This window comes from Streptomyces sp. NPDC085900, from assembly GCF_044540925.1.
Classification (GTDB): Bacteria; Actinomycetota; Actinomycetes; order Streptomycetales; family Streptomycetaceae; genus Streptomyces; species Streptomyces gilvifuscus.
In genome coordinates this window covers 954,902-1,001,457 of sequence record NZ_JBITSP010000003.1, presented here as the reverse complement: position 1 = coordinate 1,001,457, position 46,556 = coordinate 954,902, and the positions used below count along the sequence as shown (strand labels likewise).

General features: G+C 71.1%; 51 protein-coding genes (1 of these 51 cut by a window edge). 32 read left to right on the top strand and 19 right to left on the bottom strand.

Going from position 1 to position 46,556, the window contains the following annotated elements:
* Positions 1-125: 125 nt before the first annotated feature.
* The 3 genes from ACIGDI_RS14110 to ACIGDI_RS14100 form a co-directional block, all read right to left on the bottom strand.
* On the bottom strand, positions 126-1,442 hold the full coding sequence (locus ACIGDI_RS14110) for a DUF2637 domain-containing protein (RefSeq protein WP_399895191.1): 1,317 nt from the start codon (positions 1,440-1,442) through the stop codon (positions 126-128).
* 156 nt (positions 1,443-1,598) lie between these two features.
* The gene (locus tag ACIGDI_RS14105) at positions 1,599-2,501 is read right to left on the bottom strand and encodes a DUF3558 family protein (protein WP_399895188.1); all 903 of its coding nucleotides are present in this window, start codon (positions 2,499-2,501) and stop codon (positions 1,599-1,601) included.
* A gap of 135 nt (positions 2,502-2,636) precedes the next feature.
* Positions 2,637-3,443 (bottom strand): DUF3558 domain-containing protein, encoded by an 807-nt coding sequence (locus tag ACIGDI_RS14100; protein ID WP_399895185.1) that lies wholly within the window; start codon positions 3,441-3,443, stop codon positions 2,637-2,639.
* 205 nt (positions 3,444-3,648) lie between these two features.
* Between ACIGDI_RS14100 and ACIGDI_RS14095 the strand changes: the two genes are divergently transcribed.
* On the top strand, positions 3,649-4,842 hold the full coding sequence (locus ACIGDI_RS14095; protein WP_399895182.1) for an RtcB family protein: 1,194 nt from the start codon (positions 3,649-3,651) through the stop codon (positions 4,840-4,842).
* Between the two features lies 1 nt (position 4,843).
* On the opposite strand, the gene ACIGDI_RS14090 is transcribed toward ACIGDI_RS14095, so the two are convergent.
* From ACIGDI_RS14090 to ACIGDI_RS14075, 4 genes are read right to left on the bottom strand one after another with little or no spacing between them, the layout of a single operon-like run.
* Complete coding sequence (locus tag ACIGDI_RS14090; protein ID WP_399895179.1) at positions 4,844-6,106, bottom strand: tyrosine-protein phosphatase; 1,263 nt, start codon at positions 6,104-6,106, stop codon at positions 4,844-4,846.
* Positions 6,107-6,123: 17 nt separating this feature from the next.
* Complete coding sequence (locus tag ACIGDI_RS14085; protein ID WP_174267438.1) at positions 6,124-6,264, bottom strand: hypothetical protein; 141 nt, start codon at positions 6,262-6,264, stop codon at positions 6,124-6,126.
* The gene (locus ACIGDI_RS14080) at positions 6,261-7,037 is read right to left on the bottom strand and encodes an SDR family NAD(P)-dependent oxidoreductase (protein WP_399895175.1); all 777 of its coding nucleotides are present in this window, start codon (positions 7,035-7,037) and stop codon (positions 6,261-6,263) included. Before ACIGDI_RS14080 ends, ACIGDI_RS14085 begins: the two co-directional genes overlap by 4 nt.
* A 54-nt stretch (positions 7,038-7,091) precedes the next feature.
* Complete coding sequence (locus ACIGDI_RS14075) at positions 7,092-7,430, bottom strand: YnfA family protein (protein WP_399895173.1); 339 nt, start codon at positions 7,428-7,430, stop codon at positions 7,092-7,094.
* A 99-nt stretch (positions 7,431-7,529) separates the two neighbouring features.
* On the opposite strand from ACIGDI_RS14075, the gene ACIGDI_RS14070 reads away from it, so the two are divergent.
* Positions 7,530-7,997 carry a hypothetical protein gene (locus tag ACIGDI_RS14070; protein WP_399895170.1) on the top strand — a complete coding sequence of 156 codons (468 nt, stop codon included), beginning with the start codon at positions 7,530-7,532 and terminating at the stop codon, positions 7,995-7,997.
* 119 nt (positions 7,998-8,116) lie between these two features.
* Entirely contained in the window at positions 8,117-8,590 is a 474-nt protein-coding gene (locus tag ACIGDI_RS14065; RefSeq protein WP_399895167.1) for a MarR family winged helix-turn-helix transcriptional regulator, read from the top strand.
* Positions 8,591-8,665: 75 nt separating this feature from the next.
* On the opposite strand, the gene ACIGDI_RS14060 is transcribed toward ACIGDI_RS14065, so the two are convergent.
* Positions 8,666-9,571: a helix-turn-helix domain-containing protein gene (locus tag ACIGDI_RS14060; RefSeq protein ID WP_399895164.1), complete on the bottom strand. Its 906-nt coding sequence runs from the start codon at positions 9,569-9,571 to the stop codon at positions 8,666-8,668.
* Positions 9,572-9,923: 352 nt separating this feature from the next.
* On the opposite strand from ACIGDI_RS14060, the gene ACIGDI_RS14055 reads away from it, so the two are divergent.
* The 3 genes from ACIGDI_RS14055 (at position 9,924) to ACIGDI_RS14045 (ending at position 13,318) form a co-directional block, all read left to right on the top strand.
* Positions 9,924-11,288 (top strand): ice-binding family protein, encoded by a 1,365-nt coding sequence (locus tag ACIGDI_RS14055; protein WP_399895161.1) that lies wholly within the window; start codon positions 9,924-9,926, stop codon positions 11,286-11,288.
* 160 nt (positions 11,289-11,448) lie between these two features.
* Positions 11,449-12,138: a DUF5819 family protein gene (locus ACIGDI_RS14050; RefSeq protein ID WP_399895158.1), complete on the top strand. Its 690-nt coding sequence runs from the start codon at positions 11,449-11,451 to the stop codon at positions 12,136-12,138.
* Positions 12,128-13,318 carry an HTTM domain-containing protein gene (locus ACIGDI_RS14045; RefSeq protein WP_399895156.1) on the top strand — a complete coding sequence of 397 codons (1,191 nt, stop codon included), beginning with the start codon at positions 12,128-12,130 and terminating at the stop codon, positions 13,316-13,318. Before ACIGDI_RS14050 ends, ACIGDI_RS14045 begins: the two co-directional genes overlap by 11 nt.
* A 43-nt stretch (positions 13,319-13,361) precedes the next feature.
* On the opposite strand, the gene ACIGDI_RS14040 is transcribed toward ACIGDI_RS14045, so the two are convergent.
* Positions 13,362-13,763 (bottom strand): winged helix-turn-helix transcriptional regulator, encoded by a 402-nt coding sequence (locus tag ACIGDI_RS14040; protein ID WP_399895153.1) that lies wholly within the window; start codon positions 13,761-13,763, stop codon positions 13,362-13,364.
* A 124-nt stretch (positions 13,764-13,887) separates the two neighbouring features.
* Between ACIGDI_RS14040 and ACIGDI_RS14035 the strand changes: the two genes are divergently transcribed.
* Entirely contained in the window at positions 13,888-14,778 is an 891-nt protein-coding gene (locus ACIGDI_RS14035) for an NADP-dependent oxidoreductase (RefSeq protein ID WP_399895151.1), read from the top strand.
* Here the strand turns inward: ACIGDI_RS14035 and ACIGDI_RS14030 are convergent.
* On the bottom strand, positions 14,775-16,160 hold the full coding sequence (locus tag ACIGDI_RS14030) for an MFS transporter (RefSeq protein ID WP_399895148.1): 1,386 nt from the start codon (positions 16,158-16,160) through the stop codon (positions 14,775-14,777). The two genes, ACIGDI_RS14035 and ACIGDI_RS14030, sit on opposite strands and share 4 nt — an antisense overlap.
* A gap of 80 nt (positions 16,161-16,240) precedes the next feature.
* The gene (locus tag ACIGDI_RS14025) at positions 16,241-17,047 is read right to left on the bottom strand and encodes a DUF6597 domain-containing transcriptional factor (RefSeq protein WP_399895145.1); all 807 of its coding nucleotides are present in this window, start codon (positions 17,045-17,047) and stop codon (positions 16,241-16,243) included.
* Between the two features lie 105 nt (positions 17,048-17,152).
* On the opposite strand from ACIGDI_RS14025, the gene ACIGDI_RS14020 reads away from it, so the two are divergent.
* From ACIGDI_RS14020 to ACIGDI_RS13995, 6 genes are all read left to right on the top strand, one after another.
* The gene (locus ACIGDI_RS14020) at positions 17,153-18,241 is read left to right on the top strand and encodes an LLM class flavin-dependent oxidoreductase (RefSeq protein WP_399895142.1); all 1,089 of its coding nucleotides are present in this window, start codon (positions 17,153-17,155) and stop codon (positions 18,239-18,241) included.
* Entirely contained in the window at positions 18,238-18,840 is a 603-nt protein-coding gene (locus tag ACIGDI_RS14015) for an FMN reductase (protein WP_399895139.1), read from the top strand. Before ACIGDI_RS14020 ends, ACIGDI_RS14015 begins: the two co-directional genes overlap by 4 nt.
* A gap of 187 nt (positions 18,841-19,027) precedes the next feature.
* Positions 19,028-19,738, top strand: a complete 711-nt coding sequence (locus ACIGDI_RS14010) for a response regulator transcription factor (RefSeq protein WP_272175446.1) — start codon at positions 19,028-19,030, stop codon at positions 19,736-19,738.
* Positions 19,739-21,178, top strand: a complete 1,440-nt coding sequence (locus ACIGDI_RS14005) for an ATP-binding protein (RefSeq protein ID WP_399895136.1) — start codon at positions 19,739-19,741, stop codon at positions 21,176-21,178.
* Between the two features lie 90 nt (positions 21,179-21,268).
* Positions 21,269-21,781, top strand: coding sequence for a DUF3515 family protein (locus ACIGDI_RS14000; protein WP_399895133.1), 513 nt, complete (start codon positions 21,269-21,271; stop codon positions 21,779-21,781).
* A 164-nt stretch (positions 21,782-21,945) separates the two neighbouring features.
* Positions 21,946-22,242, top strand: coding sequence for an SHOCT domain-containing protein (locus ACIGDI_RS13995; RefSeq protein WP_399895298.1), 297 nt, complete (start codon positions 21,946-21,948; stop codon positions 22,240-22,242).
* 692 nt (positions 22,243-22,934) lie between these two features.
* Here ACIGDI_RS13995 and ACIGDI_RS13990 read toward each other — a convergent pair.
* Positions 22,935-23,573 carry a hypothetical protein gene (locus ACIGDI_RS13990; protein ID WP_351580172.1) on the bottom strand — a complete coding sequence of 213 codons (639 nt, stop codon included), beginning with the start codon at positions 23,571-23,573 and terminating at the stop codon, positions 22,935-22,937.
* A 352-nt stretch (positions 23,574-23,925) separates the two neighbouring features.
* On the opposite strand from ACIGDI_RS13990, the gene hemL reads away from it, so the two are divergent.
* The 8 genes from hemL to ccsB all read left to right on the top strand — a co-directional run bounded on the left by hemL (position 23,926) and on the right by ccsB (position 32,166).
* Positions 23,926-25,245 (top strand): glutamate-1-semialdehyde 2,1-aminomutase, encoded by a 1,320-nt coding sequence (gene hemL, locus ACIGDI_RS13985; RefSeq protein ID WP_399895130.1) that lies wholly within the window; start codon positions 23,926-23,928, stop codon positions 25,243-25,245.
* The gene (locus ACIGDI_RS13980) at positions 25,242-25,937 is read left to right on the top strand and encodes a histidine phosphatase family protein (protein WP_399895127.1); all 696 of its coding nucleotides are present in this window, start codon (positions 25,242-25,244) and stop codon (positions 25,935-25,937) included. Before hemL ends, ACIGDI_RS13980 begins: the two co-directional genes overlap by 4 nt.
* 137 nt (positions 25,938-26,074) lie before the next feature.
* Positions 26,075-26,404 carry a hypothetical protein gene (locus tag ACIGDI_RS13975; protein ID WP_399895124.1) on the top strand — a complete coding sequence of 110 codons (330 nt, stop codon included), beginning with the start codon at positions 26,075-26,077 and terminating at the stop codon, positions 26,402-26,404.
* Positions 26,405-26,584: 180 nt separating this feature from the next.
* Positions 26,585-27,868, top strand: a complete 1,284-nt coding sequence (locus ACIGDI_RS13970; protein ID WP_399895121.1) for a hypothetical protein — start codon at positions 26,585-26,587, stop codon at positions 27,866-27,868.
* 77 nt (positions 27,869-27,945) lie between these two features.
* Complete coding sequence (locus ACIGDI_RS13965) at positions 27,946-28,563, top strand: TlpA family protein disulfide reductase (protein WP_399895118.1); 618 nt, start codon at positions 27,946-27,948, stop codon at positions 28,561-28,563.
* A 1-nt stretch (position 28,564) separates the two neighbouring features.
* Entirely contained in the window at positions 28,565-29,338 is a 774-nt protein-coding gene (locus tag ACIGDI_RS13960) for a cytochrome c biogenesis CcdA family protein (RefSeq protein WP_399895116.1), read from the top strand.
* A gap of 3 nt (positions 29,339-29,341) precedes the next feature.
* Positions 29,342-31,069, top strand: coding sequence for a cytochrome c biogenesis protein ResB (locus tag ACIGDI_RS13955; protein WP_399895113.1), 1,728 nt, complete (start codon positions 29,342-29,344; stop codon positions 31,067-31,069).
* A complete protein-coding gene (ccsB, locus tag ACIGDI_RS13950; RefSeq protein ID WP_399895110.1) occupies positions 31,066-32,166 on the top strand; it encodes a c-type cytochrome biogenesis protein CcsB in 1,101 nt (366 codons plus the stop codon). The genes ACIGDI_RS13955 and ccsB overlap by 4 nt, the downstream gene beginning before the upstream one ends.
* Positions 32,167-32,186: 20 nt before the next feature.
* On the opposite strand, the gene ACIGDI_RS13945 is transcribed toward ccsB, so the two are convergent.
* Positions 32,187-33,173: an isopenicillin N synthase family dioxygenase gene (locus tag ACIGDI_RS13945; RefSeq protein ID WP_399895107.1), complete on the bottom strand. Its 987-nt coding sequence runs from the start codon at positions 33,171-33,173 to the stop codon at positions 32,187-32,189.
* Complete coding sequence (locus ACIGDI_RS13940) at positions 33,154-33,603, bottom strand: nucleoside deaminase (RefSeq protein WP_399895104.1); 450 nt, start codon at positions 33,601-33,603, stop codon at positions 33,154-33,156. The genes ACIGDI_RS13945 and ACIGDI_RS13940 overlap by 20 nt, the downstream gene beginning before the upstream one ends.
* A 100-nt stretch (positions 33,604-33,703) precedes the next feature.
* On the opposite strand from ACIGDI_RS13940, the gene ACIGDI_RS13935 reads away from it, so the two are divergent.
* Entirely contained in the window at positions 33,704-34,966 is a 1,263-nt protein-coding gene (locus ACIGDI_RS13935) for a PucR family transcriptional regulator (protein WP_399895101.1), read from the top strand.
* Here the strand turns inward: ACIGDI_RS13935 and ACIGDI_RS13930 are convergent.
* On the bottom strand, positions 34,927-36,324 hold the full coding sequence (locus tag ACIGDI_RS13930; protein ID WP_399895098.1) for a purine-cytosine permease family protein: 1,398 nt from the start codon (positions 36,322-36,324) through the stop codon (positions 34,927-34,929). The genes ACIGDI_RS13935 and ACIGDI_RS13930 overlap by 40 nt on opposite strands.
* Positions 36,325-36,415: 91 nt before the next feature.
* Positions 36,416-36,811 carry a PLD nuclease N-terminal domain-containing protein gene (locus tag ACIGDI_RS13925; protein ID WP_399895095.1) on the bottom strand — a complete coding sequence of 132 codons (396 nt, stop codon included), beginning with the start codon at positions 36,809-36,811 and terminating at the stop codon, positions 36,416-36,418.
* Between the two features lie 87 nt (positions 36,812-36,898).
* Between ACIGDI_RS13925 and ACIGDI_RS13920 the strand changes: the two genes are divergently transcribed.
* Together ACIGDI_RS13920 and mqnP are read left to right on the top strand one after the other, a co-directional pair.
* On the top strand, positions 36,899-38,356 hold the full coding sequence (locus ACIGDI_RS13920; protein WP_399895092.1) for a menaquinone biosynthesis decarboxylase: 1,458 nt from the start codon (positions 36,899-36,901) through the stop codon (positions 38,354-38,356).
* Positions 38,353-39,255, top strand: coding sequence for a menaquinone biosynthesis prenyltransferase MqnP (mqnP, locus tag ACIGDI_RS13915; protein WP_399895089.1), 903 nt, complete (start codon positions 38,353-38,355; stop codon positions 39,253-39,255). Before ACIGDI_RS13920 ends, mqnP begins: the two co-directional genes overlap by 4 nt.
* Before the next feature lie 21 nt (positions 39,256-39,276).
* Here the strand turns inward: mqnP and ACIGDI_RS13910 are convergent, their stop codons facing one another.
* Positions 39,277-39,882: a rhomboid family intramembrane serine protease gene (locus tag ACIGDI_RS13910; RefSeq protein WP_399895085.1), complete on the bottom strand. Its 606-nt coding sequence runs from the start codon at positions 39,880-39,882 to the stop codon at positions 39,277-39,279.
* A 142-nt stretch (positions 39,883-40,024) separates the two neighbouring features.
* Between ACIGDI_RS13910 and ACIGDI_RS13905 the strand changes: the two genes are divergently transcribed.
* From ACIGDI_RS13905 to ACIGDI_RS13870, 8 genes are all read left to right on the top strand, one after another.
* The gene (locus ACIGDI_RS13905; protein WP_399895082.1) at positions 40,025-40,657 is read left to right on the top strand and encodes a UbiX family flavin prenyltransferase; all 633 of its coding nucleotides are present in this window, start codon (positions 40,025-40,027) and stop codon (positions 40,655-40,657) included.
* A gap of 67 nt (positions 40,658-40,724) precedes the next feature.
* Positions 40,725-41,180 carry an Lrp/AsnC family transcriptional regulator gene (locus tag ACIGDI_RS13900; protein ID WP_399895079.1) on the top strand — a complete coding sequence of 152 codons (456 nt, stop codon included), beginning with the start codon at positions 40,725-40,727 and terminating at the stop codon, positions 41,178-41,180.
* Positions 41,181-41,219: 39 nt separating this feature from the next.
* Complete coding sequence (mqnE, locus tag ACIGDI_RS13895) at positions 41,220-42,383, top strand: aminofutalosine synthase MqnE (RefSeq protein ID WP_399895076.1); 1,164 nt, start codon at positions 41,220-41,222, stop codon at positions 42,381-42,383.
* Between the two features lie 78 nt (positions 42,384-42,461).
* The gene (locus ACIGDI_RS13890; RefSeq protein ID WP_399895073.1) at positions 42,462-43,109 is read left to right on the top strand and encodes a UdgX family uracil-DNA binding protein; all 648 of its coding nucleotides are present in this window, start codon (positions 42,462-42,464) and stop codon (positions 43,107-43,109) included.
* 16 nt (positions 43,110-43,125) lie between these two features.
* Positions 43,126-43,650, top strand: a complete 525-nt coding sequence (locus ACIGDI_RS13885; protein WP_399895070.1) for a GNAT family N-acetyltransferase — start codon at positions 43,126-43,128, stop codon at positions 43,648-43,650.
* A 90-nt stretch (positions 43,651-43,740) separates the two neighbouring features.
* A complete protein-coding gene (locus tag ACIGDI_RS13880) occupies positions 43,741-44,049 on the top strand; it encodes a DUF4229 domain-containing protein (RefSeq protein WP_399895067.1) in 309 nt (102 codons plus the stop codon).
* Positions 44,050-44,112: 63 nt separating this feature from the next.
* Positions 44,113-44,784 carry a TetR/AcrR family transcriptional regulator gene (locus tag ACIGDI_RS13875; protein WP_399895064.1) on the top strand — a complete coding sequence of 224 codons (672 nt, stop codon included), beginning with the start codon at positions 44,113-44,115 and terminating at the stop codon, positions 44,782-44,784.
* Positions 44,785-44,854: 70 nt separating this feature from the next.
* Positions 44,855-45,208, top strand: coding sequence for a hypothetical protein (locus ACIGDI_RS13870; protein WP_399895061.1), 354 nt, complete (start codon positions 44,855-44,857; stop codon positions 45,206-45,208).
* Here the strand turns inward: ACIGDI_RS13870 and ACIGDI_RS13865 are convergent.
* Together ACIGDI_RS13865 and ACIGDI_RS13860 are read right to left on the bottom strand one after the other, a co-directional pair.
* Positions 45,189-46,037, bottom strand: a complete 849-nt coding sequence (locus ACIGDI_RS13865) for a MaoC family dehydratase (protein WP_399895058.1) — start codon at positions 46,035-46,037, stop codon at positions 45,189-45,191. The genes ACIGDI_RS13870 and ACIGDI_RS13865 overlap by 20 nt on opposite strands.
* Positions 46,037-46,556: the 3' end of a 3-oxoacyl-ACP reductase gene (locus tag ACIGDI_RS13860; RefSeq protein ID WP_399895055.1), read on the bottom strand. Its footprint extends 782 nt past the window's final position; only the last 520 of its 1,302 coding nucleotides appear in the window; the start codon falls outside the window, past its right edge; it ends in the stop codon at positions 46,037-46,039. Before ACIGDI_RS13860 ends, ACIGDI_RS13865 begins: the two co-directional genes overlap by 1 nt.

Sequence of the window (46,556 nt, the reverse complement as noted above, 5' to 3'; positions counted from 1 at the left end):
CGCGCGTCCCCCCGGGTGGGCCGGGGTGCGTAACGGTGGGGTGGGGCGGGGTCCCGGGTGTTTCCCCCGCTTATTACGTGTGGGGGCGTCCGGTGCCAGGCACCGGACGCCCCCTCTCGTATGCGCTAGGCGATGTGGTCTTCCTGCAGTTCCGCCGTGTGACGGTTGGTGAAACGGTTGACCATGCGCTCGGCCTCACGCTGCGGCAGAGAGACGCCGTACGTCGCCTCGACGTCACCGCGGAGCTGGCCGGCCGTCGGATAGCTGCCGTCTATCGACTTCTTGAAGACCAGGTAGAAGTCCTCCTCCGTCGGCGCCGCTGGCTCCGGCGTACCGCCGCCCTCACCCAGCTCCCGGGTCCGGTTCGGGCCCACCGGGATGGGGAAGGTGCCGGTCTCCTCCGGAGAGGGCTCCTGACCGGGCAGCGGGGGCTCCTCCTCGAACTGCTCGCGGTACTGGTCCGCCTGCTGCTGCTCCTCGTACCACTGCGCGTACTGGTCCGAGGGGTCGTAGGTCGGGTCGTAGCCGCCGTGGTACTCGATCTGCTGCGGAGGCCGCGCGTGCAGCCACGGGCTCACCTCCGGCTCCGGCTCCGGCTCGAAGGGCGGCCGCTCGGCGACGGGCGGGCCGGCCAGCTCCTGGCGCTGCTCGCCCGCAGGCGCCGCGCGCTGCGGGACCGGCGCCGCCACGCCGGCCCGACCGCCCCCGGCCGAAGCGGCCTCGATCCGGGGCGCCGGCGGAAGCAGGACCGGCTCGATGCCCGCCGCGGCCAGCCCCGCCGGAGCCGTCTCCGCCAGCGGAACGCCGTACCGGGCAAGCCGCAACGGCATCAGCGACTCCACCGGGGCCTTGCGGCGCCAGGCCCGGCCGAACCGCGAGTGCAGACGCGCCCGGTAGACCAGCCGCTCCTGCTCCAGCTTGATCACCTGCTCGTAGGAGCGCAGCTCCCACAGCTTCATGCGCCGCCACAACAGGAACGTCGGCACCGGCGAGAGCAGCCAGCGGGTCAGGCGGACGCCCTCCATGTGCTTGTCCGCCGTGATGTCCGCGATCCGGCCGATCGCGTGCCGGGCCGCCTCCACCGCGACGATGAACAGCACCGGGATCACGCCGTGCATGCCCACACCCAGCGGGTCCGGCCAGGCGGCCGCGCCGTTGAACGCGATCGTCGCCGCCGTCAGCAGCCACGCCGTCTGGCGCAGCAGCGGGAACGGGATGCGGATCCAGGTCAGGAGGAGGTCCAGGGCGAGCAGGACACAGATACCGGCGTCGATGCCGACCGGGAACACGTACGCGAAGTTCCCGAAGCCCTTCTTGATGGCCAACTCGCGGACGGCCGCGTACGAACCGGCGAAGCCGATGCCGGCGATGATCACGGCGCCGGTCACGACCACGCCGATGAGAACGCGGTGCATCCGAGTCAGCTGCAGTGGCGCTGCCACCCGTACTCCCCTCCCATTGCGTGTTGTTGCGCGCAACAGGGTGGCACATGTGTGCGCCGCACGTGTTGCCGGTACGGCAGGAGCCCGACCCCCGCAGAGGGCCGGGCTCCGTCGTACAGCGCGTCTGAGCTGCTGGTTGACGTCCTGGTGTGACGGTCAGCTCTTCTTCGACGCTGAGGAGGAAGGAGAAGCCGAAGCGGACTTCGCGGCCTTCGAGGGCGACGCGGACGCCGACGGGGACTTCGACGCCGACTTCGACGGCGAAGGGCTCGCCGTGCCCGCACCCGTGCCCGAACCCGCGCCGTCGCCGTTCGCCGCCGACACCGTGGCCACCGCCTCCTTCGCCGCCTGCTCGGCGAGCTTGGCGAGGGCCTTCGCGTCCGGGGTCTTCTCACCCGCCAGACCGGCGCCGTTGTAGTCGACGGTGACGACCACGTTCTCCACCCGCGCCACGACCGTCTGCTGCTTGAAGGACCCCTCCTTCTTCTTCAGGTCGTAGTGCACCAGCGTCGCCTCGTCGCCCGTCCCGGCGACCGTCTGCCACTTGGTGTTCTTCGCGCCCTCGACCGCCTGGGCGTCCTTGACCTGCTTGGTGAAGTACTCGTGCGCCAGCTGGTTGCCCTCGCCGCGCGCGGCGTCCGACTCGAAGCGCAGCAACGACACGTTCAGCCAACGGAACTGCGAGCCCTTCACACCGTTGTTGTCCAGGCTGTTCCAGGAACAGCTCGCCCGCGTCCCCGCGTCGCTCGACGCGCCCTTCTTGGCGGACTTGACCCCCTTCGGCACCAGCGAGGTCAACGTCTTCTTCGACAACACCCCGCACGAGTCCGGCAACTTCGAGTACGCGGCCGCCTGCACGGTCGGAGACGCGCTCGCGCCCGCGGACGCGGCGGTGTCACCACCCGAGGACCCCTTGTCGGCGCTCTTGTCACCGGAACCGGAGTCCGAGGAACATCCGGCCACCAGCAGTACCACCGGCACCGCCGCCGCGCACACAAGGACGCGGCCACGCCCCTTCGCTCGCTGGCTCCGCTGATCTCGCTCTGCTGCTCGCTGCATGGTTCCTTCACTCATGACGCTCGTGATTCCTGCGGTCGGCGTTCAGGTCCGAGGGGCCACGGTACGCGGTGAGGAACCTGTGCGGTTTTGTTTCGAAGGCTTTGCGCAGAGGTGTGAGGGAGCGGCGAACACCGGTCAACCGGCCAGCGTGTCCGCCAGCCGAGAGGCCAGATTCCGGGCCCTGTCCTGCATTTCCTTGCTGTCCGGGACCGTACCGACCGTGGCCGGCTGCTCCTCGTACTCGATGGTCACGATCACGTTGGACGTGCGGAACGCCACAGTCACCGTGCGCTGCTGGACCGTCGAACCGGACCCGCTCACCACGTCGTTCACGAACGCCTCGTCACCGAGATCCGACAGAGTCCGCGGCAGGAGACTGGTCGGCGTCGCGGAGGAGGACGGAGAGGAGGAGGCGGAGGACGACGAGGACGGCGTCGCGCTGGGCGAGGTGCTGAAATCGGCGGTCGCGGAGGCGTCGGCGGACGGCGACGACTCGGGAAGGTCCGCCGCCTCCTGCTTCTTCGCGAACAGCTCCTGCGCCTGGGCGTCGTCGCTCACCGCGTTGTCGTACGACACCACGCGTTCGAGGTCGACGAAGAGATGGTCGGTGGCGTCGGCCGACTCCACCTTCCAACGGCAGCCCGCCTTGCGGTCCGTGTCGTACGTGAGCGTCGCCTCGCCCTCGTACGCCTTGTCCCGCTGCGTGGCGTCCGTGATCTGCTTGATGCCCGGCAGCAGCGAGTCGAGCGTGCCGTGACCGACCGCGGCGCACGGCTCCGGAAGCGTGTCGTACTTGCCCGGCTGGGCCACCGCGGTCGCCGTGCCGGCGTTGCCGGGGTTCGCGTCGTCGGTGCTCCCGGTGTCGCTCGAACCGCCGGTGCAACCGGCCAACAGCGCCGCGAGGAGCGCGGCGACGCCGGTCACATAGGCCTTCCGCTGCACGGTCGGGCTCCCTTCGACGGTGGGGTCCGGGCGATCACTACCAGTGTCCCCGCCGGTTATTCGCTTGCCGCACAGGGACGCCCCCTGCAGACAATGTGTATCGCACGCAACACCGCCAACGCCGGTCCGATGTCCCTTTCGTTGATCATGGCGCGGCTTTTTCGATTCAAGACTTCTGTCATGTTTTCGGGGGAAAGAGGACGTTATGTCGTACGTGGAGATACCGGGCGCCAAGGTACCCATCCGCATGTGGACCGACCCGGCGTCGGTCGAGGACGTCGCCCTGCAGCAGCTGCGCAACGTCGCGACCCTGCCGTGGATCAAGGGCCTGGCGGTGATGCCGGACGTCCACTACGGAAAGGGTGCGACGGTCGGCTCCGTCATCGCGATGCAGGGGGCGGTGTGCCCTGCGGCGGTGGGGGTGGACATCGGGTGCGGGATGTCGGCGGTGAAGACGTCGCTGACCGCGAACGACCTGCCCGGCGACCTGTCGCGGCTCCGCTCGAAGATCGAGCAGGCCATTCCGGTGGGACGCGGCATGCACGACGACCCGGTCGACCCGGCCCGCCTGCACGGCTTCGCCACCGCCGGGTGGGACGACTTCTGGGGGCGCTTCGGCGGGGTTGCCGAGGCGGTGAAGTTCCGTCATGAGCGCGCGGGGAAGCAGATGGGCACTCTGGGGTCGGGTAACCACTTTGTGGAGGTATGTACCGATACGACCGGCGCCGTCTGGCTGATGCTCCACTCCGGCTCGCGCAACATCGGCAAGGAACTCGCCGAGCACCACATCGGCGTGGCCCAGAAGCTCCCGCACAACCAGGGCCTGGTCGACCGCGACCTCGCGGTCTTCGTCGCGGACACCCCGCAGATGGCGGCCTACCGCAACGACCTGTTCTGGGCGCAGGAGTACGCGAAGTACAACCGCACGATCATGATGGCGCTCCTGAAGGACGTGGTCCGCAAGGAGTTCCGCAAGGCGAAGCCGACGTTCGAGCCCGAGATCAGCGCCCACCACAACTACGTGGCCGAGGAGCGCTACGAGGGCATGGACCTGCTCGTCACCCGCAAGGGCGCGATCCGCGCGGGCTCCGGCGAGTTCGGGATCATCCCCGGCTCCATGGGCACGGGCTCGTACATCGTGAAGGGCCTCGGCAACGAGAAGGCCTTCAACTCGGCGTCCCACGGCGCGGGCCGGCGCATGAGCCGCAACGCGGCCAAGCGCCGGTTCTCGACGAAGGACCTGGAGGAGCAGACCCGGGGCGTGGAGTGCCGCAAGGACTCCGGCGTCGTCGACGAGATCCCGGGCGCCTACAAGCCGATCGAGCAGGTCATCGACCAGCAGCGGGACCTGGTGGAGGTCGTGGCGAAGCTGAAGCAGGTCGTCTGCGTGAAGGGCTGAGTCAGCTCAGCCGCTTCTCCAGCAGGGTCACCGCGTACGGGCTGCCCGTGCCGTCCGTCTTGGCCGGTTGTTCTCCGACCACCCGGTAGCCCGCCGACTCGTAGTACGCGCGGAGCCGGGGGTTGGAGGACAGGCAGTCCAGGCGGGCGTACGGGCGGCCCGTGGCGGTGATGCGGGATTCCGCTTCGGCCAGCAGCGCGCGGCCCGTGCACGGGGGAGCCGTGTGCGGGGTCGTCATCAGGCGGTGGATGTAACCCGCGTCCGCGGGGCGTCCGCCCCAGGCCGCCAGGTCCTGCCACCAGAGTTCCCAGGCGCCGGTCAGATGGGGGCCCGCGTACGACAGCCAGACCTCGCCGTCCTCCATGCGCGCCCGGAAGTGGGCCTCGTCCTTCTCGCCCGGCTTCCACTGGTCGATGCCGCGGGCCAGCTGCCACAGGGCCGCCGTGTCGCGCAGGCGGACCAGGGTGGTGGCGTCGGCCGGGGTCGCCCTGCGGTAGGTCGGGGGCGGCCACGTGGTGGGGCGGGGTTCCAGAAGGGATGCGCGCAGGCGGGCGGCCAACGCGTCCGCGTCCATGCAGAGTTCCCGCGTCACGTACGTCTCGATCGAGCCGTAGCGTGCCTTCATGGACGCGAGGAAGGTGCGCATGACCGCCGCCGGGGCGCGGCCGAAGCCCAGCCAGGTCGGCGCGCGGCCCTCCCTGGCCGTCCAGGCCGCCAGCATCGCCGGTGTCGCCAGCTCGGTGAGGCTGTAGTCCTCGATGATCGTCTCGTCCGGGATGCCAAGCAACGCCAGGACCAGCGCGGCCAGTTGACCCGTGCGGTCCTTTCCGGACGCACAGTGGAAGACCAGGGGTTCGGACGCCTCCGCCGCTGCCGCGATCAGTTCCAGGGCTCGGCGGATCTCCTTCGTGCCGTCCTCCGCCACCTCCATGTACCGCTCCGCCAGGTAGGGGCCCGGATCGATGTCGGGGTCCAGTGCCGGCTGGTCGTACGGGCGGTGCTCGATGCTGAGGTTGTGGTAGCTGAAGGAGGCGTCGTCCGGGACGCGGCCCCGCTTCTCGGCCTCCCAGGGGTGGCGGAGGTCGATCACCGTGCGGATGCCCAGGGAGAGGAGGCGGGACCAGTCCCGCGTGCCCTGCCGCAGCTTGCCCAGGGAGTCCGCGCGGTACAGGCGGCCGGGGCGGACGCGGTGGCCGTCGGGGGTCGAATAGCCGCCCAGGTCGCGGAAGTTGTGCAGCGCCTCGAAAGGTATGTGTCGGTCCACAGGCTGTGACTCTATGCCTACTTCGCGTGCAGCACGGCGTAGATCATCACGAAGGCCACGATGTGGATGCCGAAGAGGAAGTACCCGAGGTAGTACCAGACGTAGCGTTCGCGTTTCTTCTCCAGGGCGAGGCGCTGCCGCTCGGCGTCGTCCGTCACTGTGACTCCCGGTGGACCTTGGTGTTCGACGCCTGGGCGCGGGGGCGCAGCACCAGGAGGTCGACGTTGACGTGGGAGGGGCGGGTCACCGCCCAGGCGATGGTCTCCGCCACGTCGTCGGCGGTCAGCGGCTCGGCCACGCCCTCGTAGACCTTCGCCGCCTTCTGCGCGTCGCCGCCGAAGCGGGTGAGGGCGAACTCGTCCGTCCTGACCATGCCGGGCGCGATCTCGATCACGCGGACGGGCTGTCCGACGATCTCCAGGCGCAGGGTCTCGGCGAGGACGTGGGCGCCGTGCTTGGCGGCGACGTAGCCGCCGCCGCCCTCGTACGTGCCGTGGCCGGCCGTCGAGGAGACCACGACCACCGTGCCGTCGCCGCTCGCGACCAGCTTGGGCAGCAGGGCCTGGGTGAGGTTGAGGGTGCCGATGACGTTGGTCTCGTACATGGTGCGCCAGTCGGCGGGGTCGCCGGTGGCGACGGGGTCGGCGCCGAGCGCGCCGCCGGCGTTGTTGACCAGGACGCCGATCGTCCGGAACGCCGTGGCGAACTCGTCGACGGCGGCGCGGTCGGTGACGTCCAGCCGGTAGGCGGTGGCCTGGTGGCCCGCCTCGTTGATCTCCTTGGCCAGGGCCTCGATGCGGTCCTCCCGGCGGGCGGTGAGGACGACGCGGTAGCCGGCCGCGGCGAGCTGCCGGGCCGTGGCGGCGCCGATTCCGCTGCTCGCACCGGTCACGACGGCGATGCGGGAGGCGGCGGACGGTGCGGTGGCCATGCGGGGCTCCTGAGGGTCGGTCTGCGGTCGGCTGCCGTCCAGCGTAGGTGAGGGTCAGCCGCCGTTCCGCGGTGTCCACATGATGACGGCCATGCCGGTCAGGCAGATCAGCGCCCCGGCGATGTCCCACCGGTCCGGCCGGTAGCCGTCCGCGACCACTCCCCACAGGATCGACCCGGCCACGAAGATGCCGCCGTACGCGGCGAGGACGCGGCCGAAGTGGGCGTCGGGCTGGAAGGTGGCGACGAAGCCGTAGGCGCCGAGGGCGAGGACGCCCCCGGTGATCCACAGCCAGCCGCGGTGTTCGCGCAGGCCCTGCCAGATCAGCCAGGCGCCGCCGATCTCGAGGACGGCGGCGAGGACGAACAGGGCGGCGGAGCGGACGACGAGCATGACGGCAGCCTCGCACGCGCGCTGTCACCTGATGGACGGCGCCTGCGCAGCGGCTCGCGGGGGATACATGCGTACGACCACGTGGAGTGAGGAGTGGGTATGCGGAAGGTTCTCGCGGGGTTCGCGGCGCTGGCGGCGGTCTGCGGGGCGGCGGTCCCCGCCGGTGCCGTCGTGGCCGGCGGTCCCGAGGCCGATCTCGCCTATCACGGTGCCGTGTCCATGGCGGACGGCACGGTCGGCGTGCGGTTCACGCCGCGCAACCACGGGCCGTCGGCGGCGCCGGACGTGACGGTGCGGCTGCGCTGGTCGGCCGCGCTGGCGGACCGGCAGGAGCTGCCGGCGGGCTGCGCGCGGTCGGGGCCGCGGGTGGTGCTGTGCCGGGTGGGGGAGCTGCCGGCGGACGGCCTGGGCGAGCAGATCGCCCTGCGGGTACGGCTGCGCCAGGCGCCGTCGGAGGTGCTGCTGGTGCTGGACACGGTGTGGAGCGGCGGAACGGTCGACCGGAACCGGCAGAACGACCACCAGCGGGTGCTCGTGCTGGACACGGGCGACGAGTACTACTTCTAGGCGGCGAGTACTACTTCCAGGAGCGTCGGCAGACAGCCTGCGGGCGGCATTCGCCTCGCCGGGCAGCGGTGCCTGCGTCGTACGATTTCTGTGCGGCGCAGAAGACGAAGGAGCGAGGCATGACGGAAACGGCACGGGAGCAGCTGCTGGACGAGCTGTCCACCGTCTCACGGCGCTACATGGCCTCGTACGCCCTGTTCAACCAGGCCGTCGCCGACCACATCGGGCTGCACCCGACCGACTTGCAGTGCCTGAACCTGCTCACGCTGGAGGGCACGCCGGTGACCACGGGCCGCATCGCCGAGCTGACGGGGCTGACGACCGGGTCGGCGACGCGGCTGGTGGACCGGCTGGAGAAGGCGGGGTACGTCGTCCGGGAGCGGGACGCTGCCGACCGGCGCAAGGTGCTGGTGGCGACCGTGCCGGAGAAGGTCGCCGAGTTCGGGCGGATGTGGCAGCGGCTCAGCGGCGGCTGGTTCGCCCTCTTCGACGACCTGGACGACAACCAGCTCGCGGTGATCGTCGGACACATGAGGCGGACGGCGGACTTCAGCGGCCGCCAGGTGGCGCGCCTGCGCACCGGCGCCGTCTAGCCGTCGGCCGTCCGGCGAGCGCCACGTGCGCCGCGTCGGCGAGGTCCGGGGCGGGCGGGTCGTGGCGCTCGGCCGTCACGCAGGGCCCTGCAGTCCTGCCGTGTGGGCTCGGGGCCCCGACGCCGCGTCGATGTGGGACTTCACGGCTCGTCTGATGAGGTCGCGGGTGCCGTCGGGACTGAGGGCCTCGGCCTGGAGGCAGTCGTACATCATGCCGAAGCGCTGCAGCTCCGGTTCCCTTTCCAGGTAGAGGTCGCTGGTGAAGCGCTTCAGGTACACCACCCCTGCCTGGGGACCGTCGGCGAAGCGCAGGATGGAGAACTGGCCCGCGAGTCCCGGGTGGGCGCCCGCCGCGTACGGGAGCACCTGCACGGTGATGTGCGGCTCGGCGGCGAGTGCGTCGAGGTGCTCCAGCTGCTCGCGCATGATCTCGGGACTGCCGACGACACGGTGCAGGGTCGATTCGTCCAGGATGACCCACAGGCGCAGCGGGAAGGCCGGGTCGTAGATCCGGTGCTGACGGCGCAGGCGGACCTTGAGGCGGCCGGCGGCCTGTTCGGCCGTCGCCGGCGGGATCGTTTCCTCAATGACGGCGAGGGCGTACGCAGGGGTCTGCAACAGGCCGGGAATCGCCATGGGCTCGTACGTGTGGATCGACGCGGCGTCCGCCTCCAGGCCGATGTAGAGGCTCTGGGGGTGCTCGCCGTGGGCGTTCCACCAGTCCTGCTCGGCGGCCTCCCGGGCCATGTCCAGCAGAGAGTCGACGACCTGCTGATCCGTCACTCCGTAGAGGGCGCACAGGTCGCGTACGTCGCGGGGCTTGATGGCGCGGCGGCCGTTCTCGATGTGGCTGATCTTGGGCTGGGAGACCATGAGCCGCTCGGCCGCCTGCGAGCTCGTCAGTCCGCTGTCCTTGCGGAGCCTGCGCAGTTCGGCCCCCAGACGGCGCCTCCTCACTGTGGGATTGATGTTCGCCACCATCTCGCGGTGTCTACCTCCGGTTCCACGTCACCACGTCACGCCTGTCAAGTCCGAAGGCTGCCACGGGACATGGCTTGTTGATCATGCGCCATGCCGTCGTGGTGCGGCGTCGGCGAATCGGACTGTGACGTTGTCATTTTCCACTCCTCTGTCCACGGACCGCCGAAAATAGGAAATAGTAATTTTCCAATATTCGCCGCGCATTCGAGGGCTTAATTCTCGGGATCTCGACTCTCCGACGCTTTTCGTTGCCGCCCGACGATTACTCCGTAATATGCACGACCAGATCAAGGCTCCCCGGGCAATTGATTAGGCCCGGTTTGCCGCGGCCCCCACAGAAAATGGCCTCTCGATGAAGCTGAAGATCCCTCAGCGGGTTCGCCCCCGCACCTTGCCCAGCTTGCTGGCCTCGGCCCTCGCTGCGACGGTTGCCGCCGCGATGGTCGTCCTGACCCCCTCGCAGGCACTCGCCATCGCCACCCCCGTACCGCTGGCCACGGCCGCGAGCTTCTCCGTCCTGGCAGGTGCGGGAGTCACCAACACCGGTGCCACGGTGATCAGCCACGACCTCGGGACGCACCCGAACCCGGCCATCACCGGTTTCCCGCCCGGCCAGGTGCTCGGCGCCGTGCACGCCGCCGACGCCGTCGCGCTTCAGGCCAAGTCCGACCTGGTCACGGCGTACAACAACGCCGCGGGCCAGGCGACGGACTTCTCGCTCGCGGCGGGAATCGGCAACGGCACCACGCTGCTCCCGGGCGTCTACACCGCTTCCTCCGGTGTCGGACTCACCGGCGACCTGATCCTGGACGCCGGCGGAAACCCGAACTCCGTCTGGGTGTTCCAGATTCCGGAGGCCCTGACGACGGCGTCCTCCAGCCGAGTGCTGCTGACGAACGGCGCCTCGCCGTGCAACGTGTACTGGCAGATCGGCAGTTCGGCCACTCTGGGCACCAACTCGACCTTCGTCGGCACCATCATGGCGCTGACGGACATCCACGTGACCACGGGCACGAACATCGAGGGCCGTGCGCTGGCCCGCAACGGCGCCGTGACCCTCGACACCAACAGGATCTTCCTCAACTCGTGCTCGACCGGTACGACCGGTGGCACGACGACCGGAACGACGACCGGAACGACGACCGGCACCACGACCGGTGGCACGACGACCGGCACGACGACCGGCACCACGACCGGCACCACGGGCGGAACGACGACCGGCACCACCCTCGGGGTGACCGGCGGCGGCCTGGTCAGCGGCGGCCTGGTCAGCGGTGGTCTCCTGGGCGGCCCCGTCGCCAACGTCACGACCGGCGGCAACACCTCGGGCAACACCGCGGGGAACAACGTCACCACCGGGAACACGGCGGGCAACACCGCCGGAAACGTCGCCGGTCAGCAGGGCGGCCAACCCGGCGGCCCGGGCCACGGCGGCCCCGGACACCACGGCAAGCCGGGCCATGAGCACCAAGGTGAGCACGGCAAGCCGGGCCACGAACAAGGCGGCAAGCCCGAGGAGCACAACGGCCACGGCTACGGCGGCAAGCCCGAGGAGCACAACGGCCACGGTTACGGCGGCAAGCCCGAGGAGCACAACGGCCACGGTTACAGCGGAAAGCCCGACGACCACAACGGCCAAGGCGGCTATGGCGGTTACGGCTACGGCAACGCTCCGAAGCCCGAGGGCCAGGACGCCAAGGAAGGCCACGAAGCCTAGTCGGCGACCGTGAGAGATCTCTGCACCGGATGACGGCGCGCGGCGGGAATTCCTCGATTCCGCCGCGCGCCGTCGGTGCCGGTCACAGAAACCTCGGACGCCGGACAACGGATACGAGAAAGCAAGGTGGGCGGTGTCGAGCGGAATTGATTCAGCGCGCGTGACGGAAACCGGGCGGTCCGATACCCGTCCGCTTCCCGGGGAGCGGCAGGGCGACACGGCCCCGCCCGGCGGGCAGCCCCCGGGTGCCGCGCCACTGAGAGCGGGGCTGCACGCCGCCGTCCTCCTGTGCCTGGCGGCGGCTCTGGTCCATGTCGGTGCCGTCTTTCTGCACGTGGCGCCGCCCAATCCCGTCTCCAAGCGGTACAGCCGGCAGGTCGACGCCTGGGTGTATCCCCTCTTCGAACAGAACTGGCGGCTCTTCGCCCCCAACCCCGACAACGTCAACCGGCGGGTCCTGGTGAGAACCGCGCACACGGCGTCCGACGGCTCGACGCGGGTCAGTCGATGGATCGACCTGACCGCCCTGGACCGAGCCGCCGTCGAGCACGATCCGTTTCCGAGTCACACCGCCCAGAACCTGCTGCGCCGCGCCTGGGCCTCCTACGTCGACACGCACGGCCAGGACGACACGGCACGCTCGCCTCGGGCCGAGATGATGCAGAAGTACCTGGTCAACATCGCCGCCGACCGCGTGGCCGGTCAGCATCGCGGCCCGTTCGAGTTCGTCCAGCTGCGGGTCGTCACCCTGCCCGTCGCCGCGCCCGGTACGGCGACCGGGCACCGGCCTCCGACGCCGGTGGAGAACCGGCTCCTGCCCTGGTGGAAGGTGAGCCCTCATGGGAAATGAGCGGATCAGCGAACTCCCCGCCCCGGCGGCCGCACCGGACCGGTCCGCGGGCCGGGCGGCCCGGGCCTCGGGCTCGCTCCACCGTCGGCTCCTGACCCGGACCGACGCGTTCTGGGAACTTGTCACCGGCCGCCCGGTGTCGCTGTACGCGACGTCGGTTCTGCGCATCGGCTACGGGCTGCTCTACCTGGTCTTCCTCCTGCGCGAGTTCCCGCACCGCGACGAGATCTGGGGCCCCGACTCCCCGTGGACCCCCGCGTTGGCGGCACAGCTCTTCGACCAGACGGGCTGGTACAGCTTCCTGATCCTGTCGGACAGCCGGGTGTACTTCGAGCTGTGCTACGCGCTGGCCCTCGTGACGTCCGCGCTGTTCATGCTGGGCTGGCGGACCCGGGCCACGTCCGTGCTCTTCGCCGCCGTGGTCGCCTCCTTCCACGCCAGAGCGATCTTCATGACGGACGGCGGCGACAACCTCCTGCTGCTCATGGCCCTCTACCTCGTCCTCACCGCGTGCGGGCGCCGCTGGTCGCTGGACGCGCGCAGAGAGCGGATCAGGGCGGCACGTGCGGACGGCGTACCGCGGCGGGAGCGAGGCCCCGCCGCCCGGCAACTCGGGGAAGCGCGGCTCACGTTGGCCACGGTGGTGCACAACTGCGGCGTCTTCGTCATCGCGGCGCAGGTGTGCTTCCTGTACGGATCGGCAGGCCTCTACAAGGTCCAGGGCTCCTTCTGGGACGACGGCACCGCTCTCCACTACGTGCTGAACCTCGACCTCTTCCAGCCGTGGCCCGAGCTGTCCCATCTGGTGGACCAGTACCCGCTCGTGCTGGCGGCCGTCGGTTACCTGACCGTGCTCACGCAGGTCGCTTTCCCGTTCGTGCTCTTCGGCAGGCTCAAGTACCCCGTTCTCGCCGCGCTGCTGGGCATGCACCTCGCCATCGCGGTGGTCCTGGGGCTGCCTTTGTTCTCGGCCACGATGATCATCGCGGACGCCGTGTTCCTTCCCGACCGCTTCTACGTGTTCCTGGCGCACCTCCTGCGGCGCGCGGCCCGGCGCCACGGCCTGCGGGCACCGGTGCCGGGGCGGGTGTCCGGGCTCGGGACCGTGCCTCGTCCGGCGGACGGCCGCCGCGGTCCCGCACCGTCGGCCCCGAGGGTGCCGGAGCAGGTGCGCGAGTAGGGGAGGGAAGAGGGGCGCGGCGGCTCGCGACCGCCGCGCGCCTCTAGGCGTTCTCCGTGTCGTAGCGGCCCCGCGCCTCGTGGACTTCCTCGATGTGGGTCTCCGCCCAGTCCTTCACGGCGGTCAGCAGGAGGGCGAGGCTGCCGCCCAGCGGGGTGAGTTCGTAGTCGACGCGGACCGGGACGGACGGGGTGACGGTGCGGGAGAGGATGCCGTCGCGCTCCAGGGTGCGCAGCGTCTGGGTGAGCATCTTGGGGCTGACGCCGGCGATCTTGCGGCTGAGGTCGCTGTAGCGCATGGGGCCGCCGGAGAGGGCCGCGACGACCAGGCTGACCCACTTGTCGCTGAGGCGGCCGAGCAGCTCGTTGGTGGGGCAGGCCTTGATGAAGGCGTCGTACTCGGCGCGTGCCTGTTCGCGCCGCTGGGCCGCGGTCGTGGTCGCCATGGCTTCCCTCCGGGGGACATAGGCACTCTCAGGTAACTACTTCCGAAAGGATAGCGACTCTTCCTAGGGTTGTCGCTGTACGCAGAAAAGCGACACAAATACCCATGAATCAGGGAGAGTTGAGATGCGCGCAGCAGTGGTGAGGCACTTCGGCGGACCCGAGGCCGTCGAGGTCGTGGAGACCGAACTGCCCGAGCCGGGGGCGCGGCAGGTACGGATCAAGGTGGCGGCGGCCACGCTGAACCCGGTGGACGCCGGGGTGCGGGAGGGGTTCTTCGGAGGCGCGGGCAAGCAGATCGGGTTCGGCTGGGACGTCGCCGGGACGGTGGACGCGACGGGCGTGGCCACGGCGTGGAGCGTCGGCGACCAGGTGGTGGCCCTCGACCCCGGCATGGTGCGGCCGGTGGGGACGCACGCCGAGTACGTCGTCGTGGACACGGACGCGGTCGCGAAGGCGCCGGCCACGGTCGACGCCGTGCACGCCGCGACGCTGCCCCTGAACGCCCTGACCGCCGCACAGGCCCTGGACCTGCTGGAGTTGACCGAGGGGCGGTCCCTGCTGGTCACCGGCGCGGCGGGCGCGGTCGGCGGCTTCGCCGTCCAACTCGCCGCCGGCCGGGGGATCTCGGTGACCGCGCAGGCCAGGGCGGCCGACGAGGAACTCGTACGGTCCCTGGGCGCGGCGCACTTCACCTCCGGCCCCGTCGGCGCCGGCACCGTCGACGCCGTGCTGGACGCCGCGGTGCTCGGGGAGGCGGCCCTGGAGTGGATACGGGACGGCGGCGCCTACGTCGGCGTACGGCCCGGCGGGGAGCCGGCCTCGGTGCGCGGGGTACGGACGACGTCCGTCGCGGTCCGCCCCGACGGCGCGCGCCTGGCCGAGCTCGCCGCACTGGTGGACCAGGGGGTGCTGACCCTCCGGGTCGCCGAGACCTTCTCCCTGGAGGACGCGCCCAAGGCCCACGCCCGCCTCGCGGAGGGCGGGGTGCGCGGCCGGCTGGTGCTGGTCCCCTAGTGATGCTGCTCGGCCGGTGCCTTGCGGGGTAGCAGGCGTACGAGGGGCAGGCACAGGGTGATGGACGCGGCGACGGTGGTGAGGCTCGCGTAGAGGGCGTGGGTCTCGCCGTCGCCGACGGTGTGGAAGTAGACCGTGGTGACGGCCGCCGCCCCGACGGCGTTGGCCAGTTGCTGCACCGCGTTGAGCGAGCCGCTCGCGCTGCCCGCCTCCTCGGGGGCGATGTCGCCGATGGTGACGTCGTAGACGGTGCCGAAGCAGGTGCCCATGCCCAGGCCGACGAGGAGGAGCGGCGGGACGAGGGCCCACGCGGGCCCTTCGGCGGCCAGGGCCAGGCAGCCGCAGCCGGCGAGGATCAGCAGCAGCCCGGCGACGACGAGTCGGCGGCCGTGGCGGTGGATCAGGCGGTAGCAGGCGATGGACGCGACGACGATCCCGGCGGACAGGGGGATCAGGCCGAGCGCGGTGCCCGCGGGGGAGCGGCCGAGGCCGCGCTGGAGGTAGAGGGAGACGGTGTAGAGCAGGCCGGCGACCGCGGCGAAGGCGAGGACACCGAGGACGAGACCCGAGGTGAAGCCGCGGTTGCGCAGCAGGCTCGGGCGGATCAGCGGGTCGGAGGCCGTGCGCTGGCGGTGGCAGAAGGCGGCGAACAGGGCGAGGCCCGCGAGGAGCAGGGCGAGCGGCCGGGTTCCCCAGCCGCCGTCCGAGCCGTCGATCAGCCCGCCGAGCAGGCCCAGCATGGCGCCCGCGAGGAGCGCGGAGCCGGGGCCGTCGACGGCGACGGACGCGTCACCGCTGTCCCGGGGGAGCAGGCGGGCGGCGGCGATGAGGGCGGCGCCGCCCAGGAGCAGGTTGATCAGGAACATGGGGCGCCAGCCGAGATCTGCGAGGTCGGCGTCGACGAGGAATCCGGCGAGGATCGGCCCGCCGACCGCGGACAGTCCCATGACCGGCCCGAAGAGGCTGAACGCCTTTCCGATCTGGTCGCGGGGCCAGGTCGCGCCGAGGATGCCGAAGCCCTGCGGAATGACGAGCGCCCCGAAGGCGCCCTGGACGAGCCGTGCGACGACCAGTGCCGCCGGGTTCGGGGCCAGCCCGCAGGCCAGGGAGGCCGCGACGAACCCGGCGAGTCCGGTCAGGAAGAGCCGGCGGCGCCCGTACCGGTCGCCGAGCCGTCCGCCGGGCACGAGCAGCACGCCGAGCGCGAGCGCGTAGGAGGCGCCGAGCCACTGCACGAGCCCGGCGCCCCCGCCCAGGTCCCGCGTGATCGTCGGCGCGGCGATGTTGGTGATGGTCGCGTCGAGCAGGTCGAGGACGTCGGCGGCGAGGACCACCGCGAGGACGGCCCAGCGGGCGCGCGAAGTCAGCGGAGGACTATCCACTGCGTTACGAAGAATCTGTGTCACGCAGGTAAATATCGAGGGGACGGCCGGTACGGTCAAGCGCATTTACCGGGTGCGGGTCAGTGCAGGCCCTGCGCCGCGTACGCCGCCGGCGGCACTCCCACCGTCGTCGTGAAGTCCCGTACCAGATGGGCCTGGTCGGCGTAGCCGAGGTCGGCGGCGAGCGCCGCCCAGTCGATCCGGTCCGCGCTCTCGGCGCGCTCCAGGGCCTCGTGGATGCGGTAGCGCAGGATGACCCACTTCGGTCCCACGCCGACGTACCCGGCGAACAGCCGCTGCAGGAGCCGTACGGACATGCCCTCGGTGCGGGCCAGTTCGGTGACCCGGCGGATGCCGCGGTCGGTGCGCGCCCGCTCGACCAGGGCCGTGGCGAGCTCGGCCTGGGGATCGGGCCGCGGGTCCAGGGCGAGGAGGAAGGCGTCGAGGGCGGCGATGCGGGCCGCCTCGTCGTCGGGGGTCAGGACCGCCGCGAGGTCGGCGCCCGGGAAGGCCTCGGGGGAGTGGACCCGGCGGCCCGTCCACTCGCTCACCGGCGACTCCGGCGCGAAGGGGCGGAAGGCGCCCGGGCGGAACTTCACGCCGCAGACCCGGCCCCGCCCCTCCAGCTTCTGGGTGAACAGGCCGTGCTGGACGCCGGTGACCTCCACGAACGGCTCCTGGCCCTCGAACCGCTGGAAGACGATATGGACGGCCGGGTGCGGGACCACGTGCGAGACGTACGGCTCGGGCAGGTCCCAGTCGATCAGCCAGTAGTGCTCGACATACCTGCGCAGCGGCTCGGCGGCGTCCGGGCGGCGGAACTCCACGCGGGCGAGGAAGTCCGCGGCCCCGACGATGCCTCGGGTGTCACGGCGTGCGGCGGCCATGTCCGGATCGTAGGACGGGGCACTGACAACGCGCGGAATACCCGGAGCCCGGCCCTCGTTTGCCGGTATAGTTTAACGGTCAACAACTTTGGAGGTTGAGCGACCATGCAGTTCGGGATCTTCAGCGTCGGCGATGTCACGCCGGACCCGACGACCGGCCGTACGCCGACCGAGCGCGAGCGGATCAAGGCCATGGTCGCCATCGCGCTGAAGGCCGAGGAAGCCGGCCTGGACGTCTTCGCGACCGGCGAGCACCACAACCCGCCGTTCGTCCCCTCGTCCCCGACGACCATGCTCGGTTACATCGCCGCGCAGACGGAGAAGCTGATCCTCTCCACCTCCACCACCCTCATCACCACCAACGACCCGGTGAAGATCGCCGAGGACTTCGCGATGCTCCAGCACCTGGCCGACGGCCGGGTGGACCTGATGATGGGCCGCGGCAACACCGGCCCGGTCTACCCCTGGTTCGGGCAGGACATCCGCCAGGGCATCAACCTCGCGATAGAGAACTACGCGCTGTTGCGCCGCCTGTGGCGCGAGGACGTGGTCGACTGGGAGGGCAAGTTCCGCACCCCGCTGCAGGGCTTCACCTCCACCCCGCGCCCGCTGGACGGTGTACCGCCCTTCGTCTGGCACGGCTCCATCCGCTCGCCGGAGATCGCCGAGCAGGCCGCCTACTACGGCGACGGCTTCTTCCACAACAACATCTTCTGGCCCGCCGACCACACCAAGCGCATGGTCGAGCTGTACCGGACCCGGTACGCGCACTACGGCCACGGCACGCCCGAGCAGGCGATCGTCGGCCTCGGCGGCCAGCTGTTCATGCGGAAGAACTCCCAGGACGCGGTGCGCGAGTTCCGCCCCTACTTCGACGTCGCCCCGGTCTACGGCCACGGGCCCTCCCTGGAGGACTTCACCGACCAGACCCCGCTGACCGTCGGCTCCCCGCAGCAGGTGATCGAGAAGACGCTGGCCTTCCGCGAGTACGCCGGCGACTACCAGCGCCAGCTGTTCCTCGTCGACCACGCCGGGCTGCCGCTGAAGACCGTCCTGGAGCAGATCGACATGCTCGGCGAGGAGGTCGTGCCGGTGCTGCGCAAGGAGTTCGCGGTCGGCCGCCCGGCCGACGTGCCCGAGGCGCCCACCCACACGTCCCTGCTCGCCGCCGCACGGAAGGAGACCACCGTATGAAGCTCGTCGTCGTCTCGGCGGGGCTGAGCGTGCCCTCGTCCACCCGGCTGCTGGGTGACCGGCTGGCCGCGGCCGTGGACCGGCACACCCCGGTCGAGGTCGAGGTGGTCGAGCTGCGTGACCTCGCCGTGGAGATCGCGCACAACTTCACCAACGGGTTCCCTGGCCGCGCCCTGTCCGGCGCGCAGGACGCCGTGGCGAACGCCGACGGACTGATCGTCGTCACCCCGGTGTTCTCCGCTTCCTACAGCGGGCTGTTCAAGTCCTTCTTCGACGTCCTCGACAAGGACGCGCTGGAGGGCACGCCGGTGCTGATCGCGGCGACCGGCGGTTCGGTCCGGCACTCGCTGGTGCTGGAGCACGCGCTGCGCCCGCTGTTCGCCTACCTGCGGGCCGTGGTCGTGCCCACCGGGGTGTACGCCGCCTCGGAGGACTGGGGCGCCGAGGGGCTGGACGGACGGATCGAGCGGGCGGCGGGCGAGCTGGCCGCGCTGATGACGGGGCTGTCGGCGGCACGGCCGGCCAAGGACGACCTCGAAGTGGTGCCGTTCGCGCAACAGCTGGCGGCGCTGCAGCCGGCCGGCCCGTCCGGCGTCTGAGGACCGGGCCCGTCCGGGCCGCCTTGCCGCGGGCCGGGCGGCCCGCGACCTACGGTGAGAAGACGGTAGGCGTAGGGTCGCGGTTGCCTCTGTGACGGTGAGAGCGCGGTAAAAAAGGCCGATGGTAGCCCAGCTCACCCGGCTGAACGGCGGCTGCCCTTGGCAAACTGGTCCCGTGCCCCAAACTGTGCTGCTCGCCGAAGACGACCGCGCCATCCGTCACGCCCTGGAACGCGCCCTGACCCTGGAGGGCTACCAGGTCACCGCGGTCGCCGACGGCGTCGAGGCGCTGGCGCAGGCCCACCGCACCCCGCCCGACGTGCTCCTCCTCGACGTGATGATGCCCGGCATCGACGGCCTCCAGGTCTGCCGGGTGCTGCGCGCCGAGGGGGACCGCACCCCCATCCTGATGCTCACCGCGCTCGTCGAGACCGCGGACCGCATCGCCGGCCTCGACGCGGGCGCCGACGACTACGTCGTCAAGCCCTTCGACGTCGAGGAGGTCTTCGCCCGGCTGCGCGCCCTGCTGCGCCGGACGGCCTCCGAGAACGGCGCCGTCGCCGACGTACCGAAGGAGGTCCCGCCCGCCTCCGCCGACCGGCAGATCGAGGCGGCCGGTCTGCGCATGGACGTGCAGGCGCGCCGCGCCTGGCGCGGGGAGCGCGAGCTGGAGCTGACCCGCACCGAGTTCGAGCTGCTGGAACTGCTCGTACGCAACGCGGGCATAGTCCTCGACCACTCGACGATCTACGACCGGATCTGGGGTTACGACTTCGGCCCCGGCTCCAAGAACCTCGCCGTCTACGTCGGCTACCTCCGCCGCAAGCTCGACGAGCCCGGCGCCCCGCAGCTCATCCACACGGTCCGTGGCGTGGGTTACGTGCTGCGGGAGGACTGAGTGGGCCGGCTCAGGCGGCTGCTGGCCAGACGGCGGCCCGGGCTGGTCTCCCTGCGCACCACGTTCGCCGTGTCGTTCGCCACGGTCACCGCGGCCGTCACCGTGCTGGTCGGCGTGCTGTCGTACAACGCCGCCGCGCGGCTGGTCCGGGTCGACCAGGAGTCCGTCTTCGACCAGGTGGTGCAGGACCTGCGGGACGAGGTGCGCCAGCACCGGATGACCCCGGACGACTTCTCCTCCTCCGCCCCGGGACACGACATCGTCCGTCCGGCGCGGACGGACGTGCAGGTGCTGGGGCCGGACGGGAAGGTCGTCGACTCCGGGAGCCCGGGCCTGCCGGTCATCGCCAAGGACCGCAGGATCGCGGCCGCACGGGCGGCCGGGAAGATGGTCGAGCACAAGGACGTGGACGTCGACGCGGACGTCTACCGCATCGCGACCGTCTCCCTCGGCGCCGGGCGGGGGGCGGTGCAGGTCGCGCAGGAGTTCAGCGACACCGAGGACCTGCTGCGGGCCCTGCAGCAGCGCACGCTCATCCTCATGGGCGCGGTCGTCACGGCCGCCGGTCTGTTCGGCTGGTGGCTGGCCCGGCGCATCACCCGCCGCCTGATCATCCTGACCTCGGCCGCGGAGGACGTCGCCCGCACCCGGCAGCTCGGCATCGAGGTACCGGTCGCCGGCTACGACGAGGTGGGCCGCCTCGGCCGCGCCTTCGACCGCATGCTGGGGCGGCTGGCCCAGTCCGAGGAGGACCAGCGCCGGCTCGTCCAGGACGCGGGCCACGAGTTGCGCACCCCCCTGACCTCGCTCCGCACCAACATCTCGCTGCTGCGCCGCATCGACGAGCTGCCGCCCGCCACCCGCGAGGAGCTCGTCGCCGACCTCGGCCAGGAGGCCCGCGAACTGACGGACCTGGTCAACGAGTTGGTGGACCTGGCGGCCGGCCAGTCGGACACCGAGCCGCCGCAGCGGGTGGACCTCGCCGACATCGCCGAGGACGTCGCCGGGCTGGCGCGGCGCCGCACCGGCCGCGACATCACCGTCCGCGCGAGCGGCGACACCACGACCGACGGCCGGCCCGGAATGCTCACCCGCGCGCTGTCCAACCTCGTCGAGAACGCGGCCAAGTTCGACCGGGAGGGCAACGGCCCCATCGAGATCGCCGTCCACGGCCCCGCCCGCCCCGGCACCGTCCGCGTCGAGGTCCTCGACCGCGGCCCCGGCGTCGCCGGCCCCGACCTGATCCGCATCTTCGACCGCTTCTACCGGGCCGCCGACGCGAGATCCCTGCCGGGCTCCGGCCTGGGCCTGTCGATCGTCCGCGAGGTCGCCATGGCCCACGGCGGCGCCCCCTTCGCCCTGCAACGAGACGGAGGCGGCGCGGTGATCGGCTTCACCGTCGGCGGCATCCCTGGTGGTGGGGTGCGCGACGGGGGGTGAGACGGGGGCGGCCGGGCGGGGGTGGTGCCCGTGGGAGACTTCCCGGCCGGGGCGGCGGGTGTGTCGGCCGTGGGGGGGAGGACCGGGCTTGTGAGGGCATTACGGGGTGGGCGGCGGGTGCGGGTGGCCGTCGTGGTGGGCGGGGTCGGGATCGTCGTCGGGGGCGTGCTCGTGGCGCGTGAGGTGAGCGCGCCGGACTTCGGGATCGAGGCCGCCGCCGCGGGTGGCACACCGCAGTGCGCGCGGATCGCGCGGGCCTACCCGGACGGTGTCGGCGGGCGGCGCCGGGACGGCACCTCGCTGCCCGGGGTCGGCGTGTGGGGCGACGGCGAGGTCACCGCACGTTGTGGCGTCGAGCCACCCGCCCCGACGACGGACGCCTGCCTGAGCGTCGACGGCGTGGACTGGGTGTGGCGCCCGGCCAGGCCCGGCAGCACCCGCAGGGTCCTCGTCACCTACGGCCGCGACCCCGCCGTCGAGGTCACGATCTCCGGCCGGTTCGCCGGTACGGACGAGGTGCTGGTGGCCATGAGCCGGGTGGTCGGAACGGTCGCGCGGCACGGGAAGTGCGTCGGCGACGGCGACGTCCCCCTGTCCGGCTGAAGCCGCGGGGCGGGTCGGCGCGGGAGGGTCCATCGGCCCGGTGCGCTGTCCCCACCGGCCCATCCCCGTGCCCCGGGTGGGCGGGATGGTGGGGGTGAGACGTCGGGCAGCGGTCGCGGGTGTCCGGTCCGTGGCGGTCCGGCCGCGAGAGGGTGAGTGCCGTGATGTTCTGGTACGACCACGATGTCAGCGGGTGGGGCTGGTTCACGATGTCGGTCGGCATGATCCTCTTCTGGGCCGTGCTCATCGCGCTCGGCGTGATGTACTTCCGCGCCATGTCCCGGTCGGACGACTCCCCGACGTCCACCGGCACCGCGCCGCGCCGCCCGGCGGGGTCCACCGCCGAGCAGCTGCTCGCCGAGCGCTTCGCGCGGGGCGAGATCGACGAGGACGAGTACCGTCACCGCCTGGCCGTGCTGCACGGCACGGGCGACAGCGGGCCACGGCTCAGCAAGAGCTGACCCGGCCGGGCGGGACCCCGCGTGCACATCCGGCGTGCTCTCGGCTACGACGGGCTCGGACGCCCGGCCGTCTCGGGGCGGGGCGGCCGCCGCGGGAGCCGTCGGTGCCCACCACCGGACGTGGCCGCCCGCGCCGGAAGGGTCCGGCGGCGCCGGCGTCCGGCGCGGTGACGGGGGGCCCGGTCACGAGGCGGGTTCGCGACGGGGGCGTGCCGAACCTCCTCGACGGGCGGCGCGGGCGCGGACCCCGCGGAGTGCGCTGACCGCCGGTCGGGCGCGGCGGGCGCCGGAGGCGCGGTGCAGTCCGGAGAGCGGGGGAAGAGCCAGTCCTCGAAGGCGGACAGCCCCATCACCATGCCCAGCAGGACGACCGGTGTCGCGAGCGCGACGGCGAACACGGGCCGGTCACCGGACGCCGGCATCGACCTCGCGGACGCCGGGCGGTCGCCCGGCGGCGACGTCCTCCCGGCAGGGCTGTCCAGAGCCGTGGTACGCGAGCGCCTTCATGACCTTCTCCCCACCCCAGGCGGAACGGCGGCACCCGGGGCCGGTGCCGTCCGTGCGGTTCCCCCTCGGGTTGCCCCGGCAGGGCATGGGAAACCCGGGCACTTTGCGCCCAGGGCGGCGGAGCGGACAGGGGGCGGCTGCGCGACGGCCCGGGACCGGACGCAGACCCAGGGATCAACGAGGGATCAGGGCCACACCAGGCAGTACGGCTGGTGCCCCGCCTCGTGCAACCGGTGGCTGAAGTCCTGCCACTCGTGCAGCAGCTGGTAGACGTTGAAGGCATCCCGCGGGCCGCCCCGGTCCGGGACCGTCGACCAGATGAACGCCGCCGCGCCCACCGCCTCCTCGCCTATGCCGCGCAGGGGGTCGACCACCGTCATCGGGAGCTTGACGACCGCGTAGTCGGGGTGCAGGACCACCAGCTCCAGCGGCGGGACCTTGTGCAGGGGCACGCCTTCGATGCCCGTCAGCACCATCGCCGCCATCGTCTCCGGCTTGATCTTGGTGAACATGCCGTTCATGCCGAGCTCGTCGCCGCCGAGTTCCTCGGGGCGCATCGAGATCGGGACGCGGGCCGCGGTCGCACCGTCCGGCGCGCCGAAGTACTTGTACGTCACCCCCACCCGACCACCATTCCTGCTCCCGGCCCGCAGGCTGTCGAGCCGGCGGTCGCCGCGCCGATCGAACTGCTCGGGCTCACTCGGTACACCCTGACTCTGACGTGTCTCGGTAGCTTCCTCCGCCTCGCGTCGGTGCCTTCCCCGCCGGGCACGTCGAGGACCCAGGTCGTCAGTCCCCTCGCCCAGTCCGCCACCGCGATGCATATCTCCACCCGACTGCTTTTCTAGGACGCGTGGCCCCCGCCGCGCAACCCGATCATCGTGTCAGTGACCTCCCCCACGGCCGCCCGCCGAAACGTGCGCTGAAACACCTGTCCGCAGGATCTTCGCAGCCTCTGAACACGCCTGCGTACATGCATACGTACGAGAAGGCCGTTTGAGCTGTGTGTATCAGGACCCAGTTTCGCAGATCGACTCGGGGCGCCACTGTTTCCCCGGTCAGCAGCGCACTCCCTGCCGTCCGTACCCGCTGGCCTACCCTGAGGAGGTCACAGGCAACCGGAGCCGAAGTGAGTGGTCCCGAGCAGTCCCGAGAAGGTCGGAGAAGTCGCTGGTCATGAGCGAACTGCCATATTCCTACGAAGCCCCCGTGTCGCAGGCGCTGTTCGACCGCGCGTCCGCCGTCACGCCCGGCGGCGTGAACTCCCCGGTGCGCGCCTTCCGCGCCGTGGGCGGTACGCCCCGGTTCATGGTGTCCGGTTCGGGCCCGTATCTGACGGACGCGGACGGGCGGGAGTACGTCGATCTCGTCTGCTCCTGGGGCCCGATGATCCTCGGGCACTCCCACCCCGAGGTCATCGCCGCCGTCCAGGACGCCGTCTCGCGCGGTACCTCCTTCGGCACTCCCGGTGAGGGCGAGGTCGCGCTCGCGGAGGAGATCGTCGCCCGGGTGGAGCCCGTCGAGCAGGTCCGGCTCGTCAGCAGCGGCACCGAGGCCACCATGAGCGCCATCCGGCTCGCCCGCGGTTTCACCCGGCGCAACAAGGTGATCAAGTTCGCCGGGTGCTACCACGGCCACGTCGACTCGCTCCTCGCCGCGGCGGGCAGCGGGGTGGCGACCTTCGCCCTTCCCGACACGCCCGGCGTGACCGGGGCCCAGGCCGGCGACACGATCGTCCTGCCCTACAACGACCTGGAGGCCGTCAACGAGGCCTTCCACCGGCACCCCGGTGAGATCGCCTGCGTCATCACCGAGGCCTCGCCGGGCAACATGGGCGTCGTACCGCCCCGCCCCGGCTTCAACCAGGGACTGAAGGACGCCTGTTCCGAGAACGGCGCCCTCTTCATCTCCGACGAGGTCATGACCGGGTTCCGCACCAGCCGGGCAGGGTGGTTCGGCATCGACGGGGTGCGGCCCGACCTGATGACCTTCGGGAAGGTCATGGGCGGCGGCTTCCCGGCCGCGGCCTTCGGCGGCCGCGCCGACGTCATGGAGCACCTCGCGCCCGCCGGGCCCGTCTACCAGGCCGGCACCCTCTCCGGGAACCCGGTCGCCACCGCCGCCGGTCTCGCCCAGCTCCGGCTGCTCGACGACCCCGCCTACGCCAAGGTCGACTCGGTGTCGGAGACGATCCAGGGGCTGGTGACGGAGGCGCTGAGCAAGGAGGGCGTCGCGCACCGGCTGCAGAACGCCTCCAACATGTTCTCCGTCTTCTTCGCGGACCGGGACGTCCGTGACTACGAGGACGCCAAGCGGCAGGACTCCTTCCGCTTCACCGCGTTCTTCCACTCGATGCTGGCGCAGGGCGTCTACCTCCCGCCCTCGTCCTTCGAGTCCTGGTTCGTGTCCACGGCCCACGACGAGCAGGCCGTGCAGCGCATCGCCGACGCCCTCCCGGCGGCGGCCCGAGCGGCGGCGGAGGCCACGGCGGCATGAGCGAGCAGACCGACAACAACAAGGACATCACCGTCGTCCACGTCGTGCGGCACGGCGAGGTCGAGAACCCGGACGGCATCCTCTACGGCCGTCTCGCCGGGTACCACCTGTCCGAGCTGGGGCGGCAGATGGCCGACCGGGTCGCCGAGCACCTGGCCTCCCGTGACATCACCTACGTCTGCGCCTCCCCGCTGGAGCGCGCCCAGGAGACCGCGACGCCGGTCGCCAAGGCGCACGGACTCGACCTCGCGTCCGACGAGCGGCTCATCGAGGCCGACAACGTCTTCCAGGGCAAGACCTTCGGCGTCGGGGACGGCGCGCTCAGGAAGCCGGCCAACTGGAAGTTCCTGACCAACCCGTTCCGGCCGTCGTGGGGCGAGCCGTACGTCGACATCGTCGTACGGATGATGCAGGCGCTGGAGTCCGCCAAGGAGCAGGCGCGGGGCCACGAGGCCGTCCTCGTCAGCCACCAGCTCCCGATCTGGACCGTGCGGTCGTACGTCGAGCGGCGGCGGCTGTGGCACGACCCGCGCAAGCGGCAGTGCACGCTGGCCTCGCTGACGAGCTTCACGTACCAGGGTGACAAGATCGTGTCCGTGGGCTACAGCGAGCCCGCCATCGATCTCGTCCCGGCCCACCTGCGGGCGGGCGCGAAGCCGGTCCAGGGAAAGGGCAAGGCCTTCGGGGCCTAGGGAAGGCCCTGCCAAAAGACATGGACACGTCTAATGGATCTTGGGTAGCGTCTCCGGCGACCATCGCCGGAGCCGTTTGCCAGGCCCCGGACCCGGCCGCCTGACCGACCATCAGGCGGAGAGAAGGGGGAACAACCATGAAGACGAAGAAGCTGGCGTCGCTCGCGATGACGCCGTTGGTGCTGACCGGCATCGCCGTCGCCGTGCCGATCGCGGGTGCGACCGCCGCGAGCGCCGCGCCGAGCCAGTGTCAGGTGGGCAGGCCCACCGGTGACGACAACTCGGGGTTCGCGATCTGCCGTGCCGGCTCGGGCCAGGTGCGCGTCAAGCTGACGTGCGAGGACGGCGTCACCGGCAAGAACGTGACGTCTTACGGCCCGTGGGTGGGCGTCGACAAGACGTCGAAGACGTCCTGCGGTGCCCCGCAGCGGTACATCTTGAAGCTGGTCGACTACCAGACCCGCTGAACCGGCGGGCGGGTGGTGGTGCGTCCGCCGCCCGCCCCGCCTGTTTTTGCGAACTCTCGCCATTACTTATGACACGTTCGTGACATTTGTGACGAGATCAATGTGATCGAGGGGAACCCCCCTGTTCGTCATGTCCTCTGAATGGGTGACCACCGGAGTACATGACGAATCGGGGATGGAATGCGCGCTCTTTCTCGCAGGGGGATGCTCGGTCTCGGCGCGGGCGCCGCGGCCGCCGCCGGACTTTCGGGTTGCGGCTCCCTCAAGCCGTCAGACGGGTCGAAGCACGCCTCGGGTTCCAAGGGCGGCGGCAAGTCCGGCGGTACGTCCCACCCGGCCCGGCCCCTCGGCGACGGCTCGACCTCCTTCACCGGCAAGCAGCCCCACCAGCCGAGGAAGCCCGAGCCGTTGGAGCCCGGCCAGACCCCGCCCCAGTTCGTCATCTTCTCCTGGGACGGCGCCGGGGAGGTCGGCAACGGCCTCTTCCCGCGTTTCCTGGACCTGGCGAAGCAGCACGGCGCGTCCATGACCTTCTTCCTCTCCGGGCTGTACCTGCTGCCCGAGTCGAAGAAGCGGCTCTACAACCCGCCGAACAACCCGCGCGGCGCCTCCGACATCGGCTACCTCACCGACGAGCACGTCAAGGCGACGCTCACCAACGTGCGCCGCGCCTGGCTCGAAGGGCACGAGATCGGCACCCACTTCAACGGCCACTTCTGCTCCGGCTACGGCACGGTCGGCAACTGGACGCCCGCCCAGTGGCGGAGCGAGATCCAGCAGGCCAAGTCCTTCGTGAAGGAGTGGCGGACCAACACCGGCTGGAGCGACCTGCCCTCGCTCCCCTTCGACTACGAGAAGGAACTCGTCGGCGGCCGCACCCCCTGTCTGCTCGGCCAGAACAACCTGCTGCCCACGGCCAAGGAGCTCGGCTGGCGCTACGACGCCTCCTCGCCCGGCGGCCGCCAGGTCTGGCCCGACAAGAAGCTGGGCATCTGGGACCTGCCGCTGCAGCAGATCCCGTTCCCGGGCCGCTCCTTCGAGGTCCTGTCGATGGACTACAACATGCTGGCCAACCAGTCGATCAACTCGACCCAGGCGCCCGCCTACAACTACCCGGCCTGGCGCACCCAGGCCACGAACGCCTACATATCGGGCTTCAAGCGGGCATACGAGAGCAATCGGGCACCCTTTTTCGTCGGCAACCACTTCGAGCACTGGAACGGCGGCATCTACATGGACGCCGTCGAGGAGGCGTTCAAGCACATCGCCCGGGAGAAGGAGAAGGGCGCGGACGTACGGCTGGTCTCCTTCCGGCAGTTCGTCGACTGGATGGACGTACAGAAGCCGGAGGTGCTCGCCAAACTGCGCACGCTCGACGTCGGACAGCAGCCGGCCGGCGGCTGGAAGACCTTCTTGCAGGAGACTTCCACCGCGTCCTCCACACCCACCGGAAAGGCCGCCTGACGTGCGGATTCCGGCGGCCGGCGGGCCCACGAGGGGGGTGCGCAAGATCCCCGGAACGGACATGCGAAACTTTTCACATGAGTGCCTCCAGTCGCCCCCCTCTGCGCTCGAACCGAAGCCGTGCCACGCTGCTCGCCGCGACGGCCGCGGCCGCCGCCCTCACGCTGTCCGCGTGCAGCTCGGGCGGCACCTCGGGCGGCGGCGGTGACACCAACTTCGTCATGGGCAAGGACGGCATCTCCACCGTCGCCGAGGGAAAGCGGGTCGCGGCCCCGGTCCTTTCCGGCAAGACGGTCGACGGCGGGCAGGCCGACGTGGCCACGTTCAAGGGCAAGGTCGTCGTCCTGAACGTGTGGGGCTCCTGGTGCCCGCCCTGCCGGGCGGAGGCTCCGGGCTTCGCGAAGATCTCCAAGGAGCTCGAGAGCAAGGGCGTCCAGTTCGTCGGCATCAACACCCGTGACAGCAACACCGGGAAGGCCGCTGCCTTCGAGAAGCAGTACGGCATCACCTATCCCAACCTGTACGACCCGACGGGAAAGCTGATGCTCCGCTTCAAGAAGGGCACGCTGAACCCGCAGGCCATTCCCTCCACGCTCGTCCTGGACCGCAAGGGCCGGATCGCCGCCCGTTCACTGACAGGGCTCAGCGAGGACAAGCTGCGCGGCATGATCAACACCGTCCTCGCGGAGAAGTGACGTGACCTCAGTCACCACGCTCGCCGCGGCGACGGACCCGAACCAGACGGTGATGACGGGCGCCCTGCTGGTCGCCCTGCCCATCGCGCTGCTCGGCGGTCTCGTCTCCTTCTTCTCCCCGTGCGTCCTGCCCCTCGTACCGGGTTATCTGTCGTACGTCACCGGGGTCACCGGCACCGACCTCGCCGAGGCCCGCCGGGGACGGATGGTCGCCGGCGCCTCCTTGTTCGTCCTCGGGTTCACCGCCGTCTTCGTCTCCAGCGGTGCCCTCTTCGGCTACTTCGGCAACACCCTGCAGGACAACAAGGGCGTCCTGTCGAAGGTCCTCGGCGCGCTCATGATCCTCATGGGCGTCTTCTACATGGGCCTGATGCCCTGGATGACCCAGCGTGAGTTCCGCTTCCACAAGCGGCCCGTGACCGGCCTCGTCGGCGCCCCCGTCCTCGGCGCGCTGTTCGGCATCGGCTGGACACCCTGCATCGGCCCCACCCTGACCTCCGTGATCGCGCTCTCCTACAACCAGGCCAGCGCCGGCCGCGGCGCCATCCTGACCGTCGCCTACTGCCTCGGCCTCGGCGTGCCCTTCGTGCTCGCCGCCGTCGCCTTCCGCAAGGCGCTCGGCGCCTTCGGCTGGGTCAAGCGCCACTATGTCTGGGTGATGCGGATCGGCGGCACGATGATGATCGTGACCGGCCTGCTGCTCGTCACCGGCGTCTGGGACACCCTCGTACAGGACATGCAGTCCTGGTCCGCCGGCTTCACCGTGGGGATCTGATCGATGAGCAAGACCGAAACCGGTACGCCCCCCGAGCGGGCCGACGACGACCTCGGCGCGGCCGGCTCCCAGCTGTCCACCGCTCCCGTGGAGGAGCCGGCCAACCTGCCCTCCCTGGGCGTCGTCGGCTGGGTCCGCTGGTTCTGGCGGCAGCTGACCTCCATGCGGGTCGCCCTGCTGCTGCTCCTGCTGCTCTCCCTCGGCGCGATCCCCGGCTCGCTCATCCCGCAGTCCGGGATCGACGTCACCAAGGTCGACACCTTCCGCAAGACCCACACGACGCTCGCGCCGATCTACGACAGGCTCGGCCTCTTCCACGTCTACAGCTCGGTGTGGTTCTCCGCGATCTACATCCTGCTGTTCGTCTCCCTCATCGGCTGCATCGTGCCCCGCACCTGGCAGTTCGTCGGCCAGCTGCGCGGCCGCCCGCCGGGCGCCCCCAAGCGGCTGACCCGGCTGCCCGCCTACACCACCTGGCGGACCGAGGCCGAGCCGGAGCAGGTCCGTGAGGCCGCGCTCGCCCTGCTCAAGAAGCGCCGCTTCCGCGCGCACGTCGCCGGGGACGCCGTCGCCGCCGAGAAGGGCTACCTGCGCGAGACCGGCAACCTCGCCTTCCACATCGCGCTCATCGTGTTGCTGATCGCCTTCGCCTGGGGCCAGCTGTACAAGTCCGAGGGCAACAAGCTGGTCGTCGAGGGCGACGGCTTCTCCAACACGATGACGCAGTACGACGACTTCAAGTCCGGCAGCCTCTTCACCGCCGACGACCTGGTGCCGTTCAGCTTCAACCTGGACAAGTTCACCGGCACCTACGAGACCAGCGGCCCCAACCGGGGCACCGCGCGCACCTTCCAGGCGGCCCTCACCTACAGCAAGGGCGCCTACGGCAAGGACCAGAAGGACCTCGTCAAGGTCAACGAGCCGCTGGAGATCGGCGACGCCAAGGTCTACCTCACCGCCCACGGCTACGCCCCGGTCATCACCGTCCGGGACGGCAAGGGCCACGTCGTCTACCGCGACGCCGTACCCCTCCTGCCGCTCGACTCCAACGTCACCTCCACCGGCGTGGTCAAGGTCCTCGACGGCTACAGGAACGCCAAGGGCGTCAGCGAGCAGATCGGCATCTCGGCCTTCCTGCTGCCGACGTACACCAAGGGCAGCGAGACGGCCTCCACCTTCCCGGGGCTCCTCAACCCCGTGCTCAACCTGGCCCCGTACCACGGCGACCTCGGTGTCGACTCCGGCATCCCGCAGAGCGTGTACCAGCTCGACAAGGCGCATGTGAAGGCCTACAAGGACGCCAAGGGCCAACAGCTCAGGGACAACCTGAAGCCCGGCCAGACCATGCGGCTCCCGAACGGCGCCGGCTCCATCACCTACGAGGGCACCAAGGAGTGGGCGAACTTCCAGATCGTCCAGCAGCCCGGCACCGGCTGGGCCCTCGCCGGCTCCCTCGTCGCCATCTTCGGTCTCGCCGGCTCCCTGTTCATCCAGCGCCGCCGCGTCTGGGTGCGCGCGGTCACCGGTCCCGACGGCGTGACCGTCGTCGAGATGGCCGGCCTCGGCCGCAGCGAGTCCGCCAAGGTCCCCGAGGAACTCGCCGACCTCGCCGAAACCCTCTACGACCGGGCGCCGGGCGCGCCCGAGCCCGACGAGGACCCCACCGACCCAGACGCCACCACCACCCCCGATCCCAGCGTCGTACCTGCCGAAGGGGCTGAGAAGAAGTGATTCTCTCCGCCGGAACCGAGTTGGCCACCGCGACCAACGAACACCTCGCGAACATCAGCAACACGCTGATCTACTCCGCGATGGCCGTCTACACCCTGGCCTTCTTCGCCTACATCGCCGAATGGCTCTTCGGCAGCCGCAGCAAGGTCGCCCGCACGGCCAGCGCGCTCACGAGCGGCACGCAGAAGGCCAAGGGCGCCCCGGCCGTCACCGTCAACAAGGCCGGCGGGACCGCCGTACTGGAGCGGCCCAAGGTCGTCGTGCGGTCCTCCGCCGGGGCGCGGGACGTGCCCGATGGGCCCGGGGCGCACGGCGGGGACGCGCAGGGCGACCTCTACGGGCGCATCGCCATCTCGCTCACCGTGCTCGCCTTCCTCGTCCACCTCACCGGCGTGGTCGCCCGCGCGGCCTCGGTGGAGCGGGCGCCGTGGGGCAACATGTACGAGTTCAACATCACCTTCTCCGCCGTCGCGGTCGCCGTGTACCTCACGCTGCTGGCGCTGCGGAAGAACGTGCGCTGGCTCGGCCTGTTCCTGGTCACCACGGTCCTGCTCGACCTCGGCATCGCCGTCACGGTCCTGTACACCGCGAGCGACCAACTCGTCCCCGCCCTGCACTCGTACTGGCTGTACATCCACGTCTCCACGGCCATCCTGTGCGGCGCGGTCTTCTACGTCGGCGCGGCCGGCACGCTGCTCTACCTCTTCAAGGACTCCTACGAGACCAAGCTGGAGAACGGCGGCACGCCCGGCCGCTTCGCCACCTCGTTCCTGGAGCGCCTGCCCGCGTCCTCGTCCCTGGACAAGTTCTCCTACCGCCTCAACGCGGCCGTCTTCCCGCTGTGGACGTTCACGATCATCGCGGGCGCCATCTGGGCCGAGTCGGCCTGGGGCCGCTACTGGGGCTGGGACCCCAAGGAGACCTGGGCGTTCATCACCTGGGTCGCCTACGCCTGCTACCTGCACGCCCGCGCCACGGCCGGCTGGAAGGGCCGCAAGGCCGCCTACCTGGCCCTGATCGCCTTCGGCTGCTGGCTGTTCAACTACTACGGCGTCAACATCTTCGTCTCGGGCAAGCACTCCTACGCGGGCGTGTAGCGGCCGAGGGGAGAAGCTGGTCAGCCGACCGTGATCGAGTCCAGCTTCTCCCGCAGGTACACATGCGAGTCGACCGGCTCGTACGCCACCCGCCCCACCGGCGCCGGCACGGACTCCACGAGCGTGCCCGGCGTGCACTCGCCGAAGTAGACGAGGGACATCAGCTCCTCGGACGGCGCGTCCGCGGGCGGCGGCAGCACCCGGTGCCGGCCCGAGCGCCAGCGGTCGCCGGTCCAGCGGGCCATCAGGTCCCCGATGTTGATGGTGAAGGCGTCCGGGTCGTAGGGCGCGTCCTCCCAGCCGCCCTCGTCGGTGTACACCTGCAGTCCACCCCTGCCGGCCTGCCGGTCCAGGATCGTCACCGTCCCGAAGTCGGTGTGCGGGCCGATGCGGAACTGGCCCGGCTGCGGGTCCCCGACGACGTCCGTCCCCGGGTACCAGTTGATGTTGAACCCGTACGTCGGGTGGTCCATGTGCCGGGAGAAGAAGTCGGGTTCCAGGCCCAGCGCCTCGCCGAGCAGCGACAGCAGCCGCTTCTCCAGCTCCGCCATCCGCTCCAGGTACTCCGCGCACAGCGTCCGCAGCTCCGGCACCTCCGCGGGCCACACGTTGGGCGCGTACCACTCCGCGTTGATCACCGGGTCCTCGAAGGGCTCGTGGGTCGCGAAGGTCAGCGACTCCTTCAGGTCCGGCGGGGTCTCGGTGCCCTCCGAGTGGCCGTTGGCCTCGGCGCCCGGCCCGAGCCAGCCGCGGCCGCCGACCTTCGCCTCGTAGGGCTGCTTCACGTCCACGGGCAGGGCGAAGAAGGACCGCGCCGCCTCCCGGATCCGCGAGCGCAGGGCCGGGTCCACCCCGTGCCCGGTGACCAGCAGGAACCCGGCGGTCTGCAGGGCCTCGTCGACGGTCCGGGCGATGGCCGCGCGGGCGTCCGCGCCGCCCTCCAGCCAGGGCCGCAGATCGATGGTCGGGATGCGCGGGGCAGGGGCGTCACTCACCGATGTCCTCATTCCACAGAGCCGGATGGTCCTTGATGAAGTCGCGCATCATGCCGATGCACTCGGGATCGTCGAGCAGCACGATCTCCACGCCGTGCTCGGCCAGCCAGTCGTGCCCGCCGTGGAAGGTCACCGCCTCGCCGACGACCACCCGGGAGATGCCGAACTGCCGGACCAGACCGGAGCAGTACCAGCAGGGGGAGAGGGTGGTCACCATCGTCGTGCCGCGGTACGACCGCTGCCGTCCCGCCGCCCGGAACGCCGCCGTCTCCGCGTGCATCGAGGGGTCGCCGTCCTGGACGCGCCGGTTGTGGCCGCGGCCGAGGAGCGTGCCGTCGGCGCCGTAGAGCGCGGCGCCGATCGGGATGCCGCCCTCGGCGAGCCCGGCGCGGGCCTCCTCGACGGCCGTGGCGAGCCAGGTGCGTGCCTGTGCCTGATCCATACGTCCCACTCTCCTGTGGCCGAAACACGAGGGCAACGTGCGGAAAGTACTCTCCCGGCAACCCGCCGCCGGACGAACTGTCCACGCCCAGGAGGTGCCCGTGGCCGCTCTCACCCTCCGCGAAGTGATGGACCTCGACCCCGTACGGGCCGCTGAACCCGAACTCCTCGCCGGCCACCTCGCTCTGGACCGCCCGGTGCGCTGGGTCCACTCCAGCGAGGTCTACGAGGGCGCCAACTTCCTCGACGGCGGCGAGCTGCTGCTGACCAACGGCTTCGGGCTGACCGGCGCAGATGAGGAGGTCCGCCGCCGGTACGTCCGGGAGCTGGCCGCGCGCGGCGCCGCCGGGCTGGCGGTGGAGGTCGGCCGCTCCCTGCCGCACATGCCCACCGAGGTCGTCGACGAGGCCCGCCGCCTGGGACTGCCGCTGCTGGCCCTGCACCGGGTCGTGCCCTTCGTGCGGATCACGGAGGCGGCCAACCGCGCGATCGTGGCGCGCGGACTGTCGGGCCGTGCCGTCGTACGGCCCTGGGGCGACGACCACACGGCCGCCCTGCTGGCCGACCTCGCCGACCGGGCCGCCCTCAACCAGCCCGAGGTCGAGGCCCGCTCGGCCCTGGCCGGTTTCCACCCGGGGCCGGGCGCGCGGCTGGTGGGCGTCTCGGTGCACGGCACGCGCGAGGTGGCGGCCGTGGACCGGGCGGTACGGCTGCTGGGCGGGGCGGGGGTGCTGCGGGCCGCGTTCCCCGGCGACGTGCTGGCTCTGCTCGCGCTGCCCGCCAAGGTCGTCGGCGACCCCGTGCGGGCCGTCCAGGAGGCCTTCCGTACCGCCGCCGAGCCGGGGCTGACCGTCGCCGTCGGACACGCCGTCGGGGCGGGCGGCGGCTGGCTGCGCTGGAGCGACACGCTGCGCGCGGCCCGTACGACACTGGAGCTGGCGCTGACCGTGCCGGCCGCCGAACCCTCCGTCGCCGACGGCCCGTTGGTGACCTCGGCCCGCGCCCTCGCCCTGGAGCGGGAGCTGACCCGGGGCGGCGTCGACACCAACCGCGACCGGCTCGCCCGGCTCGTCGAGCACACCCTCGGCCCGCTGCTGGCCTGGGAGGCGGCCCATCCCAGCGATCTGGTGCGGACGTTGGAGGTGCACCTGCGCAACGGCTGTTCCCCCACCCGTACGGCGGCCCTGCTGCACATCGGCCGCCAGTCGCTCTACCAGCGACTGGAGCGCATCGAGTCGCTGCTCGGCCTGGAGATCGACGATCCCGACCTGCTGGGAGAGCTGCTGGCGGCGTCCTGCGCGCACCGGGTGGTGCGGGGCGGTGCTCAGGGAGCCGTTCGGGCCGGCCGCCTGAGCGCGGTGTAGAGCAGCGCGCTCACCGCGAAGCCGACCAGCGGCGTGATGTCGCCGAACGACGGCCAGTGCTTCGGCACGTAGCCGACGTAGTCCTCCTGGTTGCAGAAGAGCGGGACGGACACCGCGACGCCGATCAACAGGGCGGCCACTCCGGGCCAGTTGGTGAAGGAGCGGTCGGACAGCCGGACCGACAGCTCCTCGTCCGTCGCCGTGCGGGACTGCCGCCACCGCTCCACCAGCACCACCCCGAGCCACGGCGCCACCCAGTAGGCGATGACCAGCAGGAACGCCTCGTACGCCGAGCCGGCGTCCGACAGCGAGGCCCACGCCGCCGCCGTACCGGCGATCCCGGAGACCACGACCAGCACGCCGCGGCTCAGCCAGGCGGGCATCCGCAGCCCGAAGGAGGCGATGGAGATCGCCCCCGAGTAGATGTTCAGGGCGTTGGCGGAGATGCCGCCGAGGATGATGGCCAGGAGCACCAGATCGCCCAGCCAGCCCGGGAGATGGCCGGTGAAGGCCGCCGTGGGGGTGGCGTCCTTCGGGGCCAGGACGGTCGCCGAGGCGGCCCCGACGACCGCGACCAGGGAGACGGACACGAACAGGCCGACGGCCGGGTAGACCACCGTCTTCAGCCTGTTCGCCGTCCGGGGCAGATAGCGGGAGTAGTCCGTGGCGTACGGGTTCCAGCCGGCCGCGTAGCCCCAGGCCGCGCTGAAGGCGAGCAGGAAGCCGCCGACGCCGCCGCCCGAGCCGCCCCCGCCGAGATCCGCGTCCTTGAAGGTCCACACCCCGGCCAGCAGGAAGATCACCGCGAGGGCGGGGAAGGCGTACTTCTCGAAGGTGTGCACGAAGTTGTGGCCGATGAAACCGATGAGGATCTCGGCGACGACCACGAGGAGCAGGGAGGGCAGCGGCCGCAGTCCGGTCAGCGTGTTCAGGGCGAAGGCCGCGCTCACGCTGTTCACCGCGAACCAGCCGACGCCCGCGATCAGACCGTTGGCCGCGGACGGCAGGATGTTGCCGAAGTAGCCGAAGGAGAACCGGCCGATCACCATCTGCGGCACCCCGAAGCGCGGGCCGTCCAGGGACAGCACGCCCTGTGTGACCGCGCCGACCGCGGTGCCGAGGACGATGGCGGCGGCCGCCTCCCAGAAGCTCAGGCCGAAGAAGAGGACCGAGATCACGCCGATGTAGACGGTCGCGAACTCGATGTTCGGGGAGGCCCAGGTCCACAGCAACTGCAGCGGTGAGCCGTGGCGTTCGGCGTCGGGGATGGGCTCGGAGCCCGCCGTCTCGACGGCGATGACCTTGTCACCGTACGCGGGGGCGAGGGTGCCGGTGGAGTCGGCGGGAGCTGTCGTCATGCGAGCCAAGTGTCCGGTTCCGGCCGGTCCCGGCACAGGGGCGCGATGTCCGTACCGCGAAGCCCGCCGACGTACATCCTGTATGCCGGGGTCAGTCCCCCTTGGGCTCCTCGCCCCGCTCGCGTCGCCGCAGCTCCTCCTCGCGGCGGCGCAGGTCCGCCTCCCAGTCCTTCAGCAGCGCCTCGTCCCTCTTGTTCTCCTCCTTGAGGGACTTCAGGAACTCGGGGTTGTCGTCCGGTGCCACCCACTGCGCCGCCGTGCCGCGGTGCCACTCGGAGGGCGTGGAGCCCCCGGCCGGCGCGACCCGCTGCTTGCCGGCGACCAGCCAGGCGATCGGTCCCACCAGCACCTCGCCGAACAACAGGATGATGATGACCCAGACCACCTTGGGCAGCCCCCGCACCTGCTCCTCGGGCGTGTTCAGGCAGTCGATGAAGGCGTAGATCCACAGCGCCAGGACCAGCAGGAACGGCAGATACCTGAACATCGTGGTGCGATCCCCCAGAAGACGGTGACGGGCGCTGTGCGGCCCCGGTGACGGGGTCAGGGTAGCGGGTGGCCGATACTGGGACGCATGGCTTACGACGATCTTCGCTCCCTGCTCCGGGCACTGGAACGCGAGGGCGACCTCAAGCGCGTCAAGGCCGAGGTCGACCCGTACCTGGAGGTCGGGGAGATCGTCGACCGGGTGCAGAAGTCGGGCGGCCCGGCGCTGCTCTTCGAGAACGTGAAGGGCTCCGACATGCCCCTCGCGATGAACGTCTTCGGCACCGACCGGCGACTGCTCAAGGCGCTCGGCCTGAAGTCGTACGCGGAGATCTCCGACAAGATCGGCGGACTGCTGCGGCCCGAGCTGCCGCACGGCTTCGTCGGCGTCCGCGAGGCCTTCGGGAAGCTCGGCGCGATGACCCACGTACCGCCGAAGAAGGTCAAGTCCGACAACGCGCCGGTGCAGGAGGTCGTCCTGACCGGGGACGACGTCGACCTCGACCGGCTGCCGGCGCTGTTCACCTGGCCCCAGGACGGCGGCTCCTTCTTCAACCTCGGTCTGACGCACACCAAGGACCCCGAGTCCGGCATCCGCAACCTCGGGCTGTACCGCCTCCAGCGCCACGACAAGCGCACCATCGGCATGCACTGGCAGATCCACAAGGACAGCCGCAACCACTACCAGGTGGCCGCGCGGCGGGGTGAGCGGCTGCCGGTCGCGATCGCCTTCGGGTGCCCGCCGGCCGTGACGTACGCCTCCACGGCGCCGCTGCCCGGCGACATCGACGAGTACATGTTCGCCGGGTTCGTCGCCGGCAAGCGGATCGAGATGGTCGACTGCAAGACCGTGCCGCTGCAGGTGCCCGCGCAGGCGGAGGTCGTCCTGGAGGGCTGGCTGGAGCCCGGCGAGATGCTCCCCGAAGGCCCCTTCGGCGACCACACCGGCTTCTACACGCCCCAGGAGCCCTTCCCCGCCCTGAAGATCGACTGCGTGACGATGCGCAAGCGGCCGCTGCTCCAGTCGATCGTCGTGGGCCGCCCCCCGACGGAGGACGGACCGCTGGGGCGCGCCACGGAGCGGTTCTTCCTCCCGCTGCTGAAGATCATCGTGCCGGACATCGTGGACTACCACCTGCCCGAGGCCGGCGGCTTCCACAACTGCGCGATCGTCTCGATCGACAAGAAGTACCCGAAGCACGCCCAGAAGGTCATGCACGCCGTCTGGGGCGCCCACATGATGTCCCTGACCAAGCTGATCGTGGTCGTCGACTCCGACTGCGACGTCCACGACCTGCACGAGGTCGCCTGGCGGGCCCTGGGCAACACCGACTACTCCCGCGACCTCACCGTCGTCGAGGGACCGGTCGATCACCTCGACCACGCCTCCTACCAGCAGTTCTGGGGCGGCAAGGCGGGCATCGACGCGACGCGGAAGTGGCCCGAGGAGGGCTACACCCGCGACGGCGGCTGGCCCGAGATGGTCCTGTCCGACCCCGAGACGGCGGCCAAGGTCGACCGCCGCTGGAAGGAGTACGGCCTGTGAGCAGCGCCTCCGCCGCGATCCCGCAGCCAGGACGCACCAAGGCGTTCCTGCGCCTGGTGATGATCGAGCACTCGGTCTTCGCCCTGCCCTTCGCGTACATCGCCGCGCTGACCGCGATGTACGAGTGGGACCGCAACATCCACTGGGGCCGGCTGCTCCTGGTCACCGTCTGCATGGTGGGTCTGCGCACCTTCGCGATGGCGGTGAACCGGATCATCGACCGCGAGATCGACGCCCGCAACCCGCGCACGGCCCAGCGCGAGCTGGTCACCGGCGCGATGTCGGTCAAGCACGCCTGGACCGGCGCGCTGATCGCGGTCGTGGTCTTCCTGGGCTCGGCGGCCCTCCTCAACCCGCTCTGCCTCGCGCTGGCGCCGGTGGCGGTCGTCCCGATGGTCGTCTACCCCTACGGCAAGCGGTTCACGAACTTCCCGCAGGCCATCCTGGGTCTCGCCCAGGCCATGGGCCCGATCGGCGGCTGGCTCGCCATCAGCGGCGAGTGGAACTGGCACGCGGTGATCCTCGGCCTCGCCGTCGGCATCTGGATCGGCGGCTTCGACCTGATCTACGCCTGCCAGGACGTCGAGACCGACCGGGAGATCGGCGTGATGTCGGTCCCGGCCCGCTTCGGCATCCCTGCGGCCATCCGGGGCGCGCGGATCTGCCACGCGCTGACCACGGCCCTGCTCCTGTGGTACGGCGTGGCGACGGACGCGGGCGGCTTCTACTGGGTGGGCCTGATGATCGTCGCGAGCGCCTTCGTCTACGAGCACTCCATCGTGCGCCCGCACGACCTGTCCCGCCTGAACAGGGCTTTCTTCAGCGTCAACGGCTTCATCGGCATCGCCCTCTTCGTGTGCGCGCTGCTCGACCTCCTGGTGCGGGGTCTGACCGTCTGAGCGAGCTCCGCGAGCCGGGCCTCAGGCCTGTGTCGCGGGCGACCGGGACGGGCGGCGGCCGAACCAGAACGCCGTCGCCACCCCGGTCGCCAGGCCGATCAGGTGGGCCTGCCAGCTGACGCCCGTCTGCAGCGGCGACAGGCCCAGCAGGATCGAGGTGCCCCAGACGGCGCCCACCAGCAGGCCGACCACCACACCCAGCGGGCGGCGCTCCACGAAGCCGCTGACCAGGAGGAAGCCGAAGAGGCCGAAGATCAGGCCGGAGGCGCCCGCGGTGTTGGTGTGCGCCGGGGCGACGAGCCACACACCCAGGCCGTCGGCCACGATGATGACGAGGCACAGCGCCGCGAACCGGCGCAAGCCGCCCAGCGCCGCGAGGAAGCCCATGACCAGCAGCGGCACGCTGTTCGCGGCCACATGGGCGAAGCCGAAGTGGATGAACGCGGCCGGGACGACGTCGACCAGTTCGGAGGCCCGGCGGGGCATGATGCCGAGCCCGTCGAGCGCGTGGCCGCTGACGACGTCGACCACTTCCAGCAGCCACAACAGCGCGACCCAGCCGGCCATCAGCTTGGCCGCGGCCTTCATCCGGTCCCGGCGCGACCACTCCAGCTCCGAACCCGACATGGCATCCCCCACTCGTCCGCCCGTCACCATGATGAACGGTCCGGACCCCTCGGCCGGTTCCCACCCCGCGACGCCAGCTAGGCTCGGTGTCGTGAACCCAGCCAAGCCAGGAGAGACGCCGCGTACACCTTGGATCGTAGGGGTGTCCGGCGCTTCGGGCACGCCTTATGCCGCGTCGGTGCTGCGCGCACTTCTCGACGCCGGCGAGAGCGTGGACCTGGTCGTCAGCCGGGCCTCGCGGCTCACCCTGCTGGACGAGACGGGCATCTCCTTCAGGGACGCGCACTGGCGCGATGACCTGCGTGAATGGCTCGGCCGGGGCGCCGACGGAAAGCCGGGCGCCTTCGCGCCGGACATCGACGGGGTGCGGTACTGGCCCGCCGGGGACCTGGGCGCGGGCCCGTCCTCGGGGTCGTACCCGAACAAGGGCATGCTGATCGTGCCCGCCTCGACCGCCTGCGTGGCCGGTGTCGCGCTCGGCCTCTCCAAGGACCTGTTGCAGCGGGCGGCGAGCGTCACCCTCAAGGAGCGCCGTCCGCTGGTCGTGGCCGTACGGGAGACCCCCTTGAACGGCCAGACGCTGCGGCACCTCGTCGCGCTCGACGACGCCGGCGCCGCCGTGGTGCCGGCCTCGCCCGGCTTCTACGCGGGCGCCACCCACATCCAGGACCTGGTGGACTTCGTCGCCGGGCGGGTGCTGGACGCGGCGGGCGTCGCACACCGGCTGTACCGGCGCTGGAACGGCGAACTGGGCGGCGCGAGCGCCGACCGGTAGGGCGGGCCGCGGCGGCCCGGCACCTCTCATCACTTCGGGAACTCTTCAGCGGAAGGCATCGAATCGCATGGACGCGGTGGACAGGCAGCTCATCCAGGCCCTGAGGGAGAACGGCCGGGCCTCCTACGCGGAGCTCGGGCGCCTCGTCGGTCTGTCGGGGCCCAGCGTCACCGACCGCATCAACCGGCTGGAGGCGGCCGGGGTCATCACCGGCTACCGCGCCACCGTCGACGCCGCCTCGCTCGGCCTCGGCGTCATCGCGCTGATCGGCATCTCGCTGTCCGACGCGGCCGACCACGAGGACGTGGCCATGCGGCTGAAGGACCTGTCCGAGATCGAGGACTGCTGGTTCATCGCGGGCGACGACTCCTACATGCTCAAGGTGCGGGCGACCGACGTCGACGGACTGGAGAAGATCATCCGGAGGCTGTCGGGGACGAAGGGCGTCTCCCGGACCCGGACCACGATCGTGCTCTCCACCAAGTGGGAGAACCGGGTCGGAGAGCTGCCCGAAGAGGTCTAGGGATACCGTTGGTCGGGCTGTCGGAGAAAGGTGTTTGCCATGGACGTCGGGCTCAAGCGCGAGCTGGAGCAGAAGGTCGGGGCCGGTGAGCGGCTGACCCGCGAGGACGGCATCGCGCTGTACGAGTCGGACGACCTGGCGTGGCTGGGCGGCCTCGCCCACGAGGTGCGGACGCGCAAGAACGGCGACGTCGTCCACTTCAACGTCAACCGCCACCTCAACATGACGAACGTGTGCACCGCGTCGTGCGCCTACTGCTCGTTCCAGCGCAAGCCGGGCGAGAAGGACGCGTACACGATGCGCATCGAGGAGGCCGTCAAGCTCGCCAAGGCGATGGAGAGCGAGAACCTCACCGAGCTGCACATCGTCAACGGGCTGCACCCGAACCTGCCGTGGCGCTACTACCCGCGCTCGCTGCGGGAGTTGAAGGCCGCCCTGCCGAACGTGTCGCTGAAGGCGTTCACGGCCACGGAGATCCACCACTTCGAGACGATCTCCGGGCTGAGCGCGAGCGAGATCCTGGACGAGCTGATCGACGCCGGTCTGGAGTCCCTCACCGGCGGCGGCGCCGAGATCTTCGACTGGGAGGTCCGCCAGCACATCGTGGACCACCGCACCCACTGGGAGGACTGGTCCCGCATCCACCGGCTGGCGCACGAGAAGGGTCTGAAGACCCCGTGCACCATGCTCTACGGCCACATCGAGGAGCCGCGCCACCGCGTGGACCACGTGCTGCGCCTGCGTGAGCTGCAGGACGAGACCGGCGGCTTCCAGGTCTTCATCCCGCTGCGCTACCAGCACGACTTCGTGGACATGAAGGACGGCAAGATCCGCAACCGGCTGCAGGCGCGGACCCAGATGGCCACGGGCGCGGAGGCCCTGAAGACCTTCGCCGTCTCGCGGCTGCTCTTCGACAACGTCCCGCACGTGAAGGTCTTCTGGGTCATGCACGGCGTGCAGACCGCCCAGCTGGCCCTGCAGCACGGTGCCGACGACATGGACGGCTCGGTCGTCGAGTACAAGATCACCCACGACGCGGACAACTACGGCACGCCGAACAAGCTGACGCGTGAGGATCTGCTGGACCTGATCCGGGATGCCGGGTTCCGGCCGGTGGAGCGGAACACTCGGTACGAGATCATCCGGGAGTACGAGGGTCCCGACCCGGCGCGGAGGGAAGCGCCGCAGCCGATGCGGGTCTGAATCGGTCGTGCGGCGGGTGCGGGTGGGTGGGGGCTGGTCGCGCAGTTCCCCGCGCCCCCAGGGGGGTACTCGTGCCGCATGGTCACGAAGGCACCCGAGGACGGCTATACCGCAGAGCCCTTCGTTCCTGAGCGGGGTGGGCTGCCTGCCCTTCGGCGGGCCGCCGCCGGCTGCCGTGGCTGTCCCCTGCATCGCGACGCCACCCAGACCGTCTTCGGTGCGGGTGACGCCCACGCGCGCGTGATGCTCGTGGGGGAGCAGCCCGGGGATCAGGAGGACCGGCAGGGCAGGCCCTTCGTGGGGCCCGCCGGGAAGCTTCTGGACCGGGCGCTCGCCGAGGCCGGGATCGATCCGGGCGAGGCGTATGTCACCAACGCCGTGAAGCACTTCAAGTTCACGCAGGCCGAGCCGCGCAAACGGCGCATCCACAAGGCGCCGTCCCTGCGCGAGATGACGGCGTGCGGGCCGTGGCTCGCCGCCGAGCTGAGAGTCGTGGAGCCGGAGCTGATCGTGGTCCTCGGCGCCACCGCCGGCAAAGCGCTGCTCGGCTCCTCGTTCCGGGTCACGCAGGTGCGCGGGACCGTGCTGGAGGAGGAGATTCACGGGCGCAGGGAGCGGCTGGTGCCCACCGTTCACCCCTCGTCCGTCCTGCGCGCCGACGATCGGGAGTCGGCCTACGACGGGCTCCTGTCCGACCTGAAACTGGCTGCGCGCGTCCTGGCGTAAGGGTTACGATGCCGAGGTGTCCCTTACTTTCACTCTCGATCCCGCCGTCACCCCCGACCTGCGCGACGGCATCCTCGACCTGTGGACGGACGTGTCCAACGCCGGCGGTTCCGTGGGCTTCGTGCCGCCGGTGACGGCGGAGGTGATCCGGCCGGAGCTGGTCAAGCACCTGGCCGCCATGGCGGAGCGCCGCACCCGGCTGCTCGTCGGGCACGACGCGGACGGGCAGGTCGCCGCGACGGCCTTCCTCACCCACAACACGCACCGGCTGATGGCGCACTGGCTGTGGCTCTACACCGTGATGGTGCACCCCCGCCACCAGGGCAAGGGCTACGGCCGCGACCTGCTCGCCGCCGCCGAGGGCGCGGCCCGCGGTCTCGACGGCATCGAGGCGATCCGGCTCACCTGCCGGGGCGGCCTCGGCCTGGAGCGGTTCTACGGCTCCTGCGGCTACAAGGAGGTCGGCCGCGTCCCCGGCGCGATCCGGGTGGCGCCCGGCGACGACCGCGACGACATCATCATGCTGCTGCCGCTCGGCTGAGGCCCCGCCTGCAAGATCGGGACCCGGCCGTGCTTCACTGGACGGTGCCCTTTGGGAATGTTCGTACCGTTGACGGAAGAGTGGATTGAGATGCTCCGCTACACGCTGATGCGCCTCGGGGTCTTCGCGGGCTGCTTCGTGGTCGTCTGGGGCCTCGTCTACACCGGCATCGTCCCGCGCGGCTTCGGCGCCTCCAACGGCATCTGGATGGTCCTGCTCGCCCTGGTGATCTCGGCCCCGATCAGCTTCGTCGCCCTGCGCAAGGAGCGGGACCGGGCCTCCGCGAAGGTCGTCGCGCGGGTCGACCGGATGAAGGCCAACCTCGAGGCGAACGCGTCCCAGGAGGACGACGCCGACGACGCCGCCCGCGCGCAGGGCCAGGCCCCGCAGGCTTCGTAGCTTCACGCCCTCGCGGCCGCGCGAGGGGGCACGGCCGCCCGTTCGCAACCTACTCTGTGCCTCATGGGTGCGGTGAAGACCAAGCGGATGCCACGGGCGGTTCGGGAACAGCAGATGCTGGACGCCGCCGTGCGGACCTTCGGGCAGCGCGGATACATGGCCGCGTCGATGGACGAGATCGCCGAACTGGCGGGCGTGTCCAAGCCGTTGGTCTACCTGTACCTGAACTCGAAGGAAGACCTGTTCACCGCCTGCATCCGGCGGGAGGCCAAGGCGCTCGTCGGGGCGGTGCGCGGCGGCGTGCGGCCGGGGCTGCCCGCCGACCGCCAACTCTGGGAAGGGCTGCGGGCGTTCTTCGCGCACACCGGCCAGAACCCGGACGGCTGGGCGGTGCTGCACCTGCAGGCCCGCACGCGCGAGCCGTTCGCGGCCGAGGTGACGGCGATGCGCGAGGAGATCGTCGCGTTCGTCACCGAGCTGATCGTGGTCGCGGCCAGGGAGGCCCACCGCAACCCCGACCTGCCCGAGCGCGAGGTCGCCGGTCTCGCCGAAGCCCTGGTCGGGGCCGCCGAGTCCCTCGCCGCCTGGGCCAACGCGACCCCCGGCGTCACCGCGCGACAGGCGGCGGCGACGCTGATGAACTTCGCCTGGGCCGGCCTCGGCAACCTCATGGAGGGCCGGCCCTGGTCGCCCCCGCAGGAACCGCCGGAGGCCGCCGGGCCGCGCCCGGCATGACAACTGTCATCCCCGACGGCGGACGCCGGACACTGGGGGAGCGGCGACCCCCGCCCGTACCTTCGTGCACATGACGAAGACCAGTGGCGAGGACCCGCGGAAGACCGACGTCAAGGTGAGCCTCATCGGCGGTCACCGCCTCACGGGCGAGACCCTGCACGAGCGCACCCTGACCGCCTCCCTCATCGGCGGCGCCGACGTCGACCTGACCGACGTCGACATCCCGGACGGCGCCGAACTGCGCATCACCAAGCTCAGCCTGATCGGCGGCGTCAGCCTCAGGGTCCGCCCCGACGTCCGCGTCGAGGTGCACGGCATCCGCCTCGGCGGGGTGAAGGACGACGGACCGAGCGAACCGGGCGGCCCGACCGTCCGGGTCGACGCGTGGGGTCTGCTGGGCGGTGTCACCGTCCGCCGGTCGTGAGGTCGTCCACGACGCCGCTCACATGCAGCCGGCCCCCGTTCCCCAGCAGCTCGAACCGCCCGTCCCGCGCCGCGTACGTCACCGTGCCCGGCAGCAGCACCGGCGCCCTGAACTCGGCCCGCACCCGGACGCGTTGGGGCGCCCCGTGCGCGGCGAGGCAGCGGGCCACCGTCCACATCCCGTGGGCGATGGCGCGCGGGAAGCCGAACAGGCGGGCGGTGAGCGGGTGCAGGTGGATGGGGTTGCGGTCGCCGGACGCGGCGCCGTAGCGCCGTCCGATGTCGGCGGCCAGCCGCCACTCGGCGACCTCGGGCAGGGCCTCCCGCTCGCCCCTGGGCGTCTCACCGGCCGACCGGGTGCGGTGCCGGGCCAGATACGTGCTCCGCGACTCCCAGACCAGCTCCTCGCCGGCCCGCATCTCGGTGATCACCGTGGCCTCGGTCCCGCGCCGGTGCGGCTCCAGTCCGCCGACGTACACGGCGAGTTCGTACTCCCCGGTCGCGGGCAGCGCGCGGCGCCGGGTGATCTCGATGGAGGTGTGGACGAGGCCGAGCAGCGGCAGCGGGAAACCCCGGTCGCTCATCAGGCGCATGGCCAGCGGGAAGCCCAGGACGTGCGGATAGGTGGGCGGCAGCGCGTCCTCGCCGGTCGCGAAGCCGCAGACCCGCTCGTAGGCCGCCAGGTGCGCCAGGTCGATGCGCAGGGCGGGCAGCACGAGCCGGTCGTGGGGGAAGTCGGCGTCCGGGCGGGGGCGTTTGAAGGGGGAGAGCAGGGCGCCGCGGGCCAGCAGCGGGGCGAGGGCGGGCGGCTGGGCGAGGACGACGGACATCACGCCCCCAGCAGGCTCTGGCCGCAGACCCGTACGACCTGGCCGTTGACCGCGCCCGAGCCCGGGTGCGCGAGCCAGGCCGTGGTCTCGGCGACATCGGCCGGCAGACCGCCCTGCGCGAGGGAGTTCATCCGGCGGCCGGCCTCGCGGATGAACAGCGGGACCGCGGCCGTCATCTTCGTCTCGATGAACCCGGGCGCCACCGCGTTGACCGTCACGCCGTGCTCGGCGAGGGCGCGCGGCGCCAGCGAGCGGACCAGCCCGACGATCCCGGCCTTGCTCGCGCCGTAGTTGGTCTGCCCGGCGTTCCCGGCCAGGCCCGCGATGGACGCGGTGGCGACGATCCGCCCGCCGGGCCTGAGCGTCCCCTCCTTCAGCAGGGCGTCCGTCGTGCGCAGCACGCTCGCCAGATTGACATCGAGGACCGAACTCCAGCGCTCGGCGGCCATGTTGACCAGCCGGCGGTCCCGGGTGATCCCCGCGTTGTGGACGAGGACGTCCAGCCCGTCCGGGAGCGCT

Excerpts from the sequence above, each read along its gene's own strand:
- ACIGDI_RS14040 (WP_399895153.1), bottom strand. The coding sequence starts at position 13,763 with ATGGCGACCACGACCGCGGCCCAGCGGCGCGAACAGGCACGCGCCGAG.
- ACIGDI_RS13865 (WP_399895058.1), bottom strand. The coding sequence starts at position 46,037 with ATGTCCGTCGTCCTCGCCCAGCCGCCCGCCCTCGCCCCGCTGCTGGCC.
- ACIGDI_RS13940 (WP_399895104.1), bottom strand. The coding sequence starts at position 33,603 with ATGGATCAGGCACAGGCACGCACCTGGCTCGCCACGGCCGTCGAGGAG.
- ACIGDI_RS13980 (WP_399895127.1), top strand. The coding sequence starts at position 25,242 with ATGAGCGAGCAGACCGACAACAACAAGGACATCACCGTCGTCCACGTC.
- ACIGDI_RS13965 (WP_399895118.1), top strand. The coding sequence starts at position 27,946 with ATGAGTGCCTCCAGTCGCCCCCCTCTGCGCTCGAACCGAAGCCGTGCC.
- ACIGDI_RS14035 (WP_399895151.1), top strand. The coding sequence starts at position 13,888 with ATGCGCGCAGCAGTGGTGAGGCACTTCGGCGGACCCGAGGCCGTCGAG.
- ACIGDI_RS14095 (WP_399895182.1), top strand. The coding sequence starts at position 3,649 with ATGTCGTACGTGGAGATACCGGGCGCCAAGGTACCCATCCGCATGTGG.
- ACIGDI_RS13955 (WP_399895113.1), top strand. The coding sequence starts at position 29,342 with ATGAGCAAGACCGAAACCGGTACGCCCCCCGAGCGGGCCGACGACGAC.
- ACIGDI_RS14060 (WP_399895164.1), bottom strand. The coding sequence starts at position 9,571 with ATGGTGGCGAACATCAATCCCACAGTGAGGAGGCGCCGTCTGGGGGCC.
- ACIGDI_RS13920 (WP_399895092.1), top strand. The coding sequence starts at position 36,899 with ATGGCTTACGACGATCTTCGCTCCCTGCTCCGGGCACTGGAACGCGAG.
- ACIGDI_RS13910 (WP_399895085.1), bottom strand. The coding sequence starts at position 39,882 with ATGTCGGGTTCGGAGCTGGAGTGGTCGCGCCGGGACCGGATGAAGGCC.
- ACIGDI_RS13880 (WP_399895067.1), top strand. The coding sequence starts at position 43,741 with ATGCTCCGCTACACGCTGATGCGCCTCGGGGTCTTCGCGGGCTGCTTC.
- ACIGDI_RS13870 (WP_399895061.1), top strand. The coding sequence starts at position 44,855 with ATGACGAAGACCAGTGGCGAGGACCCGCGGAAGACCGACGTCAAGGTG.
- ACIGDI_RS13925 (WP_399895095.1), bottom strand. The coding sequence starts at position 36,811 with ATGTTCAGGTATCTGCCGTTCCTGCTGGTCCTGGCGCTGTGGATCTAC.
- ACIGDI_RS14020 (WP_399895142.1), top strand. The coding sequence starts at position 17,153 with ATGCAGTTCGGGATCTTCAGCGTCGGCGATGTCACGCCGGACCCGACG.
- ACIGDI_RS14080 (WP_399895175.1), bottom strand. The coding sequence starts at position 7,037 with ATGGCCACCGCACCGTCCGCCGCCTCCCGCATCGCCGTCGTGACCGGT.
- ACIGDI_RS13930 (WP_399895098.1), bottom strand. The coding sequence starts at position 36,324 with ATGACGACAGCTCCCGCCGACTCCACCGGCACCCTCGCCCCCGCGTAC.
- ACIGDI_RS13875 (WP_399895064.1), top strand. The coding sequence starts at position 44,113 with ATGGGTGCGGTGAAGACCAAGCGGATGCCACGGGCGGTTCGGGAACAG.
- ACIGDI_RS14070 (WP_399895170.1), top strand. The coding sequence starts at position 7,530 with ATGCGGAAGGTTCTCGCGGGGTTCGCGGCGCTGGCGGCGGTCTGCGGG.
- ACIGDI_RS14105 (WP_399895188.1), bottom strand. The coding sequence starts at position 2,501 with ATGCAGCGAGCAGCAGAGCGAGATCAGCGGAGCCAGCGAGCGAAGGGG.
- ACIGDI_RS13970 (WP_399895121.1), top strand. The coding sequence starts at position 26,585 with ATGCGCGCTCTTTCTCGCAGGGGGATGCTCGGTCTCGGCGCGGGCGCC.
- ACIGDI_RS14065 (WP_399895167.1), top strand. The coding sequence starts at position 8,117 with ATGACGGAAACGGCACGGGAGCAGCTGCTGGACGAGCTGTCCACCGTC.
- ACIGDI_RS13995 (WP_399895298.1), top strand. The coding sequence starts at position 21,946 with ATGTTCTGGTACGACCACGATGTCAGCGGGTGGGGCTGGTTCACGATG.
- ACIGDI_RS13900 (WP_399895079.1), top strand. The coding sequence starts at position 40,725 with ATGGACGCGGTGGACAGGCAGCTCATCCAGGCCCTGAGGGAGAACGGC.
- ACIGDI_RS13990 (WP_351580172.1), bottom strand. The coding sequence starts at position 23,573 with ATGCATCGCGGTGGCGGACTGGGCGAGGGGACTGACGACCTGGGTCCT.
- ACIGDI_RS14025 (WP_399895145.1), bottom strand. The coding sequence starts at position 17,047 with ATGGCCGCCGCACGCCGTGACACCCGAGGCATCGTCGGGGCCGCGGAC.
- ACIGDI_RS14075 (WP_399895173.1), bottom strand. The coding sequence starts at position 7,430 with ATGCTCGTCGTCCGCTCCGCCGCCCTGTTCGTCCTCGCCGCCGTCCTC.
- hemL (WP_399895130.1), top strand. The coding sequence starts at position 23,926 with ATGAGCGAACTGCCATATTCCTACGAAGCCCCCGTGTCGCAGGCGCTG.
- ACIGDI_RS13890 (WP_399895073.1), top strand. The coding sequence starts at position 42,462 with ATGGTCACGAAGGCACCCGAGGACGGCTATACCGCAGAGCCCTTCGTT.
- ACIGDI_RS14055 (WP_399895161.1), top strand. The coding sequence starts at position 9,924 with ATGAAGCTGAAGATCCCTCAGCGGGTTCGCCCCCGCACCTTGCCCAGC.
- ACIGDI_RS13975 (WP_399895124.1), top strand. The coding sequence starts at position 26,075 with ATGAAGACGAAGAAGCTGGCGTCGCTCGCGATGACGCCGTTGGTGCTG.
- ACIGDI_RS13945 (WP_399895107.1), bottom strand. The coding sequence starts at position 33,173 with ATGAGGACATCGGTGAGTGACGCCCCTGCCCCGCGCATCCCGACCATC.
- ACIGDI_RS14045 (WP_399895156.1), top strand. The coding sequence starts at position 12,128 with ATGGGAAATGAGCGGATCAGCGAACTCCCCGCCCCGGCGGCCGCACCG.
- mqnE (WP_399895076.1), top strand. The coding sequence starts at position 41,220 with ATGGACGTCGGGCTCAAGCGCGAGCTGGAGCAGAAGGTCGGGGCCGGT.
- ACIGDI_RS14015 (WP_399895139.1), top strand. The coding sequence starts at position 18,238 with ATGAAGCTCGTCGTCGTCTCGGCGGGGCTGAGCGTGCCCTCGTCCACC.